General features: G+C 39.1%; 56 protein-coding genes (1 of these 56 running past the window's edge). 25 read left to right on the top strand and 31 right to left on the bottom strand.

Annotated elements, in window-relative coordinates; genetic code table 11:
• Together DO88_RS04435 and DO88_RS18960 are read right to left on the bottom strand one after the other, a co-directional pair.
• Positions 1 to 128, bottom strand: the 5' portion of a protein-coding gene (locus tag DO88_RS04435) for a hypothetical protein (protein WP_033040354.1). It extends 379 nt beyond the left edge of the window; only the first 128 of its 507 coding nucleotides appear in the window; it begins with the start codon at positions 126 to 128; its stop codon lies off the left edge, out of view.
• 9 nt (positions 129 to 137) lie between these two features.
• Positions 138 to 311: a hypothetical protein gene (locus DO88_RS18960; protein WP_198022412.1), complete on the bottom strand. Its 174-nt coding sequence runs from the start codon at positions 309 to 311 to the stop codon at positions 138 to 140.
• 364 nt (positions 312 to 675) lie between these two features.
• Here DO88_RS18960 and DO88_RS04440 point away from each other — a divergent pair, with 364 nt between their 5' ends.
• Entirely contained in the window at positions 676 to 939 is a 264-nt protein-coding gene (locus DO88_RS04440) for a transposase (protein WP_033040352.1), read from the top strand.
• A gap of 1026 nt (positions 940 to 1965) precedes the next feature.
• Here the strand turns inward: DO88_RS04440 and DO88_RS04445 are convergent.
• The 20 genes from DO88_RS04445 to rpmH all read right to left on the bottom strand — a co-directional run bounded on the left by DO88_RS04445 (position 1966) and on the right by rpmH (position 21951).
• Complete coding sequence (locus tag DO88_RS04445) at positions 1966 to 4068, bottom strand: winged helix-turn-helix domain-containing protein (protein WP_033040349.1); 2103 nt, start codon at positions 4066 to 4068, stop codon at positions 1966 to 1968.
• A gap of 164 nt (positions 4069 to 4232) precedes the next feature.
• The gene (locus DO88_RS04450; protein ID WP_007377666.1) at positions 4233 to 4655 is read right to left on the bottom strand and encodes a F0F1 ATP synthase subunit epsilon; all 423 of its coding nucleotides are present in this window, start codon (positions 4653 to 4655) and stop codon (positions 4233 to 4235) included.
• Positions 4656 to 4668: 13 nt separating this feature from the next.
• Positions 4669 to 6054: a F0F1 ATP synthase subunit beta gene (atpD, locus tag DO88_RS04455; protein ID WP_007377665.1), complete on the bottom strand. Its 1386-nt coding sequence runs from the start codon at positions 6052 to 6054 to the stop codon at positions 4669 to 4671.
• 33 nt (positions 6055 to 6087) lie between these two features.
• The gene (atpG, locus tag DO88_RS04460; RefSeq protein ID WP_033031118.1) at positions 6088 to 6948 is read right to left on the bottom strand and encodes a F0F1 ATP synthase subunit gamma; all 861 of its coding nucleotides are present in this window, start codon (positions 6946 to 6948) and stop codon (positions 6088 to 6090) included.
• A gap of 60 nt (positions 6949 to 7008) precedes the next feature.
• On the bottom strand, positions 7009 to 8550 hold the full coding sequence (gene atpA, locus DO88_RS04465) for a F0F1 ATP synthase subunit alpha (RefSeq protein ID WP_004335270.1): 1542 nt from the start codon (positions 8548 to 8550) through the stop codon (positions 7009 to 7011).
• A gap of 14 nt (positions 8551 to 8564) precedes the next feature.
• Positions 8565 to 9098: a F0F1 ATP synthase subunit delta gene (gene atpH / locus DO88_RS04470; protein ID WP_007377663.1), complete on the bottom strand. Its 534-nt coding sequence runs from the start codon at positions 9096 to 9098 to the stop codon at positions 8565 to 8567.
• 16 nt (positions 9099 to 9114) lie between these two features.
• Positions 9115 to 9585, bottom strand: coding sequence for a F0F1 ATP synthase subunit B (gene atpF, locus DO88_RS04475; RefSeq protein ID WP_004335264.1), 471 nt, complete (start codon positions 9583 to 9585; stop codon positions 9115 to 9117).
• A 41-nt stretch (positions 9586 to 9626) separates the two neighbouring features.
• Positions 9627 to 9860 (bottom strand): F0F1 ATP synthase subunit C, encoded by a 234-nt coding sequence (gene atpE / locus DO88_RS04480; RefSeq protein WP_004335261.1) that lies wholly within the window; start codon positions 9858 to 9860, stop codon positions 9627 to 9629.
• A 56-nt stretch (positions 9861 to 9916) separates the two neighbouring features.
• A complete protein-coding gene (gene atpB / locus DO88_RS04485) occupies positions 9917 to 10774 on the bottom strand; it encodes a F0F1 ATP synthase subunit A (protein ID WP_024597178.1) in 858 nt (285 codons plus the stop codon).
• Positions 10775 to 10789: 15 nt separating this feature from the next.
• Positions 10790 to 11170 (bottom strand): ATP synthase subunit I, encoded by a 381-nt coding sequence (locus DO88_RS04490; RefSeq protein WP_007377661.1) that lies wholly within the window; start codon positions 11168 to 11170, stop codon positions 10790 to 10792.
• A gap of 142 nt (positions 11171 to 11312) precedes the next feature.
• Positions 11313 to 12239 (bottom strand): ParB/RepB/Spo0J family partition protein, encoded by a 927-nt coding sequence (locus tag DO88_RS04495; RefSeq protein ID WP_007377660.1) that lies wholly within the window; start codon positions 12237 to 12239, stop codon positions 11313 to 11315.
• A gap of 20 nt (positions 12240 to 12259) precedes the next feature.
• Entirely contained in the window at positions 12260 to 13045 is a 786-nt protein-coding gene (locus DO88_RS04500) for a ParA family protein (RefSeq protein ID WP_007377659.1), read from the bottom strand.
• A gap of 14 nt (positions 13046 to 13059) precedes the next feature.
• On the bottom strand, positions 13060 to 13680 hold the full coding sequence (rsmG, locus tag DO88_RS04505; RefSeq protein WP_007377658.1) for a 16S rRNA (guanine(527)-N(7))-methyltransferase RsmG: 621 nt from the start codon (positions 13678 to 13680) through the stop codon (positions 13060 to 13062).
• Between the two features lie 15 nt (positions 13681 to 13695).
• Positions 13696 to 15585: a tRNA uridine-5-carboxymethylaminomethyl(34) synthesis enzyme MnmG gene (gene mnmG, locus DO88_RS04510; protein ID WP_033040346.1), complete on the bottom strand. Its 1890-nt coding sequence runs from the start codon at positions 15583 to 15585 to the stop codon at positions 13696 to 13698.
• Positions 15586 to 16013: 428 nt separating this feature from the next.
• A complete protein-coding gene (mioC, locus tag DO88_RS04515; RefSeq protein ID WP_007377656.1) occupies positions 16014 to 16463 on the bottom strand; it encodes an FMN-binding protein MioC in 450 nt (149 codons plus the stop codon).
• Between the two features lie 1104 nt (positions 16464 to 17567).
• On the bottom strand, positions 17568 to 18932 hold the full coding sequence (gene mnmE, locus DO88_RS04520) for a tRNA uridine-5-carboxymethylaminomethyl(34) synthesis GTPase MnmE (protein ID WP_033040359.1): 1365 nt from the start codon (positions 18930 to 18932) through the stop codon (positions 17568 to 17570).
• 406 nt (positions 18933 to 19338) lie between these two features.
• Positions 19339 to 20973: a membrane protein insertase YidC gene (yidC, locus tag DO88_RS04525; protein WP_033040343.1), complete on the bottom strand. Its 1635-nt coding sequence runs from the start codon at positions 20971 to 20973 to the stop codon at positions 19339 to 19341.
• A gap of 8 nt (positions 20974 to 20981) precedes the next feature.
• Positions 20982 to 21257 (bottom strand): membrane protein insertion efficiency factor YidD, encoded by a 276-nt coding sequence (yidD, locus tag DO88_RS04530; RefSeq protein WP_008138026.1) that lies wholly within the window; start codon positions 21255 to 21257, stop codon positions 20982 to 20984.
• Positions 21258 to 21386: 129 nt separating this feature from the next.
• Positions 21387 to 21809 carry a ribonuclease P protein component gene (gene rnpA, locus DO88_RS04535; protein ID WP_033040341.1) on the bottom strand — a complete coding sequence of 141 codons (423 nt, stop codon included), beginning with the start codon at positions 21807 to 21809 and terminating at the stop codon, positions 21387 to 21389.
• A 7-nt stretch (positions 21810 to 21816) separates the two neighbouring features.
• Positions 21817 to 21951, bottom strand: a complete 135-nt coding sequence (rpmH, locus tag DO88_RS04540; protein ID WP_004335215.1) for a 50S ribosomal protein L34 — start codon at positions 21949 to 21951, stop codon at positions 21817 to 21819.
• A gap of 517 nt (positions 21952 to 22468) precedes the next feature.
• Here rpmH and dnaA point away from each other — a divergent pair.
• The 8 genes from dnaA to DO88_RS04580 all read left to right on the top strand — a co-directional run bounded on the left by dnaA (position 22469) and on the right by DO88_RS04580 (position 33841).
• Positions 22469 to 23857: a chromosomal replication initiator protein DnaA gene (gene dnaA, locus DO88_RS04545; RefSeq protein ID WP_007377652.1), complete on the top strand. Its 1389-nt coding sequence runs from the start codon at positions 22469 to 22471 to the stop codon at positions 23855 to 23857.
• 13 nt (positions 23858 to 23870) lie between these two features.
• Entirely contained in the window at positions 23871 to 24974 is a 1104-nt protein-coding gene (dnaN, locus tag DO88_RS04550) for a DNA polymerase III subunit beta (RefSeq protein ID WP_007377651.1), read from the top strand.
• Between the two features lie 15 nt (positions 24975 to 24989).
• The gene (gene recF, locus DO88_RS04555) at positions 24990 to 26084 is read left to right on the top strand and encodes a DNA replication/repair protein RecF (protein WP_033040339.1); all 1095 of its coding nucleotides are present in this window, start codon (positions 24990 to 24992) and stop codon (positions 26082 to 26084) included.
• A gap of 12 nt (positions 26085 to 26096) precedes the next feature.
• The gene (gyrB, locus tag DO88_RS04560; protein WP_033040338.1) at positions 26097 to 28523 is read left to right on the top strand and encodes a DNA topoisomerase (ATP-hydrolyzing) subunit B; all 2427 of its coding nucleotides are present in this window, start codon (positions 26097 to 26099) and stop codon (positions 28521 to 28523) included.
• A 141-nt stretch (positions 28524 to 28664) separates the two neighbouring features.
• The gene (glyQ, locus tag DO88_RS04565) at positions 28665 to 29567 is read left to right on the top strand and encodes a glycine--tRNA ligase subunit alpha (protein WP_007377648.1); all 903 of its coding nucleotides are present in this window, start codon (positions 28665 to 28667) and stop codon (positions 29565 to 29567) included.
• 2 nt (positions 29568 to 29569) lie between these two features.
• The gene (gene glyS, locus DO88_RS04570; protein WP_033040337.1) at positions 29570 to 31639 is read left to right on the top strand and encodes a glycine--tRNA ligase subunit beta; all 2070 of its coding nucleotides are present in this window, start codon (positions 29570 to 29572) and stop codon (positions 31637 to 31639) included.
• Positions 31640 to 31714: 75 nt separating this feature from the next.
• Complete coding sequence (locus tag DO88_RS04575) at positions 31715 to 32164, top strand: hypothetical protein (RefSeq protein ID WP_033040335.1); 450 nt, start codon at positions 31715 to 31717, stop codon at positions 32162 to 32164.
• 57 nt (positions 32165 to 32221) lie between these two features.
• Positions 32222 to 33841, top strand: a complete 1620-nt coding sequence (locus tag DO88_RS04580; protein ID WP_033040333.1) for a KAP family P-loop NTPase fold protein — start codon at positions 32222 to 32224, stop codon at positions 33839 to 33841.
• Positions 33842 to 33846: 5 nt separating this feature from the next.
• On the opposite strand, the gene tusA is transcribed toward DO88_RS04580, so the two are convergent.
• The 3 genes from tusA to fadB form a co-directional block, all read right to left on the bottom strand.
• Positions 33847 to 34086, bottom strand: coding sequence for a sulfurtransferase TusA (gene tusA / locus DO88_RS04585; protein WP_004335190.1), 240 nt, complete (start codon positions 34084 to 34086; stop codon positions 33847 to 33849).
• Between the two features lie 294 nt (positions 34087 to 34380).
• Positions 34381 to 35550 carry an acetyl-CoA C-acyltransferase FadA gene (gene fadA / locus DO88_RS04590; RefSeq protein WP_004335189.1) on the bottom strand — a complete coding sequence of 390 codons (1170 nt, stop codon included), beginning with the start codon at positions 35548 to 35550 and terminating at the stop codon, positions 34381 to 34383.
• Positions 35551 to 35554: 4 nt separating this feature from the next.
• Positions 35555 to 37714 (bottom strand): fatty acid oxidation complex subunit alpha FadB, encoded by a 2160-nt coding sequence (gene fadB, locus DO88_RS04595; protein ID WP_033040329.1) that lies wholly within the window; start codon positions 37712 to 37714, stop codon positions 35555 to 35557.
• 193 nt (positions 37715 to 37907) lie between these two features.
• Between fadB and DO88_RS04600 the strand changes: the two genes are divergently transcribed.
• From DO88_RS04600 to DO88_RS04635, 8 genes are all read left to right on the top strand, one after another.
• On the top strand, positions 37908 to 39794 hold the full coding sequence (locus DO88_RS04600) for a transglycosylase SLT domain-containing protein (RefSeq protein ID WP_033031136.1): 1887 nt from the start codon (positions 37908 to 37910) through the stop codon (positions 39792 to 39794).
• Between the two features lie 274 nt (positions 39795 to 40068).
• Positions 40069 to 41391, top strand: a complete 1323-nt coding sequence (gene pepQ, locus DO88_RS04605; RefSeq protein WP_033040327.1) for a Xaa-Pro dipeptidase — start codon at positions 40069 to 40071, stop codon at positions 41389 to 41391.
• Positions 41392 to 41479: 88 nt separating this feature from the next.
• Positions 41480 to 42094: a YigZ family protein gene (locus DO88_RS04610; RefSeq protein WP_033040325.1), complete on the top strand. Its 615-nt coding sequence runs from the start codon at positions 41480 to 41482 to the stop codon at positions 42092 to 42094.
• A 96-nt stretch (positions 42095 to 42190) separates the two neighbouring features.
• On the top strand, positions 42191 to 43642 hold the full coding sequence (locus tag DO88_RS04615; RefSeq protein WP_007377639.1) for a TrkH family potassium uptake protein: 1452 nt from the start codon (positions 42191 to 42193) through the stop codon (positions 43640 to 43642).
• A 43-nt stretch (positions 43643 to 43685) separates the two neighbouring features.
• Positions 43686 to 44339, top strand: coding sequence for a flagellar brake domain-containing protein (locus DO88_RS04620; protein WP_033040323.1), 654 nt, complete (start codon positions 43686 to 43688; stop codon positions 44337 to 44339).
• A gap of 466 nt (positions 44340 to 44805) precedes the next feature.
• Positions 44806 to 45018 (top strand): EF-hand domain-containing protein, encoded by a 213-nt coding sequence (locus tag DO88_RS04625; protein WP_008138052.1) that lies wholly within the window; start codon positions 44806 to 44808, stop codon positions 45016 to 45018.
• 138 nt (positions 45019 to 45156) lie between these two features.
• Positions 45157 to 45369 carry a calmodulin gene (locus tag DO88_RS04630; protein WP_007377636.1) on the top strand — a complete coding sequence of 71 codons (213 nt, stop codon included), beginning with the start codon at positions 45157 to 45159 and terminating at the stop codon, positions 45367 to 45369.
• Between the two features lie 101 nt (positions 45370 to 45470).
• Positions 45471 to 45686 carry a calmodulin gene (locus DO88_RS04635; protein ID WP_007377635.1) on the top strand — a complete coding sequence of 72 codons (216 nt, stop codon included), beginning with the start codon at positions 45471 to 45473 and terminating at the stop codon, positions 45684 to 45686.
• A gap of 76 nt (positions 45687 to 45762) precedes the next feature.
• Here the strand turns inward: DO88_RS04635 and trkA are convergent, their stop codons facing one another.
• The 4 genes from trkA to def form a co-directional block, all read right to left on the bottom strand.
• A complete protein-coding gene (gene trkA / locus DO88_RS04640; protein ID WP_007377634.1) occupies positions 45763 to 47139 on the bottom strand; it encodes a Trk system potassium transporter TrkA in 1377 nt (458 codons plus the stop codon).
• 76 nt (positions 47140 to 47215) lie between these two features.
• Complete coding sequence (gene rsmB / locus DO88_RS04645; RefSeq protein ID WP_033040320.1) at positions 47216 to 48511, bottom strand: 16S rRNA (cytosine(967)-C(5))-methyltransferase RsmB; 1296 nt, start codon at positions 48509 to 48511, stop codon at positions 47216 to 47218.
• Positions 48504 to 49457: a methionyl-tRNA formyltransferase gene (fmt, locus tag DO88_RS04650; protein ID WP_033040317.1), complete on the bottom strand. Its 954-nt coding sequence runs from the start codon at positions 49455 to 49457 to the stop codon at positions 48504 to 48506. The genes rsmB and fmt overlap by 8 nt, the downstream gene beginning before the upstream one ends.
• Positions 49458 to 49478: 21 nt before the next feature.
• Entirely contained in the window at positions 49479 to 49985 is a 507-nt protein-coding gene (def, locus tag DO88_RS04655) for a peptide deformylase (protein ID WP_007377631.1), read from the bottom strand.
• Positions 49986 to 50103: 118 nt separating this feature from the next.
• Here def and DO88_RS04660 point away from each other — a divergent pair, with 118 nt between their 5' ends.
• The 6 genes from DO88_RS04660 (at position 50104) to hemF (ending at position 55054) form a co-directional block, all read left to right on the top strand.
• On the top strand, positions 50104 to 51225 hold the full coding sequence (locus DO88_RS04660; RefSeq protein WP_033040316.1) for a LysM peptidoglycan-binding domain-containing protein: 1122 nt from the start codon (positions 50104 to 50106) through the stop codon (positions 51223 to 51225).
• Positions 51226 to 51256: 31 nt separating this feature from the next.
• Positions 51257 to 52348, top strand: coding sequence for a DNA-processing protein DprA (gene dprA, locus DO88_RS04665; RefSeq protein ID WP_033040315.1), 1092 nt, complete (start codon positions 51257 to 51259; stop codon positions 52346 to 52348).
• A gap of 1 nt (position 52349) precedes the next feature.
• The gene (locus DO88_RS04670; RefSeq protein ID WP_007377627.1) at positions 52350 to 52823 is read left to right on the top strand and encodes a DUF494 family protein; all 474 of its coding nucleotides are present in this window, start codon (positions 52350 to 52352) and stop codon (positions 52821 to 52823) included.
• Positions 52824 to 52937: 114 nt separating this feature from the next.
• Positions 52938 to 53513, top strand: a complete 576-nt coding sequence (locus DO88_RS04675; protein ID WP_007377626.1) for a DNA topoisomerase family protein — start codon at positions 52938 to 52940, stop codon at positions 53511 to 53513.
• Positions 53514 to 53538: 25 nt separating this feature from the next.
• A complete protein-coding gene (locus tag DO88_RS04680) occupies positions 53539 to 54102 on the top strand; it encodes an L-threonylcarbamoyladenylate synthase (protein ID WP_007377625.1) in 564 nt (187 codons plus the stop codon).
• Position 54103: 1 nt separating this feature from the next.
• A complete protein-coding gene (gene hemF, locus DO88_RS04685) occupies positions 54104 to 55054 on the top strand; it encodes an oxygen-dependent coproporphyrinogen oxidase (protein ID WP_007377624.1) in 951 nt (316 codons plus the stop codon).
• 62 nt (positions 55055 to 55116) lie between these two features.
• Here hemF and DO88_RS04690 read toward each other — a convergent pair whose 3' ends face one another.
• On the bottom strand, positions 55117 to 55554 hold the full coding sequence (locus tag DO88_RS04690; protein ID WP_004335148.1) for a group II truncated hemoglobin: 438 nt from the start codon (positions 55552 to 55554) through the stop codon (positions 55117 to 55119).
• A 53-nt stretch (positions 55555 to 55607) separates the two neighbouring features.
• On the opposite strand from DO88_RS04690, the gene aroE reads away from it, so the two are divergent.
• The gene (gene aroE / locus DO88_RS04695) at positions 55608 to 56432 is read left to right on the top strand and encodes a shikimate dehydrogenase (RefSeq protein WP_007377623.1); all 825 of its coding nucleotides are present in this window, start codon (positions 55608 to 55610) and stop codon (positions 56430 to 56432) included.
• Positions 56429 to 56683: a DUF1488 family protein gene (locus tag DO88_RS04700; RefSeq protein WP_007377622.1), complete on the top strand. Its 255-nt coding sequence runs from the start codon at positions 56429 to 56431 to the stop codon at positions 56681 to 56683. Before aroE ends, DO88_RS04700 begins: the two co-directional genes overlap by 4 nt.
• On the opposite strand, the gene DO88_RS04705 is transcribed toward DO88_RS04700, so the two are convergent.
• The gene (locus tag DO88_RS04705; RefSeq protein WP_007377621.1) at positions 56675 to 57220 is read right to left on the bottom strand and encodes a gamma carbonic anhydrase family protein; all 546 of its coding nucleotides are present in this window, start codon (positions 57218 to 57220) and stop codon (positions 56675 to 56677) included. The two genes, DO88_RS04700 and DO88_RS04705, sit on opposite strands and share 9 nt — an antisense overlap.
• Positions 57221 to 57671: the final 451 nt, after the last annotated feature.

Genomic DNA, 57671 nt, shown 5'->3' with positions numbered 1-57671 from the left:
TCTTGTGTGTTTGAAGAGCGTACAACCTCTCCAACTTCTGTAGAGTAAATATAACCCTCAACTACCGGTGTATTAATATTCAAAACACCATTTAAAGATAGTGCTATGAACGGTAAAAAAATAATCATAATGATGTCTTATTGATTGATCTCTGATGGTCTAGTACCTGGCGGTGTGGTACCAGGTAGCCACGAAGAAGTCCCATGATGACTATCTCCACCATTAATATGAGCCAATTGATCTCGTTCTAACTGTACGGGATGTGTCTTATTTAATTCTTTTAGCTTTTTCTTCTTTATTTTAATGTTCATATAATTCTCTAAATGTTGAGTTACTGGATTAACTAAATATTAAAGAGTTTTAAAGAGTATTAGTAATTATCAATCCTTATTTTATAAAATAACAATAAAACATAAAGCCTTGTTATAATTATATTTTATTATTATTACACTGTGAGAATATTTAAATAACAATTCAATTAAACGAATTACTATTGCATAGAAAGTAATTTAGACAATTAACTTGAGATATTATTTTTCATCCACACTAGTTTCGATAATCCCCTCGAAACATAATTAAAATCTCTGTATGACCTTCGACTGAACATATTGATTGGACTTCCCAGCTTTCACTAGACATCTTTTATTTTGAAATTGAAGTAAGATAGAAAATGTTATGAGAAATAAATATCCCCAAGAATTTAAAGACGAAGCAGTTCGCCAGATTATCATAATGGCTACTCAATTTAAGGGCGTCACCAATCGGTTAGGTATTACTGATAAGTTACTTTATAGCTGGCTAACAAGGCTAATAAAACACCCAGGCAAAATAAAGAAAGGACAGAACTTAAGCGAGAAAAGTAAAGGTACGCTTCATAAAGTCACACCCCTACAAATCGAAGGTTATCTGCATGTATTTTGTATTAAATACTCACAGTAGTAGATCTTATGCTTAGTTAAATGAGTCATAGCCCCCAAAAACGATCGAAGGTAAGGTCTAACCTGCGATGAGTCTGATCAGGCGCGGGTTGATGACATCACGAATATCAAAACCTATGAAGTTAGCTGTACCTCGCTTTGGTGTCGACTTATCTCTCGTAAGGTAATTGACTGGTCAATGTAGCCAATAATGAAGTTTGAAATAATTTTGAAAAAATATTAACTGCGGTTTGGTGCAGAAACCTAAATCAAATGTCATTGTTCATTGTTCATTGTTCATTGTAACCAAGGTGGCCAAGAAACCAGTGATGATTACCAAGCACTTTAAAGGCCATTAATTTCATCAGTAGTGTGGGTCGACGTAGGCACAGCTTAGATAATGTAATTGCAGAAAGTTTCTTCTATTTACCTGAAACTGAACGAGTAAAACAAAAAACATACGACTAAAAATGAAGCAATAGTAGGCTTGTTTGATATATATAGAAGTATTTTACAATCGAGCCCGACTGAACAACCATTTAGGACATCAACCCTCTGAAGAGTATGAAGAATGTATAAATAGGCAAGCTAGGTGTCCTGGATTTAGGAGGGAAGATCAATATTAGTAATTTTTAGAACTCGATAGCAAATATGACCGACCTCGAAGCTAAGCTTTTTTTATAACTTCTTAATAGTATTTCAATAAAACTAGGAGACCTATTAAGTTCGCTTTAAAGCGCCTTTCGACCAAGCTTCTTGTTAATCTGAGCTCTATTCTATTCAGGTATGGTCCAAATTGGAGGAGTTTTAAGGTCGTTTACTTTGGCTTTTAGACCACCCAAGCCCTTATCTGAATGCCGCTTTGCACCACTTAAGTTCGTTTAGTATACCTTAAACTAAAAAACCTACACCTTTAGTATCCTCATATTACTTAACTCTAGTAGCCGTTGTTTAATAATAAACCCATAACACATGATGATTGATTTGAGTCTTTGGCTGACTATAAACATGGGCTTTAATAAACGGGCAGCTATGAGTATAAAAACAGTTAATTTTTCACAAGCTTTACAAGTTCATTTTTTTCAATATCTAACATATCCATTAACAACCCTGTTTCAGTGGCCTCAATTCTAGATATTAAAGTTTTTGAATTATCTACCTCATAAATGACCTCTTTGGTGATATTACCCAAATCCTCAAAGTTATATCTTTTCACATTAACTCCATCCGAGTAATAAAGACTATTATTAATAAGACTTAATGATTGCTTATAAAAAATTTTTCCAACATCATCAACTAATTCTTTAATGCCATTAGACGTATCGAACAAAAACAGCTTATCAACATTAGATAAAAAAACGAATTTAGTTGATGACAATTGATCAAACCAAACTGCATCACTAATCGGCAATAAAATACTTTTAGATAAATTTCTACTATATATATACGATAATTTCTTATTTTCAATTTCATCATTAAGTATGTAACCTATATTAGACTCATCCAAATAGTCTACATAATGAAGCTCACCTTTAATTTCTATGATTTTTTCAATAGAAAAGCTACTGTAATTTAAAATATGAACTTGTGAATTTTTTACCCCTAACATTTCATCATTAACATTACTGTTTCTTTTAACCTTTTTATAATCAGAACTTAGAGGCTTAGAACGAATAAGCTCCCCACTAAAACTTACTTCTTCAACAGAATTTTGTTTATTAGAAGAATTATTCCTTTTTAGATAAGTTACACTTTCACCTATATAACTTGAAGATATATTATATCTTCCTGAGTTAGATAGTTGAGTTTTATCTTCACCTGTAAAATCTAAATAATAGACATTATTATAGTAGGGGTAAGTCAGTGCAATCACTTCTGAATTTGAAATTGGCGATGTCATTGAGTAAGAGCTAGCGCCTTTAACATGAATCTTCTTTATAAATCTTTTTGACGATAAGGAAAATTCATATATAACATTTTCCTTATGGCCATACCAAAGAATGGAGTTTTTGAAAACATCATAATTAACACTCCATATTCTACCTTTATGCGTTAATAATTTAACCTGATTTCTACCTTCTAAGTCTGTCATAAAAAGCTCAGTAGAATTATTACTCTTTAGTCTTCCAAATATAATGAGATTTTTACTTTTTATATAATACAAAAATTTATCACCAAAAGAGTTTAAACTTGGTGATGTTATTTGAAATTCATCTCCGGTTTTTAAGTTTCTATTAACAATAGCTGATAGCTCACTTTTTTTGCGATAGCCATATTTTGAATAAATAAATGCACTATCATCTATGATAGTTCCTAACGCATATCGCATCTGGCAATCAAATAAATACTTACTCTCACGACTAAGGTTTACATCTACCTCCCAGAACTTACAATTGTCTTTATTTTCAGATTTGTAAATTAACTTAGCAGCAGAGCTATTCCAGCCAACTGGATAAAGATTGTTGTCTGTACTAGTGATTTTTTTTTCTTTACCTGAGTCTAGACTTTTAATTAATAAAGAAGAATATTGACTTCCAGCTTGAGTAAATGCGATTGCAGCATGTTGATTATCTGGCGATAAAATAAACTCGCTATATATACCTTCCATCCATGAAAGTGTTTCTTCATTGAAGTTTTTATCTACTGTATTAACTTCTTCAACTTTAATTTTACTAGCTAAACTAGAATAAATATAAAAACCAAAACCCATAATAAAGACAGCTATCGCGTAAATTAAAAGCGCTGTCTTTTTTTTCGTCGTTCTTTGTACAGTCTGATTTGAAGTTAGTTCTAAATTTTTTTCTTCATAATAAATAACTTCCGGCTCTAAAAAAAAGCTATACCCTTTTCTATAATGTGTTTTTACCACTAGGCCGCGTTGTATATCTGACTTCAGTACTTTTCTAAGTTCTGACATTGCTCGATTAATTGCATTATCATCAACATAGTGTTGACACCAAACATCATCAATTAAGTCTTGACGGGTAATGATCTCGTCTTTGTTAATAATCAAATAAGAAAGTATTTTAAAAAGAAGAGGTTCTAGTTCTCTTTCAACTTCACCATCAGAAATTATTTGAAGTTTTGGATTAAGGCTCCACGCACCGAACTTTACTTCTTTAACACTACGGGGAAAATTTACTTCTTTCATAATTGTTATAACCCAACATCCATATCACAACTTGAGAATAAAAATGTTTAAACTGTTTCAAATGCGAAAACATTAACGAGAGGTTAACAGCTATGTAAAGTAATGTCATCTGAACAGGCACAAAAAAGCCCACTTAAAGTGGGCTTTTTACAAACCGGATAGGCTTACTTGTGACGTAATTGCTGAATTACGCGTAACTGAGCAACTGCTTCTGCCAGTCGCGTAGCCGCTTGTTGATAATCAAACTCAACAGCTGACGAATTCGCCATATGTTCTTCAGCTTCACGTTTAGCTTTTTGTACAGAATCTTCATCTAAATCTTCACCACGAACCGCAGTATCTGCAAGAATCGTGATGTGATTTGGTTGAACTTCTAATGTACCGCCAGCAACATATATCACATCTTCGTGACCAAATTGCTTAACTAAACGTACCATACCAGGTTTAAGGGCAGTTAGTAATGGAGCATGGCCTAGGTTTACACCCAGCTCGCCTTCACTACCAGATACTTGAATCGATTCAACAAGACCAGAGAACAAACTCTGCTCAGCGCTTACTACGTCAAGATGTACAGTCATAGCTGTCATACTACCCTCCTAGTTACATGCCTTTGGCTTTTTCTTGAGCTTCTTCGATAGAGCCAACCATGTAGAACGCTTGCTCTGGCATATCATCAAATTCACCGTTTAAGATGCCTTTAAAGCCAGCAATTGTATCTTTTAGTGATACGTATTTACCAGACGCGCCTGTAAACACCTCTGCCACGAAGAATGGCTGAGATAGGAAACGTTGGATTTTACGTGCACGAGATACAAGTTGCTTATCTTCGTCAGAAAGCTCGTCCATACCTAGGATTGCAATGATGTCTTTAAGTTCTTTATAACGCTGAAGAACTGTTTGAACGCCACGTGCTGTATCGTAGTGCTCTTGACCAATTACTTGTGGGTCAAGTTGACGTGAAGATGAATCAAGTGGGTCTACCGCTGGGTAGATACCAAGTGATGCGATATCACGTGAAAGTACTACTGTTGCGTCTAAGTGAGCAAAGGTAGTTGCTGGAGATGGATCTGTTAAATCATCCGCAGGTACGTATACCGCTTGGATTGATGTAATTGAACCAGTCTTAGTTGAAGCGATACGCTCTTGAAGCACACCCATTTCTTCAGCAAGTGTAGGCTGGTAACCTACCGCTGATGGCATACGACCAAGAAGTGCAGATACTTCTGTACCAGCAAGTGTATAACGGTAGATATTATCTACGAAGAAAAGTACATCGCGACCTTCATCACGGAACTTTTCAGCCATAGTAAGACCAGTTAACGCTACGCGTAAACGGTTACCTGGAGGCTCGTTCATCTGACCGTATACAAGCGATACTTTATCAAGTACGTTTGAATCGTTCATCTCATGGTAGAAATCGTTACCCTCACGTGTACGCTCACCAACACCTGCGAATACTGAGTAGCCGCTGTGCTCGATTGCGATGTTACGGATAAGTTCCATCATGTTTACAGTTTTACCAACACCGGCACCACCGAATAAACCAACTTTACCACCTTTAGCAAACGGACATACAAGGTCGATAACCTTGATACCAGTTTCTAAAAGCTCAACTGAACTTGATTGCTCTTCGTATGAAGGCGCTGCACGGTGAATAGACATACGGTCTTCTTCGCCGATTGGACCCGCTTCATCGATTGGCTCACCAAGTACGTTCATGATACGACCAAGTGTTGCTTTACCAACTGGAACTTGAATCGATTCACCTGTATTCATAACTAAAGCACTACGACGTAAACCATCAGTAGTACCCATAGCGATAGTACGCACTACACCGCCACCTAGCTGTTGTTGAACTTCTAAAGTCAAACCAGCTAAATCGCCATCTGTTACTCTTAGTGCGTGGTATACCGCTGGCACGCTATCTTGTGGAAATTCAATATCCACAACGGCGCCGATAATTTGGACGACCTTACCTAAACTCATGTCTATTCCTCTCGTTAATCTTTACCCGAAGCATTAAACTGCTGCTGAGCCAGAACAAATCTCACTAATTTCTTGTGTGATTGCTGCTTGGCGAGCCTTGTTATAAACAAGCTGTAGCTCGTCCATAAGGTCACCTGCGTTATCAGTTGCAGCTTTCATTGCAACCATACGAGCAGCCTGTTCTGAGGCAGCATTTTCTACCACACCTTGGTATGCTTGAGACTCAATAAAGCGTACTAACAAAGACTCTAAAATAGCCTCTGGGTTTGGCTCGTATAAGTAATCCCATGTGTGAGCAGATACTTCTTCTTCAGCTTTTGGCAAAGGGAGTAACTGATCTATAATTGGCTCTTGCTTCATGGTATTAACGAATTTGTTATATACCAAGAATAAACGGTCTATTTTGCCTTCAGAAAATGCATCAAGCATAACTTTTACAGGACCAATAACGTCTTGTACTGAAGGTTTATCTCCTAGGCCCGCTTTTTTAGCGAGTAGTTGACCACCAAAACGTTGAAAGAAGCCAGCTGCCTTACTACCTAAAGTAGCAAATTCAGCATCAACACCTTTCTCTTTCCACGCTTTAACATCAAGTGCAACTTTCTTAAACTCGTTTGAGTTTAGACCGCCACACAGACCACGGTCTGTAGAGATAACAATATAACCAACTCGTTTTACTTCACGATCTTTTAAGAACGGGTGAGTAAAATCAAGATTTGCTTGAGCAACACGACCAATTACTTCACGTAATTTATTAGCGTATGGACGGCTTGAAGCAACGCGTTCTTGCGCCCTTTTCATTTTAGACGCAGCAACCATTTCCATTGCGCTAGTGATCTTTTGAGTGTTTTTAATACTCCCGATCTTGCTTTTAATCTCTTTTCCGCTGGCCATGACTCTCTCTCCGAATCAAGGTGTGCTTTAGTTTCCTAAAGCGCACCATTAATAACTAAATTACCAAGTTTGCGTAGACTTGAACTTCGTAAGAAGTTCTTTAAGCTGCGCTTCGATCTCGGCATTCAAGTTACCAGTTTCATTGATTTGAGCCACAAGCTCTGCGTATGTGCTAGTTGCATAAGAAAGTAAAGCTGCTTCAAAGTCACCGATTTTCGCGATTTCGATGTCTTGAAGGAAGCCTTTTTCAGCGGCAAATAACGACAAAGACATTTCAGCAACAGACATTGGCGCGTACTGTTTCTGCTTCATTAGCTCTGTTACACGCTCACCATGCTCAAGTTGAGCACGAGTAGCATCATCAAGGTCAGACGCGAACTGCGAGAACGCAGCTAATTCACGGTACTGAGCTAGGGCTAGACGGATACCGCCACCTAGTTTCTTAACGATTTTAGTTTGTGCAGCACCACCAACACGCGATACCGAGATACCAGCATTTACTGCCGGACGGATACCTGAGTTGAATAAGTCAGTTTCTAAGAAGATCTGACCATCGGTGATAGAGATAACGTTAGTCGGTACGAACGCAGAAACGTCGCCGCCTTGAGTTTCAATGATTGGCAATGCCGTCAATGAACCAGTTTTACCTTTCACTTCACCATTAGTGAACTTTTCAACGTAATCTGCGTTTACACGCGATGCACGCTCTAAAAGACGAGAGTGAAGGTAGAATACGTCACCAGGGTATGCTTCACGGCCTGGTGGACGCTTAAGTAGCAATGAAATTTGACGGTAAGCAACTGCTTGCTTAGACAAATCATCATATACGATTAATGCGTTTTCACCACGGTCACGGAAGTATTCACCCATAGTACAGCCCGCGAACGGTGCTAAGTACTGAAGTGCCGCAGATTCAGAAGCAGATGCAACAACTACGATAGTATTTGCTAGTGCACCATGCTCTTCTAATTTACGAACTACGTTTGCAATAGTAGATGCTTTTTGACCAATCGCAACGTACACACACTTAACGCCTGTGTCTTTTTGATTGATGATTGCATCGATTGCTAGTGCAGTTTTACCTGTTTGACGGTCACCGATGATAAGTTCACGTTGACCACGACCAACTGGAATCATCGCATCGATAGATTTATAACCAGTTTGAACTGGCTCATCTACTGATTTACGCTCGATTACACCTGGTGCAATTTTTTCTACAGGTTCAAACCCGTCGTTATCTAAAGCGCCTTTACCATCGATTGGAGCACCTAGTGTGTTTACAACACGACCAAGTAGACCAGGACCAACAGGAACTTCTAAAATACGACCAGTTGTATATACTTTTACGCCTTCAGTAAGGTCAGCGTACGGACCCATTACTACTGCACCAATTGAGTCGCGCTCAAGGTTTAGTGCGATAGCATAACGGCTGCCAGGAAGCTCAATCATTTCACCTTGCATACAGTCAGCAAGACCGTGGATGCGGATGATACCGTCAGTAACAGATACAATAGTACCTTCGTTACGAGCTTCACTTACAACTTCGAACTTCTCAATACGTTGTTTGATCAGATCTGAAATTTCAGTGGAATTAAGTTGCATGCTCTTTTTCCCAATTACGATTGTAGTGTTGTAGCTAAGCGGCTTAATTTACCGCGAATAGTACCGTCGATTACAGTGTCGCCAGACCTAATAATAAGCCCACCAACCACTGACGCGTCTTCACTACAATTCAGCTTAACTTTGCGTGCGAAACGTTTTTCAAGTGCCGCTACCAATGACTCTTGTTGCGCAGCAACAAGAGGAGTTGCAGAAATCACATCTACTTCGATTTCTTTATCGTATTGTGCTTTAAATTCAGCAAATAACTGTGCAACTTCAGGTAGAGCTGTCAAACGTCCATTTTCAGCCATCACCTTAACTAGGTTCTGACCTTGTTCGTTGAGCTGCTCAGCACAAAGTTGAATAAATAATTCAGCTTGTGCAGTAGCTGTAGGCATACCTGCTAAAGCAGATGATGCTTGTTCATTGCTGGCTACGTGGCCTGCAAAGAACAACATATCATTCCAGCTTTCTAGAGTGCCTTTCTCAACGGCAAGTTCAAAAGCCGCTTTAGCGTATGGGCGAGCGATAGTAGTCAAATTAGACATGCTCATACCCTCCTAATTACAGCTCAGCGACAAGTTTTTCAACGATGTCACTATGTGCGGCTTGATTAATTTCACGCTCTAAAATACGTTCTGCACCAATCACTGCCAGAGTTGCTACTTGCTTACGTAGCTCTTCTGTTATGCGATTACGTTCAGATTCAACTTCAGAGTGCCCTTGAGCAATGATACTTTCACGCTCTTGCTGACCACGAAGTGTTTCTTCGTCAACAATTAGCACTGCACGCTTTTTAGCTTGATCAATGATATCAGCCGCTTGAGCTTTTGCATCTTTAAGCTGTTCAGCAGCTTTCTTTTGCGCAAGTTCTAAGTCTTTTTCGGCTCTATCAGAGGCAGCTAAACCATCTTCGATTTTTTTCTGGCGAGCTTCAATTGCACCGTTTAGTGGTGGCCATACGTATTTCATACAAAATAATACGAACACCGTAAACGCAATCAATTCACCGATAAGAGTGGCGTTTAAATTCACAACCGCTCCTCCTTAAATAGTAAGCTGTTCAAAAAATAAAATTAAAGTACGAACAACAATACCATAGCGATACCAACACCAATCATTGCTACAGCATCGATTAGACCAGCAAGAATAAACATCTTAACTTGTAGCGATGGTGCAAGCTCAGGTTGACGCGCACATGCTTCAAGGAATTTACCGCCCATGTTACCAAAGCCGATTGCTGTGCCGATTGCACCAAAGCCGATTAGTAAAGCTACTGCGATATACTTAAGACCTAATACTAGTTCCATTTTTTTCTCCAAAGTTTCAATTGTAAATTAAAGTTAAATATTAAAGGTTATAAAAATTAGTGATTATCTGAGCTTGCCATACTTAGGTATACGATTGTTAGCATCATAAATACGAATGCTTGCAATACAATTACTAAGATGTGGAATACAGCCCAAACAAAATGCAATGGTAATTGCATAAATCCGATAGCGCCGATCAAGATGAAAATCAATTCACCTGCATATAAGTTACCAAACAAACGTAGCGCTAATGAAAACGGTTTAGAAACCAGCGCAATCAGTTCAAGTAATAAGTTAAACGGGATTAAAAGGATTTGTAGTGCAGTATTATTTGAACTAAACGGGTGAAGTGTTAGTTCTTTAATAAAACCACCGATGCCTTTTATTTTAATTGAGTAGCCTATCATTAAAATAAATACGCCAAGCGCTAGCGCCGCAGTCATATTAATGTCAGTCGTTGGTACAATTTTCATGTACACATCGTGTGAATCCATACCAAACGCAGTTTCACCAACAAAACCAGCTAATGCAGGTAAAAAGTCAACCGGTATTAAATCCATTAAGTTCATTAAAAATATCCAAACGAATATTGTTAATGCTAATGGTGCAATAAGCTTGCTTTTACCATGGAAAGTATCACGTACGTTGTCACCAACAAACTCTACTACCATTTCAATGAAACATTGAAATTTTCCAGGTACACCTAGTGTTGATTTTTTAGCGGCACTACGAAAGATCCATAAAAATATAAGACCTAAACCGATAGACCATGCGAGGGTATCTATATGCCATGTCCAGAATCCACTGTCCGTACATGCTTTATTGAAGGCGAGACCTGTATCGGTCGAGCACATCTTAGCATTGGTCAAATGGTGCTGGATATGGCCAGATAGAGTAACTTCTTCTGCTGCCATGTTATATCCCAAAAGTTAATGTTTAAAAAAAACGGGTGCGAACAATCCAGTAAAGAGCGCCAGTATATAAGTACTAAAAAAGGGTAATAAAATTACCGGAAAATGCTTCAGTACTAGCGCAAACAATACAATTGTTAGCATAAATTTTAATCCGTTGCCGCGTTTCAACGAGGCATACGCTTGATTTGCTCGACTTGCACCCATATACCTAAATGCATAAAGTGCAAATACAAAGTGCGGAAGTACTGCGACAAATCCACCAGCGAGTGATGAAAGCGAAGCATTGGCTCCCGAACTAAAAAAAATAATTACAGCAGCAACTAATGCTACAACACCCTGAAGGCAAATTAACTTTAATACGGCAAGTCTATATGGACTCGCTAACTTATCAGTCACGTTTAGTTAACCTTTATTGCGTTCTAATTGTTAGGGTGTGAAAACTGGCGAAATTATACTTAATCCTGCCAGTTTTGCAACTTGAGTAGACGGTTTGTAACACGAAATAGCTACAAATGTCTCTTTTTAGACATGTAGAAAACTAATGGTGGGTATTGTCTTGATTAATGCGATTTAAAATGCCGTCAAGTTCGTCCAAATTAGTATAAGAAATAACAAGCTTACCTTTGCCTTTTTTATTGTAATTTATTTCAACTTTGGCACCTAGGTTTTCAGCAAGTTGTTGTTCTAATTGCTTAACATCTGGATCTTTTTCGGTTATTTCTTTAGCTGGCACTGGTTCTAAAATTGAGCGAACTAATTTTTCGGTTTCTCGAACTGTTAGTGCTTTAGCGACAGCTAAACGAGCAGCATCTGACTGCGCTTCGCCTTCAAGGGCTAACAGGCAACGCGCATGGCCCATTTCAATATCGCCATGCTCTAACAAAATCTTCACATCGTTATTTAAGTTATTTAAACGCAGTAAGTTAGTTACAGTCGTACGTGATTTACCTACCGCATCAGCTACTTGTTGATGTGTTAATTCAAATTCTATTAGTAAACGATTAAGTGCAACCGCTTCTTCCATGGCATTTAAATCTTCACGCTGAATATTTTCTATCAGTGCAATCGCAACGGCAGCTTCATCGGGTACATCTTTAATAATACAAGGTACTGTTTCAAGCTTAGCTATTTGCGCTGCGCGCCAACGACGCTCACCGGCGATAATTTCAAAGCTATTATGTGCAATAGGGCGCACAACAATAGGTTGAATAATACCTTGTGAGCGAATAGAACTAGCAAGCTCTTCTAGCGCCTCTTCAGACATGTCTTTACGAGGTTGGTATTTACCAGAGTGTAAAAACTCTATTGGAAGTTTTTGTAATTCACTGTTATTTGGCCCAGCTGCATTTTTTACAGCTTCAGTCACGTTTGATGTGTCTTGTTCCTTGCTTGCGCTCGGTGCAGGCTTTGACGAACTTAAAAGTGCATCGAGTCCTCGGCCTAAACCTCGTTTTTTAGCAGACATGTTATTTTTTTACCTCAAAGTTAGGCGACAACGGACGCTGTTTTTTCTTTTCTGCGTAACATTTCACCAGCGAGTGCTAAATACGCTTTAGCGCCACTTGATGCCCGGTCATAATACATAGCTGGAGCACCAAAACTAGGTGCTTCGGCTAAGCGAACATTACGTGGGATCACCGTACGGTATACTTTATCGCCAAAATGTTGTTTTAATTGTTCTGATACATCATTTGCCAAACGGTTACGCGGGTCATACATAGTACGAAGTATGCCTTCAATTTGTAAGCTCGGATTCACTAATCTAGCAAGCTGCGTAATCGTATCCATTAATGCGGTTAACCCTTCAAGTGCATAATACTCACACTGCATTGGTACCAAAATAGAATCAGCCGCAGCCATAGCATTAACAGTTAACATATTTAAAGAAGGCGGACAGTCTATAAAAATAAATTCGTACTGGTCCTGAATTTTTTCAAGCGCGTTACGTAAACGCACCTCACGGGCAAATAATTCCATGAGTTTAACTTCTGCAGCGGTTACATCACCGTTTGCAGCAATCATATGGTATTCGCCAGACGTTTCTTTGATGATAACGTCTTCTATAGGTTTATCTTCAATAAGTAAGTCGTAAATAGTTGGCACATCGCCGTACTTATCTACGCCACTCCCCATAGTCGCATTACCTTGCGGATCGAGATCAATTAACAGCACTTTACGTTTCGTTGCAGCCATAGATGCAGCGAGATTAACAGCGGTTGTAGTTTTACCCACTCCACCTTTTTGATTTGCTAATGCGATGACTTTTGCCACAGTGTCTCTGATCCCTAGTCTTTAGAAAGAATAATTAAATGTCGTTGTGCATCTAACTTAGGCACTTCTAATGCAATTTTTTGCTCAAACTTGACGCCTGCAGGTAATGACTCTAGCTCTTCGCTAGGGAACACGCCTTTAAGTGCTATAAATTTGCCCGAATGATCAATTAAGTGCGAACACCAGTCAACCATATCTTGTAATGAAGCAAATGCGCGACTAAGTACGCCGTCTAATTTAACACTTGGTTGATATTCTTCAACTCTAGACTGCACAGGGGTTACATTATCAAGACCTAGTTCATGTTTAACATGCATTAAAAATCGCACACGTTTACCTAAACTATCTAATAGCACAAAATGTGTATTTGGTAATGCAATTGCCAACACGATACCCGGTAAGCCAGGCCCTGTACCTACATCAATATAATGATGTCCGGGTAAATGAGGCGCAACAACTAAACTGTCCATAATATGCTTAATCATCATTTCTTCAGGTAAACGTACTGAAGTTAAGTTATAAGCTTTATTCCACTTATTTAATAACTCAACGTAACGGACTAGCTGTTGCTGTTGTTTTTCTGTTAGCGCAATATCAGTTTGCGCTAACAATGTAGTTAATTGTTGCTGTAACACTATGTACCCTTATCGTTACGCAGATTTGCGTAATAAGCCTTGCTTCTTCAGATACACCAATAATAGCGAAATCGCCGCAGGGGTGATACCAGAAATACGCGATGCTTGACCAATAGTGTCAGGACGTGACTCAATAAGCTTAGCAACTACCTCATTTGATAAACCAGATACGGTTTTGTAATCAAACTCTTTTGGTAAAATTGTTTGCTCATGACGAAGCTGCTTATTGATTTCATCTTGTTGGCGCGCAATATAACCTGCGTACTTAGTATGGATCTCAACTTGCTCGAGTGCTGCTTTATTTGTGAATTCAGATCCCAATCCGTCAATAGCCATCAGATCGTTGTAACGTATCTCCGGACGGCGAAGTAATTCTTCCAAGCTTGCTTCACGCGTAAGCGGGGTTTTAAGTAATGCGTTTACTTGATCTACAACGGCATGATCTTTGTGGATCCATGTATCTTTAATGCGTTGTTTCTCTTTTTCGATTACTTCCATTTTTTCGTTAAATGCCTGCCAGCGTTCGTCATTAACTAAACCAAGCTCACGGCCTTTTTCTGTTAAACGAATATCAGCATTATCTTCACGAAGTAATAAACGATATTCAGCACGGCTGGTAAACATACGGTAGGGTTCTTTTGTACCCAGTGTTGCTAAGTCGTCGATTAATACACCAACATAAGCTTCATCACGACGTGGTGTCCAAGAATCTTTGCCTTGCACTTTTAGCGCAGCATTCATACCTGCAATTAAGCCTTGTGCACCTGCTTCTTCATAGCCGGTAGTACCGTTAATTTGACCCGCGAAAAATAAGCCTTCAATAAATTTAGTTTCTAAAGACTGTTTTAAATCACGTGGATCAAAGTAGTCATATTCTATTGCATAGCCAGGTCGACAAATATGTGCATTTTCAAAACCAGAAATAGATTGCACAATCTCAAGTTGTACATCAAACGGTAAACTAGTCGAAATACCATTTGGATATAATTCGTATGATGTTAAACCTTCAGGCTCAACAAATATTTGATGTTTATCTTTATCTGCAAAACGAACAATTTTATCTTCAATTGAAGGGCAGTAGCGAGGACCAATACCTTCAATAACACCTGAGTACATAGGTGAGCGATGTAGGTTTTTACGAATAACATCATGTGTTTTTTCATTTGTGTAAGTGATGTAACACGGTATCTGTTGCGGGTGTTCTGATTGTTTACCCATAAACGAAAACACAGGTGTTGGTGTATCACCAGGCTGTGCTTCCATTTTTGTAAAATCAACAGTACGTGCATCAATACGTGGCGGTGTACCTGTTTTTAAACGATCAACTCTAAATGGATGTTCACGTAAGCGATCAGCTAAAGCAATTGAAGGAGGATCGCCTGCACGGCCGCCTTTGTAATTTTCTAACCCTATATGGATCAAGCCACCTAAAAAAGTACCCACGGTTAAAACAACACTTGGTGCACTAAAACGCAAACCCATTTGAGTTACTACGCCAGTAACACGATCGTTTTCAACAATAAGATCATCACACGATTGTTGAAAAATTTTAAGATTATCTTGATTTTGCAATGTTGTTTGAATAGCCGCTTTGTACAAGGCGCGATCTGCTTGTGCTCGAGTTGCACGAACAGCAGGTCCTTTTGAAGAATTTAGTGTACGAAATTGGATCCCGCCTTTATCAATGGCCTGTGCCATTGCACCACCAAGCGCGTCAATTTCTTTTACCAAATGACCTTTGCCTATCCCACCAATTGCCGGGTTACAAGACATTTGACCAAGGGTATCCATATTGTGAGTCAGTAGCAGGGTATTCATCCCCATACGGGCAGCTGCTAATGCGGCTTCAGTGCCAGCATGTCCACCACCTACTACGATAACGTCAAAATTTTCGTGAAAAATCATTAATGGGATCCTACTTAAATCAAACCGGTAAACTTCAAAAGGGAGCGTATTCTACCTAGAAATTGGCAGAAGATAAATGATTAAACAGTGGGCAAGATCTAAGTATGTGATCTCTAATAATATAAAGGATCTTTTAAAGAGATCTTTTATTACTATTACTACTACTGATCGACTTTTCTGTTGATAAGGTTTAGATCTTCATTAAAAACATCAAATTAGATCAGATCTAAAGGTGTTAATATGATCGGATCATCCCGCAAATAAGCTCTGATCAAAAAGGCACTTTATGCACAGGGCTGAATCAGTTAGATCTTATCCCATGGATAAGCATGCTTTAAAAAGCAGTTTATTCAATCTTTATCCACAAAATCTATTAAATTATTAGTAAATTGTGGGTAACTTTATATGTAACTTTTTACTTGATCTCTCTATTTTAAGCCTGTTTTGGTTATCCAAGAGTCTAACCATGCTAATGCGGTGTCCTCTGGTAGTGCTTCATCGAGAATATTAAGCTCTAAGCGTTCTGCTACTTTTATAGCGCCTTTTTGAGCTAATAAGGCATCTATATTACGTCCAGCTTGGTTGTAAGTGTCATAACTGGTATCACCTAAAGCGATTACTGAGTATTTTAATTGAGATAAATCATTAGCTTGAGTCACATCTTCAACAAAGCTAATAAAGTTTTCAGGGTAATCACCTGCGCCATAAGTAGATGTGCAAATTAACCAAATGGTATTTTGCTGATCAATATCGCTAAATTCAGGTTGATCATGTAGTTGTGTAGTAATACCAAGGTTATTTAGCGCGTCGCTTAGTTGCTCTGCAACATACTCGGCTGATCCCATTTGGCTGCCAACAATAAGATTTACTGAACTCATGAATATTAGTGATCACATTTGTTTTAATTGCTGACTATGATAACTGAGTGAGGGTAACAGTAAAGTTAAGAGTGCCATTTTGTATAACTATTTTTGCAGTAATTTTACACTCATTCAAAAGCGTTTCTTTAAGTTGTTGATAATATAGGGTTTAACAAATTATCTTTAAATGTAATCTTCTGATCAAGTTGTTGATAACAGTGGGGAAAGCTCTGTTTAAATAGGCTTGTTAGGTTGTTTTATATCCGCTAAGTTATTGATATTTCTAATCAGTAAAAAGTTGAAATAGTAATTTATATATTAAAAGTAGATGTTGATCATAATGTGGATATAAAGCCTGTTGATAACCTCAAGTTTAGATCTAAAATAAATTTTTAAAATGATCTAATAAAGCAGATCTAATGAAATTAATTAAAAATAAGCTCATAAACGGATAAATATTAATAAATAGTGAGGTTTTTTCAGCTTGTTTACCTGTTTTTGGTATTTGTTTGAGCTGAAAATTAGGTATTGTGGATAAGTGATCTCGGTATTTTTAATTTTATGCGAATTTAGAGCTGCTATTTTTTTTAATTTTGCTGGTTGAGTTAGCAGATCAAAACTTTTTAATACTTAACTGTTGAGCTTTTTATTTAAATAATCACAGTGATCATCAAATCATATATTTAAAAAGTAAGCTTTTTAGAGCATTAACCAGTGTTTTTTAGCTCTTTAATTGAGCAAAAACATCATTCTTTGCGTGTATGAGGTGTGTTTTAGTGCATTTTTGTGGGCTAAAGTAAGTATTAGAAAGCCATTTATAACTACTTTTTGTATGAAGTATAACGCTTTAAAAGTGTGTTATTGTTTGAAAAATGTATCGGTTTTGTATTAATAATAGGGGTAATTTACGCTATTAATGCCTCTAAAGAGTATATTCCACATTGTTTAATCTACGTAATCAGACCTCTCTTAGCACGTAACTAAGGTAGCTTTGAATATGATTTATCGACTGTAACTCTCAGGTATTAGACGTATAAATAGCATATTTTAAAGCCTAATTTTTTATATGAAAAAGAGCACCTGAGTGCTCTTTATAATAAGAATATGCTTGTAATAAGGTGTTTATTTACCAATACAAAACGAGCTAAATATCTTTCCTAGTAAATCGTCAGAGGTAAATTCACCGGTTATTTCATTCAAATACTGCTGTGTTAAACGCAGTTCTTCAGCCAGTATTTCACCGGCAATGTGCATTTCTAATTGTGTTTTACCGGTATCTAAATGATGAGCAGCACTTTCCAGTGCATCCAAATGACGACGGCGCGCCATAAAGCCACCTTCAGTTGCACCTTGAAAGCCTATACAGGCTTTTAAATGCTCGCGAACAAGTTCAATACCGTCAGCATTTTTGGCACTTAAGCTGATGACCGGGTATTGTTGCTCTTGCTCCATACCGACAATATCGCCCGACAAATCGGCCTTGTTTCTGATGACTGTCACGCCCATACCTTCTGGTAATTTTGCCATAAACTCAGGCCAAATTTTGTGTGGGTCGGTATCTGTAGTATCGGTGCCATCAAGCATAAATAAAACGCGATCGGCTTGGTTTATTTCATCCCATGCACGCTCAATGCCTATTTGTTCTACGCGGTCTGGGCTTTCGCGCAGGCCTGCGGTATCTATAATATGCAGTGGCATACCATCTATATGTATATGCTCTCTTAGTACGTCGCGAGTGGTACCGGCTATTTCTGTTACTATTGCGGCTTCACGACCAGCTAGAGCGTTGAGTAGGCTTGATTTACCCGCATTTGGGCGACCAGCAATAACAACACGCATACCTTCGCGCATTATGCTGCCTTGCTTGGCTTGATTAGTTACAGTATTAAGCTGGGTAATAATGGCGTCTAAGTCGCCTGACACTTTACCGTCAGATAAAAAATCAATTTCTTCATCAGGAAAGTCTATTGCCGCTTCTACATACATACGTAAGTGAATTACTTTTTCTACGAGTGTTTCTATGTGCTTAGAAAATTCACCTTGCAGCGACTGTAGGGCGCTTTTAGCGGCTTGTTCGCTGGTGGCATTAATTAAGTCGGCGATGGCTTCTGCTTGTGTTAAATCAAGCTTGTCGTTCATAAATGCACGTTCAGAAAACTCACCTGGTTTTGCTAAACGAACGCCCTCGATTTTACTAATTTCTTTAAGTAACATATCCAGTACTACAGGGCCGCCGTGGCCTTGTAGCTCAAGCACATCTTCGCCTGTAAATGAGTTAGGACCTGCAAAGTAAATGGCAATACCTTGATCAAGTTGCTCGCCAGCTAGGCTTTTAAATGGCACGTAATCGGCGTAGCGAACTTTAGGAATTTTACCTACCACTTTTTTGGCAACGCTTTTAGCAAGGCTGCCTGAAACGCGAATTATACCAACGCCACCACGTCCGGGAGCGGTTGCTTGTGCTGCAATTGTATCTTGATTGATCATGCTATTAATTTGCCAACGATGAGTAACTTTATGGCGGTATTGTAACCTATGAAATAAACACTCGCGAATACTCTGGTGAAAAACAGGCAATAAAAAAGGCGACCTAAGTCGCCTTTATATAAGTAATATACCCAAGCCATCTCAAGATGCGAGTTTCAGTTGGAGTTAAAAGCTATTTAGGCAAGGCATTGATTGAGAATAATAGTGGTTCTATTGTTAAAATCAATAACGCAGTATAAATCGCTTTTAAACCAACCCTTTGGGCGTTTCACAGGTACTTAATTTCATCGTTGTTACTTTTTAAAAGGGACTGCCATTCTTGCAAAGTAACGCCTTGATCTTAAGCCCCTGTGAAACGCTTGTGAAACGCTGAATTTTGCATCTTGATGCGGCTTGGGTATAGGCGCTAGCCTCTTACTTTAATTCCTTTCTTTTCCATGCCACGGTAGATGATTAACATCTGGACAATAGAAATAAGGTTAGACACTAACCAGTAAAGAACTAAACCCGATGGGAACCATAAGAAAAATACAGAGAAGATAACCGGCATAAAGGTCATCATTTTTTGCTGCATTGGATCAGTAACCGTCATAGGTTGTAGCTTTTGCGTCACAAACATACTCGCACCAAATAATATTGGCAATACGTAGTACGGGTCTTTCGCAGAAAGGTCAGTTAACCAAAAAATGAATTCAGCATGGCGAAGTTCAGTAGACTCTAAGAATACGTAGAACAAGGCTAAGAAAATTGGCATTTGTAGCAAAATAGGGAAACAGCCACCCATTGGGTTAACTTTTTCTTTTTTGTACATTTCCATAGTTGCTTGACCGAACTTTTGACGGTCATCACCAAACTTTTCTTTAAGAGCTGCCATTTTAGGTTGTAGGGCACGCATTTTTGCCATTGAGGTGTATTGCGCTTTGGTAAGTGGGTACATTAACGATTTAACGATAATAGTGATGGCAATAATTGCAACACCCCAGTTACCTAAAATGCTGTGTAACCATTTTAGTAATACAAATAAAGGCTGCGAGATAAAAAATAACCAACCGTAATCTACAGTTAAATCTAGGTCTGGGTGAATCGCTTCAAGAATATCCGATTCTTTCGGGCCCATGTAATAAATAGCAGTTAGTGTTTGCTCACTACCTGCTTGAATATTAACAGCTTCATCTTTAGCACCAATAATAGCGGCATTACTTTTTGTAATTAAACTATAAAGTGTATTTGATTGATCCTGCATTGGCACCCAAGCACTTACAAAGTAATGCTGGATAAACGCAACATAACCACCTTGGGTGTTTTTGTTTAGGTTTTTATCAGCCATATCTGAAAAACTATACTTTTCGTATTTTTCTTCATCAGTACCGTATGCAGCGCCTAAATAGTTTTGATCAACCATGCTGCCTTTTTCTTGTACTGTGCGCTTAATTTGCGTGTATAGCTGTACTTGAAGCGGTGCGCTGGTGGTGTTGTTAATTTTGTATTCTAAGCCTACGTCATACTGACCTTTTTTGAATACATACGTTTTAGTAAAACTAACACCATTACGATCTGTAAACTGAAGTGGAACGCGAAGCTCATCACCCGTTAAGGTATATGACTTTTGTTCGGTATTGTAAGTAGGGCGACCGTTAGCTGATGCGTCAGGGCCATTTAAGCCAATTAAGCCACTTTGTGAAAAGTATTGTTTGCCATCAAACTCACCAAGCAACATAAAAGGAGTGTTACTTCCTTTGGTGTCTTCGTATTGAAGAAGGTCTGTTTCAACAATGTCACCGCCTTTGGTGTCAATTTTAACTTTAAAAACGTCAGTTGTGATTTCAATAACTGAACGTTTAGCTAAAGTTGCTGAAGTAGGTAATTCTGAATCTGATGATGAAGGAATATAATCATCCGACTCTGGTGAATTTGCTTTTAGTGTTTGTGTTGTGGCACTTGGATCGACTTTAGGCTTGTTGTAATCATTGTCCCATTCTTGGAACAATAAAAACGACACTAGCATTAGGCCAATTAATAAAAACGTGCGTTGCGATTCCATAACAGCTCTTATTTCTCGTGTTGGTGGTTAATATGGGTTAATTTTTCAGGGACGGGGTCGTCTCCGCCTGAATGTAAAGGATGGCATTTTAATATGCGTTTCAAAGCTAACCAACTACCTTTTACCGATCCATGCAATTTAATTGCTTGAATAGCATAACTAGAACAGGTTGGATTAAAACGACAATGCGGACCTAACAGCGGGCTAATCCACTTTTGATAACCGCGGATAAATAACACTAAACAAAAAGTTGGTAAAGCAACAAGTGGTTTAAGTAACCTCATGATGTTTATGCCCCTACTTAAGTTTAGTGAGATAGATATCATGTATTTAAAGACTCAATTAGAAATTTTAAATGCATGATTAAAAGGTGAGCTAAAGATACATTAATTAACCCTGCAATTCTATTGCAATTAGGTTTGTTTATTAGATTTAGCTGATTTGTTTGGGCGTTTCTTAAAAGGTGACGGTTTAGGTGCACCTGGTTTACAGCGTTCGTTAATTTTTCGCCATAATTTAGTAAGTTGTTTGGTTATTTCTTCATTAGACTGATCATCAATACCATTTTTAACCATAAGCACAATATCAATATTATCGATGCTGTGTTGATTTAAACGAAAACTTTCGCGAGCGAGACGTTTAATACGGTTTCGTTGGCATGCCTTTTTTACACGTTTTTTAGCAACAGTAAGTCCTAACCTAGGTTTATCTTGGTTATTTGGTTTAGCTAATAGAGTAAAGAAAGGAGTTGCAGCCCGAGCGGGTTCATTAAATATGCGAGAGTAATGCGAGGGAGTTAACAGACGTAACTCCCTGCCAAAGCTAAAGTCTTCCACTTATAAATTAAGCAGAAAGAACTTTGCGGCCTTTAGCGCGGCGACGTGCTAATACTTTACGGCCATTTACAGTTGCCATGCGAGCACGGAAGCCGTGTGCACGTTTGCGTTTTAAAACGCTAGGTTGAAAAGTTCTTTTCATAACAATCTCATCCGATCGGTTAAAGTTAAAACATCCTATACAGGTCGCGATCCTGGCATAGGTGCCATTGCGAGCGCGAGATATTATAGATGAAGTGACTCAAAGTCAATCATAATTACAGCCTATACTAAGTGTTAGTTACTCTATTCATGGTGATCGAGAATTATGATCCACTAGGATCATCATAAATAAGAAGTTTTCCACAGCCCCTGTATAAAAAGTGAATAAAAGCAGGGGAAAAGTAAAATGGATCGTAAAATTGGTTCGCGATCTTAGTGTTATTTTGTTATGATCTGTCATCAGGCTTTGAAATAAAAGCTTATTTAAATCAGTCTGTTAATGTTTTTATACAGCGATATCAACAATTTTATAAAAATCAATCTTTTACTTGTGGATAAAGTGTCTTCATAATACGCGGCCTTGGGCCACTTATTTGGCTATTTTGACGCAATAAATGCATGATTTTTAATCATTAATGATGTGCGGGAATAAAAATTATATCTCTGGGAGTTTAACTGTGTATCTGTCGGTTTGGCAAAGTTGTTTATATGTATTGCAAGATGAATTGCCTTCGCAGCAGTTCAGTATGTGGGTAAGACCACTTCAAGCAGAAAGTACCGAAGATACCTTGACGATTTATGCACCTAATCGCTTTGTGCTTGATTGGGTGAGAGAAAAGTACCTCAATAGAATTAACGAACTATTAGTAGAAATTTGTGGTGTTGAAGCACCAGAGCTGCGTTTTGATGTAGGAAGTAAACCTTTATTAAACGCTCAAGCTGCACCTGTTGCAGAAACACAATCTGCGCCAAGCGCACACGCTTCAACAAAACAGCAACCTCGTGAGCAAAAGCCGGTGGTTGAGCCTGCACCTAAGTCAGGTTACAAATCTAATATTAAAGAGAACTATACCTTTGATAGCTTTGTTGAAGGTAAATCAAACCAATTAGCAAAAGCTGCGGCCACACAGGTTGCCGATAATCCTGGTTCTGCTTTTAACCCTGTATTTATATACGGTGGTACTGGTTTAGGTAAAACTCACTTATTACATGCAGTAGGCAATGGCATTATGGCAAATAAGCCAGACGCTAAAATTGTTTATATGCATTCAGAACGCTTTGTTCAAGACATGGTAAAAGCACTACAAAATAACGCAATTGAAGAGTTCAAACGTTATTATCGCAGTGTTGATGCATTAATGATTGATGACATTCAATTTTTTGCTAACAAAGAGCGCTCCCAAGAAGAGTTCTTCCATACCTTTAATGCATTGCTTGAAGGTAACCAACAAATTATTTTAACCTCTGACCGTTATCCTAAAGAGATTGAAGGCGTTGAAGACCGCCTTAAATCACGTTTTGGTTGGGGTTTAACTATCGCGATTGAGCCACCAGAGCTTGAAACACGCGTTGCTATTTTGATGAAAAAAGCACAGCAAAGTAAAATTAATTTACCACACGAAGTTGCTTTTTTTATTGCTAAAAAGTTACGCTCAAATGTGCGTGAATTAGAAGGTGCACTTAACCGTGTAATCGCCAATGCTAACTTTACCGGTCGTCCAATTTCGATCGATTTTGTAAAAGAAGCACTGCGCGATTTACTTGCTTTGCAAGACAAACTGGTTACGATTGATAATATTCAGCGCACCGTAGCAGAGTACTATCGAATTCGTGTATCAGATCTGTTGTCTAAGCGCCGCAGTCGCTCTATAGCAAGGCCTCGCCAAGTTGCTATGGCATTATCTAAAGAATTAACTAATCACAGCTTACCTGAGATTGGTGACGCATTTGGTGGACGCGATCATACGACCGTATTGCACGCATGTCGTAAGATAAAATCACTACGTGACGAAAGCCACGAAATTAAAGAAGATTATCAAAACTTAATAAGAACATTGTCATCTTAGGGCTGACTTTATTATGCAAATAACAATATCAAGACAACAATTTTTAAAGCCATTGGTGCAAGTGTCAGGTGCAATAGAGCGCAAACACACACTACCAATTTTATCTAACGTTTTGTTAGTGGTAGAAAACGGACAACTTTCAATGACAGGTACAGACCTTGAAATTGAATTAGTTTCTGGCGTATTTGTAGGTGACGATATTGCCGATACAAAACTAACGTTACCCGCTAAAAAGTTACTCGATATTTGTAAAAGTCTACCAGACGGTTCAGACATTACTTTAAGCTTGCAAGAGCATCAATTACTTTTAACCAGTGGTAAAAGCCGTTTTTCATTAACGACATTATCTGCTGATGATTTTCCTAATCTAGAAGAGTGGGACGGAGAGGTTGAATTTCAACTAACTCGTCTAGAGCTTCGTAAGTTACTCGAAAGCACGCATTTCTCGATGGCGAATCAAGACGTACGTTATTATTTAAATGGTATGTCGTTTGAAGTAGACAATACTGATATAAAAACAGTCGCAACAGATGGCCACCGTTTAGCGATTGCGCAAAAACAGCTAACGCAATCGCTTAATACTCAGCGTCAGTTAATTATACCTCGTAAAGGTGTGCAAGAAATAATGCGCCTTATGGTCGCTGATGACGAGTTAGTAACAATTCAGTTTGGCGCTAATCATATCCGTATTATCGATTTAGAGTTTACATTTACAAGTAAGCTAGTTGATGGGCGTTTTCCAGATTACCGTCGTGTATTACCGCGTGGTGGCGACAAAGTTATTACAGCTAACCGTGAATGGCTACGTAATGCATTTCAACGTGTGTCTATTTTATCTAATGAAAAGTTTCGTGGTGTACGCTTAAACTTATCAAACGGTTTATTAAAAATTACGGCTAATAATCCAGAGCAAGAACAAGCGGAAGAGGTTGTTGAAGTAAGTTACCAAGGCGCGGATCTAGAAATAGGCTTTAACGTGTCTTACGTATTAGATGTACTAAACACATTAAAAACAGAAGACGTACTATTTACATTAGCCGACTCAAACAGCAGTGCATTAATTGAAGGTGCAGGCGATGAAGAAGCAATGTACGTTGTTATGCCTATGCGTTTATAAGACTATAAATACACAATGAGCTTAAGTCATTTGAGCCTCAAATATTTTCGTAATATTGAGGCGCTGACGCTAGAACCAGTTAACGGCGTTAATATAATATATGGTGAAAATGGCAGCGGAAAAACCAGCCTTTTAGAGGCTATTTATTACCTTTCTCACGGCAAATCTTTTCGTACTCCAAAACACAAAAGTATTATCGCGCATCAGCAAGATCAGTTTGTAATTCACGGGCGCAAAACAATACACGACTTATCTATTCCAATTGGTATTAGTAAAACCCAAACGGGTGAAACTAATTTAAAAATTCAAGGTAAGGCGAGCCGTAAAATATCAGAACTTGCTCAACTTATGCCGGTACAAATTATTACACCAGAGAGCTATTCTTTATTTTTTGGCGGGCCAAAAGAGCGCAGAAAGTTTTTAGATTTAGGTTTGTTCCACGTGGAACATGAGTTCTTTTTTTTGTGGCAATCGTTTAATAAAGTACTTAAACAGCGTAATGCATTGTTAAAAACTAAGCCAAAGAATTATTTTGACCAAATTAAGTTTTGGGACAAAGAATTTGTTAGACTGGCTGAAGAAATAAATAAATTAAGATTGGCGTATATAAGTAGGTTTAAGCAGCAGTTTTTTGATAAAATGTGTGCAGAATTAACGCTTGTACGCGATTTAGAAATGACCTTTAATGCAGGTTGGAAAGAGACTGAATCTCTTGCAGATGCGTTAGAGCAAAACTTTGAGCGAGATGCTCGCCAAGGGTTTACAAGTAAAGGGCCTCATAAGGCCGACTTTAGTTTTAGTGTCGCTGGCAACAGTGTGGAGAATACATTCTCACGCGGTCAATTGAAGTTATTACTATATGCGTTAAAAGTTACGCAAAATAGCTTAATTGAGTCAGAGACAGATAAGCAATCTATATTGCTAATAGATGATCTACCTTCAGAGTTAGGCGAAGATACAAAAGAGAAAGTGGGACAATTACTTGCTCACTGCAGTTCTCAAATTTTTATCTCTTCAATTTTATCTGAAAGTATTTCTGCTGTGGTGGAACCCATGCAACGAGAACTACAAATGTTCCACGTGAAACATGGCAACCTAATAACAAGATAAGTGGGATTAACCATGTCTGAGAATTATGACTCGTCGAGTATTAAAGTACTTAAAGGATTAGACGCAGTAAGAAAGCGTCCTGGAATGTATATTGGGGACACCGATGATGGCACAGGCTTACACCACATGGTGTTTGAGGTCGTTGATAACTCTATCGATGAAGCCCTAGCAGGTCATTGTGATGATATTTATGTAACTATTCACTTAGACGGTTCTGTCTCAGTACGGGATAACGGCCGTGGTATCCCAACTTCTATCCATGAAGAAGAAGGCGTATCAGCAGCCGAAGTTATTATGACGGTACTTCATGCTGGTGGTAAGTTTGATGATAACTCTTATAAAGTATCGGGTGGCTTACACGGTGTTGGTGTTTCTGTTGTAAATGCACTTTCAGAAAAACTAAAACTTACCGTTCGCCGTGAAGGTAAACTACACGAGCAGTTTTACACTATGGGTGTTCCAGATGCACCTTTAGCTGTTATTGGTGACTCAGAAACGACTGGTACAGAACTGCGTTTTTGGCCAAGTGGTGAAACATTCACAAACTTAGATTTTCATTACGAAATTTTAGCTAAGCGTTTACGCGAGCTTTCATTCCTCAATTCAGGTGTGAGCATCATTTTAAATGATGAACGTGAAGAAAATAAATCTGACCACTTTAAATACGAAGGCGGTATTCAAGCTTTCGTAGAATACTTAAACCGTAATAAAACACCTATACATAAAGGTGTATTCCATTTTACTCATGAACGTGAAGAAGATGGTATTAGCGTTGAAGTATCAATGCAGTGGAATGATGCATACCAAGAAAACATTTACTGTTTTACAAATAATATTCCACAACGTGATGGTGGTACTCATTTAGCCGGTTTTAGATCTGCGCTAACACGTACGCTTAACAACTACATGGAAAAAGAAGGCTTTAACAAAAAAGCTAAAACAACCAGTAATGCGACCGGTGATGATGCCCGCGAAGGTTTAACGGCTGTTGTTAGTGTTAAAGTTCCTGATCCTAAGTTCTCATCGCAAACAAAAGATAAGCTCGTTTCAAGCGAAGTTAAATCTGCGGTTGAGCAAGCAATGGCTGAAAAGTTCACTGAGTTTTTATTAGAAAACCCAGTAGATGCCAAAATTGTTGTTGGTAAAATCATTGATGCATCTCGTGCACGTGAAGCGGCGCGTAAAGCCCGTGAAATGACACGACGTAAAGGTGCAATGGACTTAGCAGGCTTGCCGGGTAAGCTAGCTGATTGCCAAGAAAAAGACCCAGCCCAATCTGAACTATATATAGTGGAAGGGGACTCTGCTGGCGGATCAGCCAAGCAGGGACGTAACCGTAAAAACCAAGCTATTCTTCCGCTTAAGGGTAAAATCTTAAACGTAGAAAAAGCACGTTTTGACAAGATGTTATCTTCGCAAGAAGTAGCAACGCTAATTACTGCATTAGGTTGTGGTATTGGACGTGACGAATATAACCCTGAAAAATTACGTTACCATCGTATCATTATCATGACCGATGCGGACGTGGATGGTTCTCACATTCGTACGTTACTACTAACATTCTTCTATCGTCAAATGCCTGAAATTGTAGAACGCGGCTATATTTATATTGCTCAGCCACCACTTTACAAAGTGAAAAAGGGTAAGCAAGAGCGTTATATTAAAGATGATCCAGCATTAGTTGAATACTTAACATCGCTTGCGCTTAATAATGCGGCTTTATATACAAGTGCAGATGCGTCGGCGCTTGAAGGTGAAGCACTAGAGACAATAGTTCATGATTACCAAAACACAGTTAAAGTAATCGAACGCTTAAAACGTAAATACCCAAGTACGGTAATGGAGCGTTTAATTTATCAAAGCGAACTGAAAAAAGAAGACCTTTCAGATGAAGCTAAAGTAATTGAGTGGACTAAAGAGCTAGTAGACGACCTAATAGCACGAGATGAAGATGCGACTATTTTTAATGCTGCAACAGAGCATGATACAGAGCGTAATTTATATTATCCGGTTGTGAATATTCGTCAGCATGGTGTTGATAAATCGCATGTGTTGAGCTATGACTTTATTACCTCACGCGATTACCAACGTATTGCTGTGACTGGTGTTAACATCGCAAATATCATTACAGAAGGCGCTTATATTCAACGTGGAGAGAAAACACTTCCTGTTGATAACTTTGTGGATGCTTTAGAATGGTTGATAGCAGAATCTAAACGTGGTCTATATATTCAGCGTTATAAAGGATTGGGCGAAATGAACCCAAGCCAGCTTTGGGAAACCACAATGGATCCTAGTGCTCGTCGTATGTTACAAGTGACGATCGAAGATGCCGTAGGCGCGGATCAATTATTTGCTACCTTAATGGGTGACCAAGTAGAGCCTCGTCGTGAGTTTATTGAAACTAACGCATTGCGCGTAGTTAACTTAGACGTATAAAAAGAATATTTACACCAAAAAAGGAGCCTGATGGCTCCTTTTTTATTTTCTTCAATTACACAAACTGCTTAAAACCTGAGTGTACACACGGTATACTAAAGGTAATTTTCACGCTACTTCTTAGATAGTAAAAAGCCAAATATGCAAAAATATGACGTAAAAACCTTTCAAGGTTTGATCCTGGCTTTACAGGATTATTGGGCGCAGCAAGGCTGTGTCATTATTCAACCACTTGATATGGAAGTGGGCGCAGGGACATTTCACCCGCAAACATTTTTAAAGTCTATTGGTCCAGAACCAATGTCGAGCGCGTACGTTCAACCGTGTCGTCGTCCTACAGATGGTCGCTACGGTGAAAACCCAAATCGCTTGCAACACTATTACCAATTTCAGGTGGTTTTAAAGCCATCACCAGATAACATCCAAGAGCTTTACTTAGGCTCGTTAGCGGCTATGGGTATCGATACGCTAACTCACGAAGTTCGCTTTGTAGAAGATAACTGGGAATCACCTACGTTAGGTGCGTGGGGCCTAGGTTGGGAAATTTGGTTAAACGGCATGGAAGTAACGCAGTTTACCTACTTTCAACAAGTTGGTGGTATTGAGTGTTCACCTGTAACGGGTGAGATCACTTACGGCCTAGAGCGTTTGGCAATGTACATTCAAGGCGTAGATAGTATTTACGACTTAGTATGGGCAGACGGTCCACTAGGGCGCGTAACCTACGGCGACGTGTTCCATCAAAATGAAGTAGAGCAGTCTACTTACAATTTTGAACACGCAAACGTAGAAGACTTATTTGCACAGTTTGATAAATGTGAAGCAGAGAGCCAAAAGTTAATTGAAGCAAACTTACCACTACCTGCTTACGAGCAAGTAATGAAAGCATCGCATGCATTTAACTTACTAGACGCACGCCACGCAATTTCGGTAACCGAACGCCAACGTTATATTTTACGCGTTCGTGCGTTATCAAAAGCGTGTGCACAAAGTTACTATGACAAACGCGAAGCGCTTGGTTTCCCGCTGTGTAAGGATAAGTAAGTATGTCAGCACAAAATTTATTAGTAGAAATTGGCACAGAAGAGTTGCCACCAAAAGCACTGCGTAAATTAGCAGAAGCCTTTGCTGCAAACTTAACTGCAGAGCTAGAAACACTAGAATTAGCACACCAAGGCGTAAGCTGGTATGCATCGCCTCGTCGTTTAGGTTTACAAGTAAAAGCGCTTGAAGCTAAGCAACAAGACAAAGAAGTTGAAAAGCGTGGTCCAGCCACTAAAGCTGCATTTGACGGTGACGGTAACCCAACAAAAGCAGCAATGGGTTGGGCACGTGGTTGTGGTATTGAAGTAAAAGACGCACAAACACTCGAAACTGACAAAGGCGCTTGGTTATTGCACATTGCTAAAGTAGCAGGGCAAGAAACTAAAACGCTAATGACAGATGCTATCACTAAAGCGTTAAGTAAATTACCAATCCCTAAACCAATGCGTTGGGGCGCGAATAAAACACAATTTATTCGTCCTGTGCATACGGTAACTATTTTGTTTGGTGATGAGTTACTTGAAGGTGAAATTCTTGGTAAGAAAATAACTAACCAGCTTCAGGGTCATCGCTTTCACCACCCAGAAAAAATTAGCATAAACCATGCGGACGACGTTTTTGACGTACTTAAATCTGCTTACGTTATTGCCGATTACGAACAACGTAAAGCACAAATTCGTGCACAAATAGAAGAGGCTGCAAGCGCAGTTAACGCTGTTGTTGCAATGGATGAAGATTTACTAGAAGAAGTAACATCACTTGTAGAGTGGCCAGTGACTTTAACGGCAACATTTGAAGAAGCATTTTTAGATGTACCAGCCGAAGCGTTAATTTACACCATGAAAGACGATCAAAAATACTTCCCGTTATTAGATCAAAACGGCAAACTTTTAAATAAGTTTTTGTTTGTATCTAACATCGAAAGTAAAGATCCAAGTGTGGTTATTTCTGGTAACGAAAAAGTAGTGCGCCCGCGTTTAGCCGATGCACAGTTCTTCTTTGAAACAGATAAAAAGAAAACCCTAGAAAGCCGATTAGAGTCGCTTGATAGCGTATTGTTCCAAAAGCAACTTGGTACGCTTAAAGATAAGTCTCAGCGTATTAGTGAGCTTGCAGGTTATATTGCTGAGCAATTAGGTGCTGATAAAGACCTAGCGCAGCGTGCAGGCTTATTAAGTAAAACTGACCTAATGACTGAAATGGTAATGGAATTTACCGACGTACAAGGTGTAATGGGAATGCATTACGCTCGCCACGATGGTGAAGCCGAAGATGTAGCCGTAGCGCAAAACGAGCAGTACATGCCACGCTTTGCAGGAGATAACTTACCAACAAACTTAATTAGCTGCGCAGTAGCGATTGCTGATAAGTTTGACACGCTGGTGGGTATTTTTGGTATAGGCCAAGCACCTAAAGGTGACAAAGACCCATTTGCTCTTCGTCGTGCTGCTATAGGTGCACTGCGTATAATGGTAGAAAAAGAACTACCACTTGATATTTTAGACCTAGTAGCTAAATCGCAAACATTGTTTGGCGACAAGTTAACTAACTTAAATGTATCAACTGACGTATTTGAATTTATGCTAGGGCGCTTCCGTGCTTGGTATCAAGACGAAGGTATAGAAGTAGACGTAATTCAAGCAGTGCTTGCACGTCGTCCGACTAAACCTGTTGATTTTGATCGCCGTGTTAAAGCCGTAAGCCACTTCCGTACATTAGACGCAGCAGAAGCGCTTGCAGCAGCTAATAAGCGTGTAGGTAATATTCTGGCTAAAAACGATATTACCAGCCAAGGTAGTGTTGATGAGAGCTTATTAAGCGACGACGCTGAAAAAGTATTAGCATCACAAGTAGCAAAATTTGCCACTGACCTTGCACCACTTTACGCAGATGGAAACTACCAAGAGGCATTAAGCCAATTGGCAGGTATTCGTGAAAGTGTTGATAACTTTTTTGACAACGTAATGGTTATGGCCGACGATGAAGCTGTTAAGCAAAATCGTCTTGCGCTTTTAAGCCAGCTAAGCGGATTGTTTTTAGGTATTGCAGATATTTCTGTTTTACAAAAATAACACCGATTAGCAATTTTAAAAGCCAGCGTTTTGCTGGCTTTTTAGTTTTCACTGTATGCAAAGGAAACCCCATTGATGATTTCTATGAAACGAATATTAACCTTAGCAATTGCTGGTTTACTTACTGCCTGTACTAGCCAAATCTCTATTAACGATGTTTTACCACAGCAAGAGCTTGACCGCACAATTTACTTACGTGGCGACTTTACACTGTGGGATGCAGAACCCCAGTATCAGTTTGCACCAGTTGGCCCTGCGCTTTATCAAGCACAAGTGAAATTTTCGACGCCTGGTAAAGTGTACGAATTTAAAATAGCCGATGCCGACTTTAGTGAAGGCTACAACTGTGGTTACAGCGACTCACAACCAGCAGGGCAAAGCCTAACACTCGGCCAACCAGCTATCGCAGACTGTAATACTATTTATAACTACTTTAGTTTCACACCAGCAATAAAAGGCACATACATAGTAAGTATTGATTACAGTGACTACGACAAGCCACAAGTGACGATAACGAAGAAGTGATAGCTGTATTTTTAAAGCTGCCCGAGTGAATTAATGGATTTTTGACAAGGACGTTGTATGAAAACTAAAGAATGGAACGAAGAAATAAAAATTGATGATATTACTTATCCTGCTGATCAACTAAATAGAAAGCAAGATGCAGAACTGCTTACTAAGATCCTTGTTCGTCGCTCAAATTCGAATAGGGAGAAGCCCAATAAATCCTCTTATGTAATTAACGTAAATGCGGAATGGGGGGCAGGTAAAACTTATTTCGTAAAACGTTGGGCTGAAGATTTAAAGCATGAACACCCAGTTATTTATATAGATGCTTGGTCGAATGACTTTATGGATTCCCCCATAATTACTGTACTAGCTGAAATTCAAGAGCAGCTTCTAAAAACAGTTAATCAAAGTTACTTAAGTAAAGAAAAGAAAAAGCGTTTTGAAAATATAGGTATATCTGTATTACCAAAAATTTTAGCAGCATTGGTTAAGCGATATGGTGGCTTTGATATTGAAGACCTATTTGTAGACGAAAACTCTGACACAGATACTTCGTCATCAACACAAAACAATAAACCATTAGATTTGTCAGCTGCTATGGAAGCAATGACTACGCAAGCGTTTAAAGAGCATAGTGACTATAAGAAGGGAGTAAAAGAGCTAAAGGACACTATTAAAGAGTTAGTAAAATACTCGATTGAAAAGCCAAAAGGAGGCTTGCAAGCAATAACTCGAAGTTATCCTGCGTTTATATTTATAGATGAGTTAGATCGATGTCGACCAACTTATGCCGTAGAAATGCTTGAAGCGATAAAACATATTTTCGATATTGAAGGGCTAGTGATTGTAGTATCAACTCATACGGAAGAGTTACAGCATACGATAAAAGCTTTGTATGGAAATGACTTTAATGCTGATAATTATTTAAGGAGGTTCTTCGATACAAAATACCATCTAGATGTTGGGATTTCCGCGAGTTTACTAGAAGCAAACTGCGATTTTACTGTATTAGATAATCAATATCTTGAACAAAAAAGCATTTTACTGTTTCCGCTTTTATCTCAAGGGGATGATATAAAAAAACAACTATCTTCGTTTATCGCTGAAATTTCTAATTGGCAAAATTTAGCACCTAGATCAGCTATACAATTAGCAGATAGATTACTTACAAGTATAGAGTTAATTGGCGAAGAGAAAACAGTAGATATTCTGGTTCTACTAATCTTACTTTGCTTATATATGTTCAATAAACCTCAATATGACTATGTGTGTTTGATCTTCAAAGATAACCCGTTTGTTATTAACAATAAAGTTACTGACTTAAAGCTTTCAGCTAAAGAGTTAAATTTGTCTGGATACTTGAAGGAAATGATCAACTCTGCCAAGCTCTTAGGCAGGAGCAAACAGTCACCTATTTCAGATGGCTATGAGCGACAAACACTTATGAAGCATTTTTCAGAGTTTTCAAAGATGGATCTTTTTACTTATCTTCGTAGCTTTCAAAATGTATTAAAAAGAGGTGACAATATAAAAAAGACTAACTACTTAAATACGTTTGGTTATGATGGGAGAGGCGTTATCAGTGAATCTCAGCTATTAGAAGCTCACATGACATTCTCCGGAGTAAATAGTTTTACTGCAAATGATTACTTGAATCTAATTGGCTTAACAAGTAAATTTGCTGACAACTAATAACTTTAAAGCCCTTTCTTCACCACATACCTATACGGTGCTTCTTCTGCATCTTTAGCCACCAGCGTGTGATCCATAAACGTACAAAAGCTCGGAATGTCGCGAGTGGTTGATGGGTCATCAGCGGTTATTAATAACGTTTCACCGTCATTCATTTTACGAATAGCAGCACGTACCATCATTACTGGCTCTGGGCAGCGAAGGCCTATGGCATCTAATTGGTGATCGGGATTATCAAAGCTCATAATAAATTGGCCTGTTTAATTAAAGTGATTGTTGTGTACGCCAGTGCTTAGGTATAGCAATTAATAAGTTTGGCAGTTTAACGCAATTTTAAGTGTAATTTAACTATTTTACTTAATGCTTTTAGCAGCTTCAAAAGACTTTATCTAATAATACGCCCGATCACATAATTACGTAGTTACATACTTGCTTCATAAAGGGTTGTCTTCACTTAATTGAAGCTAATAAAAAAGGCGAACTGAATAAAATCAGTTCGCCTTTTTAATCACCAAGATGGTTTTACATGTTCAAACTAATTAGTCTTGAACACGTTCAAATACAGTTGCAATGCCTTGGCCTAAACCAATACACATGGTTGCTAAACCGTATCGTACATTTTTGTCTTCCATTAAGTGAATAAGCGATGTGCTAATACGCGAACCCGAACAACCCAGAGGGTGACCAAGTGCGATTGCGCCGCCATTTAAATTCACTTTTTCGTCAACAACATCCATTAACCCTAAATCTTTCATTACAGGTAATGATTGTGCTGCAAAGGCTTCGTTAAGTTCTACTACGCCTAGGTCATCAATTGTAATACCGGCTTGTGCAAGTGCTTTTTTACTTGCTGGTACTGGGCCGTAACCCATAATTGATGGGTCGCAACCAGCGACTGCCATTGCTTTAATGCGCGCACGAATTGGTAAACCAAGTTCTTTTGCTTTTTCTTCGCTCATTACTAACATTGCAGATGCGCCGTCAGAAAGTGCTGAAGAAGTACCGGCTGTTACCGTACCCGATGCAGGATTAAATACAGGGCGAAGCTTTGATAGGCCTTCTACAGTTGTTTCTGGGCGAATGACTTCGTCGTCTTCAACTAAGATAAGCGAACCATCTGCTGCGTGACCTTCCATTGCTAAAATTTCGCGACGGAAACGGCCTTCAACAGTTGCAGCTTGTGCACGTTGATGTGAACGGTAAGCAAATTCATCTTGTTGCTCACGGCTAATGCCATGAAGCGTTGCAAGGTATTCTGCTGTTAAGCCCATAGAGCCAGACGCTTGTGCAATTGATGTTGCTAAGCCTGGGTGAAAGTCGTTGCCGTGAGTCATAGGTACGTGACCCATGTGCTCAACACCACCAATTAGGTAAGTGTCGCCAGCGCCTGTCATTATTGCGCGTGCTGCGTCATGCAATGCTTGCATAGAAGAGCCACATAAACGGTTAACCGTAACAGCAGGAACGCTGTGCGGAATACCGGCAAGCAATGATGCGTTACGTGCTACGTTAAAGCCTTGCTCTAATGTTTGCTGTACACAACCCCAATAAATATCGTCAATCGATGCTGGATCAACTGCTGGGTTGCGATCTAGTAAGCCTTTCATTAAATGTGCGCTTAGGTCTTCTGCACGTTTATGTTTGAATACACCACTTTTAGAGCGACCCATTGGTGTGCGGATACAATCTACAATTACTGGATTATTCATGATATTAACCTTCCACCTTATAGAAAACACGACCTTCTTCGGCCCACTTGCGAGTTTGCTCAGATACTTGGTAAATCGCACCTAGGTGAGCGTATTTGTCTGCTGCTGCAACAAAGTTAGCTAAACCAGTTTGATCTAAGTAACGGAACGCGCCGCCTCTAAATGGAGGGAAACCAACACCGTAAACTAATGCCATATCTGCTTCTTGCGGCGAGGCAACAATGCCTTCTTGCAAGCACAGTAGCACTTCGTTGATCATTGGAATCATACAACGGTCGATGATTTCTTGTTTATCAAATTCTTTTGGTGCGTCTGTAATTGGGCTTAATAGCTCAATTGCTGTCTCGTCATGAGACTTTTTAAGACGACCGCGGCGATCTGTTTCGTATTTGTAAAAACCGGCTTTGTTCTTTTGACCAAAACGTTTTTCGTTGGCAAAAATAGTCACAGGGTCTTTATCAGCACGCGCCATACGCTCAGGGAAACCGTCAGCCATTACGCCAGTACAATGGAACGCTGTATCAATACCTACAACATCAAGTAGGTAAGCCGGACCCATAGGCCAGCCAAATACGTTTTCCATTACTTTATCTACTTTTGCAAAGTTAGCGCCTTCAACCACTAATTTGCTAAAACCTGCAAAGTAAGGGAATAAAACACGGTTTACAAAAAAGCCTGGGCAATCGTTAACAACAATTGGTGATTTACCTAATTTAAGCGCGTAATCAACTACTGCATTAATTGTTTTATCTGAGGTTTTTGCACCACGGATAATTTCTACTAATGGCATTTTTGGCACTGGATTGAAAAAGTGCATACCACAGAAGTTTTCTGGCTTATCTAGCGCTTGTGCTAGTAAATCAATACAAATAGTTGATGTGTTTGAAGTAAGTACCGTGCCTTCTGGCATGGTCTTTTCAAGATCAGCGAGTACTGCTTGCTTAACTTTCGGGTTTTCTACAACGGCTTCAACAATAATGTTGGCATTTTGTAGATCTGACGCGTTAAGTGTTGGCTTAATTTTGCTAAGTGTTGCCAACATTTTTTCCATTGGCATGTGTCCACGCTTAACTTTTGCACCTAATAACTTAGACGCTTCACCCATACCTAAATCAAGCGCATCTTGTTGGATGTCTTTCATTATGATAGGTGTACCTTTATAAGCAGACTGGTATGCAATACCGCCACCCATAATACCAGCACCTAATACAGCGGCTTGCTTAATTTCTACATCGCTGTGCTTAGCAAATTTACGTGCTTTACCTTTAATGTATTGGTCAGCTAGGAATATACCTGTTTGTGCAGCTGCTTCTGGTGTACGTGCTAATTTAGCAAAATTGGCATTTTCGATTGCCATTGCTTCATCGCGAGTACAGTTTGCCGCTGCTTTAATAGTACGTACAGCCATAACCGGTGCAGGATAGTGGCCTTTGGTTTTACCCATTACCATACCTTCTGCCATAGCGAAGCTCATGCCTTGCTCAACACGGTTTAATTTAAGTGGCTGTAGTTTTACGTTGCGTTTTGCTTGCCAATCTAACTTGCCAGCAATTGCCAGTTCAAGTGTTGATACACTTGACTCTAAAAGTTCGTCAGCACTAACTACTGCGTCAAACGCACCTACTTTAAGTGCATCTGCTGCGCGGTTTTCTGCGCCTGAGGTAATCCACATCATCGCGTTATCGGCGCCAATGATGCGTGGTAAGCGCACTGTGCCACCAAACCCTGGCATTATGCCAAGTTTAACTTCTGGTAGGCCCATTTTAGCTGTTTCGCTTGCTACACGATAATCGGTAGCAAGTGCCCACTCACAACCACCGCCAAGTGCCATACCGTTTATAGCGCTTAGGGTTGGGAATGGTAAATCTTCAATTGCATCAAATACGTCGGTTGCGTTTTTGATCCACACTACTAATTCTTCTTCAGGTTTAGTAAATGTAGGTAAAAATTCGAAGATATCGGCACCAATAATAAAGTGCTCTTTATCACTGGTAAAAATCATGCCTTTGATATCAGTATTGGCGGCTAATTCTTTTAATGCTGCTGCGCAATCTGAAAGAGTTTTTTGAGATAGTGTGTTTACAGAACCTGCAACACAAAACTTAAACTCGGCGATGTTTTCCTTTAGGAAGCTAACTTCAAAGGAATCGCTTTTATATAACATTATTATTCTCCCTAGTTGACGAACTAAGACTGGTACGATGAGTTTGCATTTCAATCAGTGTGCTTGCTTTAAATTAAAAATGCAACGAAAAATTTAACTCGGTTACAATCGACTGGTTAAAATATAGCTGGTTTGGTGCTAAGGTGGTTGAAAAGTTTTTATTCACTACTTTAATTTTTTATTAAAGGACATTATGAAAAAATATTTATTAAGCATTGCGGCAGCTGCATTCATTTTCCCTCTTCATTCTGCCGAGGCAAGTATTGATAACGATGCATTTTTAGATGCTGAAAAAAAAGTCCGTCATGGAAGTTATCAAGATTTTAAACAAGCGGTTAGTAACCTTAACCATCCGTTAAAGCCGTATGTTGAAAAAACGTATTGGCAACGACATCCTAATATTAAATACCAGTCAGAAATAGAAAACTATTTAACTATTTATCAGCATACGCCCCTTGAATGGCCGGTGCGTAAAGCATGGTTAGCGTATTTAAAAAAGAAAAATAAAAAAGCGGCATATATTAATAATTACCGTGAAACATCAAATACAGAGCTTACGTGCACTTATTTGGATTTTCAGCTTGATTTAGGTGCACCTGAAAAAGCAATACTAAATCAAGTAACCGATCTATGGACTGTCGGAAAGTCGCAACCGCAAGAGTGCGACGAGCTTTTTTCAGTGTGGCGTAAAAAAGGTTACATGGATAAAGAAACTGTTTGGCAGCGAATTACGCTTGCAGCCGAAGGTGGCAAGCAAAGTTTATTACCTTACTTAAAAACATTATTACCTAAAAATGAGCGCTACTTGGCTGATTTATATCTAAAGGTGCGTCGAGACCCTAGTGCTTCTGCTGGTTTATATCGATACAAAAAAAAATCAGCTAAAGAAGGGCAAATAGCAATTTATGGTGTTAAGCGTTTGGTTTGGCGCGATAAGGCACTCGCTTTAAAAGCATGGGAAAAGATAGAAAAAATATTTAAGTACAGCGACGAAGAAAAAGCGGATGTCTATTACACCTTTGCGTTGTCACTTGCTTCAAGTGGGCATAAGCAAGCGAGTTTTTGGCTAAATAAAGTGCCAAAAGAGCGACTAGACAGCAAGCTTATTCAATGGCAATTGGGCAATATGCTCAAAACCCAAGATTGGGAGGGGATTGCTGCATTTTTTACAGGGAAAGAAAATTTAAGCCTCGGCCAGCAATATTGGTTAGCTTATAGCTATGCACAACGTGGCGAGCAGCAAAAAGCAGACGATATTTGGAAAAAAGTAGCGACTAATCGTGATTATTATGGCTTTTTAGCTGCCGCACGCTTAGGGTTGCCAGTTGATTTAAATAATGAGCCTTTAATCGTTGATAAGGAACTGGTAGATAACGTTAGTAATGCCCCCGGCTTTAAACGAGCAAAAGCGCTTTATGATCTTGAGCGCTTCACGTCGGCTCGCCGTGAGTGGAATTACTTAACTGATACCTCTAGTGATGAAGAAAAGCTAGCTGCATCACAACTATCTACAGATTTGGGCTGGCACGACAGTACTATTTTTACTTTAGCAAAAATTAAAGCGTGGGATAACGTAGAGCAACGTTTTCCGTTTGCGTTTCAAGATGTATTTGAACGCTACAGTAAACGCAGCAAAATAGATGTGGCCTGGAGTATTGCTATTGCAAGGCGTGAAAGTTCTTTTGCCCCTGATGCACGCTCTCACGCTAATGCACGTGGTTTAATGCAATTATTGCCAAGTACGGCCAAATATGTAAATAAAGGCAGTGTGTCGAGTAATCGATTATATCAGCCTAAAACAAATATTAGGTTAGGTACCAGTTATCTACAGTATTTAAAAAAGAAGAACCATGGCAACGAAATACTAGCAACGGCTTCATATAATGCAGGGTATCACCGTGTTAAACGCTGGCTACCTGATGAAGCTATTCCGGCTGAATTATGGGTGGAGCTTATTCCGTATCGTGAAACCCGTGATTATGTAAAAAATGTGTTTGCGTATCGTCAGGTTTACCATACTAGAATGGGCCGAGAAGGAAATGTTCTCGCGCCATTGCTTCAAATGAAAATGGGCGGTTAGTAAATATAAGTTTAAAGTGGGGGGTATTTACATGCTAGATACCCCCTTTTTTGAGCGCTTTGCGGATAATACCAATTTTATTAAAACATGATCATTCTAGCGTATTAAATAACTCAATAACTACGTTAAAAATTATTTATATAGAACAACTATGTATCATAATTTTAGCCTTGTTATTAAGCTATTTTCTTATCGCTATAATAGATCATTAATTTAATGCAATTGGTATAAGTGGTAGACTCAGAGCAAGTTAAATTTAACAGATGGATTAACAATGGATAAATTAGCCGTTTTATACGCCGAACATATTGCAACACTGCAACAGCGTACTCGTACAATTTGTAATAGCGAAGGGTTAGAAGGATTAGTAATTCATTCAGGCCAAGCTAAGCGCCAGTTTTTAGATGATATGTATTATCCATTTAAAGTTAATCCACAGTTTAAAGCATGGTTACCGGTTATTGATAATCCTCATTGCTGGATTGTGGTAAATGGCTGCGACAAGCCAAAACTCATATTTTATCGTCCAGTAGATTTTTGGCATAAAGTGCCTGATGAGCCACGCGACTTTTGGGCTGAATACTTTGATATAGAGCTATTGCTACAACCTGATCAAGTAGAAAAGTTATTACCATACGATAAAGCTAAATATGCTTACATGGGTGAATACATTGAAGTAGCGCAAGCCCTTGGTTTTAGTATTATGAACCCTGAGCCTGTACTTAACTATTTTCATTACCACCGCGCTTATAAAACGCAGTACGAACTTGAATGTTTACGCAACGCTAACCGCATTGCAGTAGATGGGCATAAAGCTGCACGCGATACATTTTTTAATGGTGGTAGCGAGTTCGATATTCAGCAAGCGTATTTAATGGCGACACGTCAAAGCGAAAATGAAATGCCGTACGGCAACATTGTTGCGCTTAACGAAAACTGCGCTATTTTGCATTACACGCACTTTGATCCAAAAGCGCCACACACTCATAACTCATTTTTAATTGATGCCGGTGCAAACTTTAATGGTTATGCCGCTGATATTACTCGTACGTATGATTTCAAAAAGCAAGGTGAGTTTGCTGAGCTTGTACAAGCGATGACAGTTCAACAAATCGAGTTAGGTAAAGGTTTAAAGCCGGGTATGCTTTATGGTGATTTACACGTTGAATGCCATAACCGTATCGCACAAATACTCAGTGACTTTAAAATTGTTAACCTACCCGCGACAGAAATTGTTGAGCGTAAAATTACCTCTACTTTCTTCCCGCATGGACTAGGACATCACCTAGGTTTACAAGTGCATGATATGGGCGGTTTTATGAGTGACGAAAAGGGCACACATCAGCCATCGCCTGAAGGGCATCCGTTCTTGCGTTGTACTCGCCTGATCGAAAAAAACCAAGTGTTTACTATTGAGCCTGGTTTATACTTTATTGATTCACTGCTTGGTGATTTAGCGCAAACCGATAATAAGCAGTTTATTAACTGGGAAAAGGTAGAGTCATTTAAACCATTTGGCGGCATTCGTATTGAAGATAACATTATTGTTCACGAAGATAGCTTAGAAAATATGACACGAGATTTAGCGCTCGATTAATTCTAGTTAACACCAATTAGTTTATACACGTTAAAATACGTACATTATTTAAAGGGGCCTTTTGGCCCCCTTTTTACAAGTTTAAAATATGTCTGAATATAAATACCCCGCTGCTGACGTTTTTCATCAAGAAGAAATTAAAAAAAGTACGTTTATAGTCCACATTGCACACACCCCCGATTTAAATTCAGCTAAAGCATTTATTAAAAGCATTGAAGAAAAGTATAGCGATGCGCGTCATAACTGTTGGGCACATGTGGCAGGCAACCCCGGTGGCAGCCATGTTTATGGTTTTTCGGACGATGGTGAACCAAATGGCACTGCAGGAAAGCCTATGTTAAATGTGCTGGTGGGTTCAGGCCTTGGCGAAATCACAGCTGTCGTCACACGTTACTTTGGCGGCATAAAATTAGGCACTGGCGGACTAGTACGTGCTTATGGTGGCTCACTAAACAATGCGTTAGTGAAGTTGCAAACAGTGCTTAAAGTTCCCAGTGTTGAAATTACAGGGAGTAGCGAGTACAGCATGCAAGGCTCGATTGAGCAGTTATTAAAAACAAAGTATCAAGTGCTTAATATTGATAAGCAATTTACTGCTAATATTGAATGGGTGATTACAATAGATAGCCGCGAAGCGCAGCAAGCAATCAAAGATATTTTTGATTTAAGTCACGGCGCAGTTGAGTTAACGATTAAAGAGTAATAACCTACACAAATTGCATGTAATGCATATTCACTCTATTTAATTTGGTTGATACTACTCAACCTGAATTTACTAATAATAAAAGCGATAAGCTAAATGCAATTTCGTACCATCATAAAAATTCTTGGCCAACTCGTTGCGCTGTTTAGTATTACCATGGTGCCCCCAGCACTGGTGTCTTTAATATATAAAGACGGTGGTGGTGTTCCTTTTGTTTTAGCATTTATCTTTAGTGTTGTTATTGGCATGATGGCTTATTACCCAAACCGTCATGAAAACGGTGACTTAAAAGCACGTGAAGGCTTTTTAATTGTTGTTTTGTTTTGGTTGGTACTTGGGGCATTTGCATCGTTACCGCTTATATTTTTACAAGAACCGAATTTATCGCTCGCTGATGCGGTATTTGAAGCATTTTCTGGCTTAACAACCACAGGCGCTACAGTGCTTACCGGTATTGAGTATTTACCCAAATCGGTGTTGTTTTATCGCCAGCAACTCCAGTGGTTTGGCGGTATGGGTATAATCGTACTCGCCGTCGCTATACTGCCTATGTTAGGCGTGGGTGGTATGCAGTTGTACCGCGCTGAAATTCCAGGCCCGGTAAAAGATTCAAAAATGACTCCACGGATTGCTGATACAGCTAAGCATCTTTGGTACATTTATGTGTCGCTTACGCTGACATGTATGCTCGCTTATTGGGCGGCAGGAATGAGCTGGTTTGATGCTATCTGCCATGCATTTTCTACAGTGGCGATAGGCGGCTTTTCTACTTATGACGCATCGATAGGTCACTTTGATAGCCCTGTCATTAACTTTATTTGTGTATTCTTTTTAATTATTGCTGCAATTAATTTTTCGCTACATTATGCCGCTGTATCGAGCCGAAACGTAAGAGTTTATTTACGTGACCCTGAATTTAAAGTTTTCCTATGCATTCAGCTTGCACTTGTAGTTATTTGTTTTACGGTGCTTTCGTCAAATGAAATATATGCTAATGGCGACGAAACCCTCGATCAGGCTTTATTCCAAGCAGTATCAATGAGTACAACGGCAGGCTTTGCTACTGATAACTTTTCAACATGGCCTTTGTTTTTACCTATTTTACTTATATTTTCGAGCTTTATTGGTGGCTGTGCAGGCTCTACCGGTGGTGGTATGAAGGTCGTTCGCGTATTTTTACTTTATTTGCAGGGCGTGCGTGAGCTTAATCGTTTGGTGCATCCTCGTGCTATATATTCAATTAAGTTGGGTCGAAAGGCGTTGCCAGATAAAGTGGTAGAAGCTGTGTGGGGCTTTTTCTCTGCTTATGCGCTGGTGTTTATTATTATTATGCTAGCGCTTATGGGCACGGGTATGGATAACATAACGGCGTTCTCTGCCACTGCTGCTTGTTTAAATAATTTAGGTCCAGGTTTGGGTGATGTAGCATCGCATTATGGCGCGATAACTGATGGCGCTAAATGGTTACTTACTATTGCGATGGTGTTTGGCCGGTTAGAAATATTTACTTTACTTGTGTTATTTACGCCAACGTTTTGGCGTGGATAAAGCCAACTGTTTTATTTAAAAAATACATTACAAGGGAGAGAATATGCCAATAAGTAATCTTAATAATATAACTATTGGCAGCTTGGTCGACCTAGAAATTTTAACGCCTACCAGTAGTAAACGCATTAAGACTGAGATGGTGGGATTACTTGATGATAAATTTATCATTTTAAATTATCCAAGCTCAAAACGCTTACCTGCGGCAAGTGATTATTTACGTGACGGTATAACCGTTGTCGTGAGGGCTTTAATAGAAGGCAGCGGTGGGAAAGTAATTGCGTTTCGTCAGAAAATTATGTCTATTTCTTCTCATCCGGCTCGGCTTATTTTTATAAACTTTCCTGAACAGGTTCAGTTATTTAGTTTGCGTTCGCAAACGCGTATCCCTACTTTATTACCTGCAAAGCTAAAACTAAGTGACGACAGAGTACTCGAAGGTGTTATTAAAGATATCTCATTAACGGGAGTTATGTTTGATGTTAGAAGTAATAAAGAGCTTGAAAGTATAAAAGATATGCAATGTACTATTATGCTAGATAGCAGTGCGCAAAATTTTGAAGGCGAAGTGTGTAGCGTTAAAGAGCATGATGCGGGGATCAGATTTGGTATTAAACTAATAGCCAGTGAAGATGAAATGAATACCTTTATGAAAGAGCACTTTATTGATCCCTCCATGCTCGAATTCGAAGTCGGTTAAAAGAGATTTCGCTATTTTGCAACAAAATAGCGATTGCCTGCTTTATAGATGAAAATTATTTGGTTATTATTTTTAATAATTAAATAAATAATATAAAACAGTAGCTTAAAATAATAAAAGATTACCATAATCTAATTTCATGTAATAAACCCAACCAAAATAAAGCTAAATTTTTGCTTTAAACCTCATTTAAAATATCTAAATTCATAATTTGTGTTTTTTTAATCTAAATTAACCTCTTGTTTTTATTGTCTATTTTGTTTTTTCATATCGCTGTGTTGCTAAAAAGCAACAGGAAAGCACTTGAAATTTATCCACATCACGATTTCATACTATTAACCACTTGAAAAATAACAGTTTTTAAAAGTTGGCACCTAAGTTGTAATAGTCATGGTGTACTGAACTTAAGCGTGATTTAAAGTAAGACACCTTAATCGCACACACATAAATTTGAAGGATACATATTATGAAACGCATTAATAAAGCACTAGCACTTATTGCATTAGCATCTTCTTCAGCCGCTTTTGCTGCAACAGACTTTGATACACTTGATGTAGACGGCAGTGGCACAATTAGCCAAGCAGAAGCATCAGTAGATGCAAAGTTAATGAGCATGTTCTCAGAACTTGATACTGACCAAAATGGTGAGTTATCAAAAGAAGAATTTTCAGAAGCTTAATTAACAAGTATTTATCCTGAGTTGCCAAAGACAACCTAAGTAGGCAAGGAGCTTACGAAAGAGGGTAACAAGGAAGTGAAAAATTACGTTTAAGCTAAACGAAGCAATTTTTTTGATAGAACATTGAAGGATTAAACTATGAAACATTTAAATAAAGCACTGGCACTTATAGCTATAGCGTCTTCTTCAGTTGTATTTGCAGCATCAGACTTTAATAGCCTTGATATAGATGGTAGCGGCACAATTAGCCCAAGTGAAGCGGCAGTCGACACCGATTTAATGGCTGAATTTATCGAGCTAGATACCGACGGTAGCGGTGAGCTTTCTAAAGAAGAGTTCGCTAATTACTAGTTAACCAGAGTTCAGGTTAATTAATCTTTTTTCAGATTAAACATTTTTCACAGTCAGGGATCTTTGAAAAGGACTTCCTCTTTATTATTTAGGAAATTATTATGAAAACATTAAACACAACACTGGCCGTCATCATTTTAGCATCGTCGTCAGCTGCGTATGCCGCCGTTGATTTTGCCTCTTTTGATATCGATAGTGACGGGGTTATCACCAAGCAAGAAGCGCAAGTTAACGCGCAGTTAGTGAAATTATTTGATGACTTAGACACTGACGGGAATGGTGAGCTTTCTAAAGAAGAGTTTGCAAAAGTACAGTAACTCTAAAATGATAATTAACACGCGATTATCAGCGATTAAAGCCGCCTTCGCCAGCGGCTTTTTCTACGTCATAAGACTACAAAAATATAGCACTTACCTGAAATAGTTTTTCTACCACATTAATGTGTTTTTTATCGATTAAAAACATAATAACGTGATCGCCTGACATAATAATGGTGTCGTCATGAGCAATGAGTACGTCGTCATTTCGTACAATTGCCCCAATCGTTGTACCTGCAGGAAGTTTTATATCTGCAATAGCACGGCCAACCACCTTTGATGTATTCTCATCACCATGGGCTACCGCTTCAATCGCCTCTGCTGCACCTTTGCGTAATGAGTAGACGTTAACAATGTCGCCACGACGTACATGTGTTAGTAATGCCGAAATGGTGGCTTGTTGAGGAGATATGGCAATGTCTATTTCTCCCCCTTGTACTAAATCAACGTAAGCACCACGCTGAATAAGTACCATTGTTTTTTGTGCGCCCATACGTTTTGCAAGCATGGCTGACATAATATTTGCTTCATCGTCATTGGTTACGGCAATAAATACATCAACTTGATCAATATGCTCTTCTGAGAGTAATTCTTGATCTGATGCGTCACCACAAAATACAACTGTGTTATCTAGCATTTCTGAGAGTTGCTCAGCACGCTCTTTGCTACGCTCAATTAATTTAACTGTGTGGTTTTTTTCAAGTGAGCGGGCAAGGCCCGCGCCAATATTACCGCCACCCGCAATCATAATTTTTTTGTAAGAACGTTCAAGTTTTTGTAGTTCGTTCATTACTGCGCGTATATGTTTTGTAGCGGCAATAAAAAATACTTCGTCATCGGCTTCAATGACCGTTGTACCTAGTGGTTTGATTGCTTTACCTTGGCGGTAAATAGCGGCAACACGGGTTTCTACATTAGGGATGTGTTCTTTAAGTGCAGACAATGCATAACCGACGAGTAAACCGCCATAATAGGCTTTCACTGCAACTAACGAGAGCATGCCATCGGCAAACTGCAATACCTGTAATGCGCCAGGGTAGTCGATTAAGCGACGAATGTACTTGGTCACGAGTGCTTCTGGGGCAATGTAATGATCGATTGGCAAGTCGTCGTTCTGAAAAAGTTTCTCGCGGTATTTTAAATATTGCTCTGAGCGAATACGGGCAATTTTAGTGGGCGTTTTAAAAATACTGTACGCCACTTGGCATGCAACCATGTTTACTTCATCTGAACTGGTTACTGCAATAACCATATCGGCGTCTTCAGCTCCAGCTTGACGTAATACATCAGGATGCGCACTGTGTCCTACTACACCTTGTAAGTCGTACTTATCTTGAAGTTCACGTAATCGGTTACCATCTATATCAACGACTGTAATTTCATTCTGTTCGCCTACTAAATTCTCAGCGAGTGTTGCGCCTACTTGGCCAGCACCGAGTATGATTATTTTCATTATTTACCCGTGTTATAAGTAGCAATTAAGAGCCATTTTTAAATTATAAAAATGGCTAATTTACAGTTCATTAATTTTAGATTTTTTTAACTAGCTTAGCGTAATAAAATCCATCGCTTTCGCCTGGTAGTAGCTGTAACCCTGGCATTGTAACGGTGTCTTTGTCATGCAGAGGAATGTGCTCTGCATCGTCATTATTAGCTAAAAACTTAGCTACTTGTTGCTGATTTTCTTGTGGAAGAACCGAACATGTAGCGTATACCAATGTACCACCTGGTTTTAAAAGTGGCCAAATACTATTGAGTATATCACCTTGTAACTTAGCTAAATCTTCGATGTCTGATGCGCGACGTAACCATTTTATGTCAGGGTGGCGGCGAATTACACCAGTGGCCGAACAAGGCACATCAAGCAAAATACGATCAAATAATTTTTCGTCCCACCAAGTATGTGGTTGCGAGGCATCACCACATTGCAAGTCTGCACCTAAGCCAATACGGGTAAGGTTTTGCTTAACACGTTCAAGTCGAGTTGAGTCGCTATCGAGTGCAAGTACGTCTGCGTCAGCAAGTTCTAATATGTGACAGGTTTTTCCGCCAGGTGCTGCACAGGCATCTAAAATAGTGTCATCTGCTTTAGGCTCTAAAAAGCGTGCTGCAAGTTGTGCTGCGGCATCTTGTACTGAACATGCACCTGTATCAAACTCTGGTAAGGAAAATACATCGCGTGGTTTAGCGAGCTTAATTCCGTCTATAAAGTCAGGATTTAAGGTATGTTCAATATCGTTCGCCGTTAGCATATCGCTGTATTCTTGCGTGCTATATTGTGCTTGATTTACACGTAACCACATAGGTGCTTGTTGTTGGTTTTCTGCAAGTATGTCTTCCCAACTATCTGGGTAGGCCTCTTTTACTTGTTTGATAAACCAATTAGGGTGGTTGTATAAACACACAGGGATAAGCTTCGCTTTTTCTTCAAGCTCAATTTGCTGGCGTTGAAAACTACGTAATATAGCGTTAATAAGCCCTTTTAAACCTAAAGCACGTAATTGAGCAAGTGCATTTACAGTTTCAGATATTGCTGCGTGCGGCGGTACACGCATGTGTTGTAGTTGATAAATACCTACATATAATAAAAATTGAAATATTCTGCGTTTACCTTTTAGTGGATCTTCCACTAAATGTTGGCAGTAGTTTTCAAGGCTAGGTAAGTAGCGTAAAACGCCATAACAAATTTGTTGTAGTAGCGCTTTGTCTTTTGGTGGTAAGCCTTGGCTAGCAAATGGCAGTTCTTGATTAAGCGAAGCGCCTTTATCAACTACGTTATATAAAGTTTCAGCGGCAAGCGCTCGTACGTTTTGAACATTACTCATTGTTTTCGCCTAATACTGTGCCAGGGGTAACCCAGTCACTACGACCATTTAAAAAGTCGTTAATTGCCATTGGTTTTTTACCTTGCGGTTGTAATTGCGTAATACATAAAGCATGTTCACCACACGCCACTACTACGCCATTTTTGTCGCTTGATAAAATTTGCCCAGGATTACCTGATTGCGAGGTAACCTGCGCTTGATAAATCTTTACTGTTTGTCCACTCATTTGAGTAAAGCACACAGGCCATGGGTTAAAAGAGCGAATGTTTCGCTCAATTTGCAGCGCACTCATGGACCAGTCTATATTAGCTTCCTCTTTAGAAAGCTTTTTAGCGTAGTTAGCAAGTTCATCGTTTTGAGGTTCAGGCGTGAGCTCACCATTAGCTAATTTATTAATGGTTTCAATTAACGCATCTGGACCTAGTTCAGCAAGCTTGGTATATAAACTAGCGCTAGTTTCTGTCGTGCTAATAGGGCAGCGGCTTATATGTAGCATATCGCCGGTATCTAGCCCTTCATCCATTTGCATTATTGTTACGCCGGTTTGTTCATCACCTGCCCAAATTGCGCGTTGAATAGGTGCAGCACCGCGCCAGCGCGGTAATATAGAACCATGCACATTTAAACAACCTAAACGTGGAGCTTCTAAAATAGCTTTAGGTAAAATTAAGCCATACGCTACAACAATCATAATGTCGGCATTTAAGCTTGTTAGCTCTGCTAGTGCTTCATCACTTTTTAATGACTGTGGCTGAAAAACCGGTAAGTCGTGCTCAAGCGCTAGCGCTTTTACTTCACTGGCTTTTAATTTTTTACCACGACCTGCAGGGCGATCTGGTTGGCTATATACACCCACTATTTGGTGTTCGCTTTGTATCAGCGCTTGTAAATGACGTGCGGCAAAGTCCGGCGTACCGGCAAATATAATGCGTAATGGTTGAGTCACTGAGTTTTCCTAAGGTGCTTATTACTGTTCTGCAAACTTGGCTTCTTTTTCAAGCTTTTTACGAATACGTTGGCGCTTTAATGGAGATAAGTAATCAATGAATAGCTTACCTTGAAGGTGATCTAGTTCATGTTGAATACAAATGGCCAGCAGTTCGTCTGCATCTAGTACAAACTCTTCACCGTTTTCGTTAAGTGCAGAGACTGTTACTGTTTCTGCGCGGTCAACTTTTGCATACGAGTTAGGTACTGATAAACAGCCTTCTTCGCTAATAGTTGAGCCATCTTTTTTGATGATTTGTGGATTAATCAATACCAGTGGCTCATCACGCTCTTCTGATACGTCAATAACAACAATTCGTTGATGGATATCTACTTGTGTAGCAGCAAGCCCTATACCATTTTCATCATACATAGTTTCCAGCATATCTTTAACAATTTGGCGTACTGTATCGTCAACTTGAGCAACTTCTTTTGCTATTGTACGTAAACGTTCATCTGGAAATCTTAAAACTTCTAACCTAGCCATAGTTACCTTTTTCACTTGTGCTTAATTTAGGGTATTGTATGCTCTTATTTTAGCCATTCACGTTCACCTTTAACAGGTTTTGGGCAATAATAATGAAAAAACAATACAAGGAAGCTCAATGAGATCCCCGTTAGTTGCAATCATGCTTGCATTAAGTGCTGCTTTTCCGGCAGTTGCAGATGTGTTGGAAATAAAAAAAGACGCGCCAAAACAGTATGTTGTAAAAAAAGGAGACACGCTCTGGGATATCTCTGGTATTTATTTAAATAAACCTTGGCTATGGCCAGAATTATGGCAAATGAATCCTCAAATAAACAACCCAAATCTTATTTACCCAGGGGATGCGCTAACATTAGTTTACGATGCAGACGGAAAACCTCGTTTAGTGATAAATAAAGCATACAGAAAGCTTTCTCCGCAGGGGCGTATTACCCCTAAAGGTAAAAATGCAGTTACAACATTGCCACTTGAACTAATTAAACCTTACTTGACGTATGAGCAAGCAATTAATAGCGACGAAATAGATAATAAGCCATATGTTTTGGGCGCAAATCAAAATACTAAAACACAGACACTGGGTCATATTTTATATATAAATGGTGATTTAAAATTAAATCAGGCTTACGCCATTTACCATAAAGGCGAACCTTATGTTGATCCTAAAACAAATACTGCACTAGCTAATAAAGCAAGCTTTGTTGGGGTGGTACGTGTATTTAGGCGAGGGGATATCACCAACGGTGTGCCAGCTTCAGTAAGGGTTGAGTCGGTTAAGCGTGAAATTAAACAAGGCGATTTTTTATTACCTCTAATGCAGGGACAAATGTTGCCAGCATACTTTAATATGCACCGACCTAAACAGCCTGTTGAAGGTGCGGTCATTGCTTCTGCTAATCACAGTCGGGAATTCAGCACGATGGACATTGTGGTGCTAAACTTAGGTTCAGAACAACAAGTAGAACCAGGTCACATATTAGATATTGAACGTCAATCACCAGGTGTAATTGATGGACGGCGAGGGCCTCGTTATCCTGAAGACTCCAGTAGCTTTGAAAAACTGGTATCAGACACCAGTGAGTTTTTAGGCTTAGAAGCAGACGAAAACAGTACCGTTTGGGCTATGCCTAAAGAAAAAGTTGGTGAGCTAATTGTCTTTAAAGTGTATGACAAAGTAAGTTATGCATTAATAACTAAAAACCAGCACCCAATTCGCATTGGAGATATTGCAGTTATTCATTAAGAAGTAGCGAGTCGGTGCTCTAGGAGAGTGCATGGATCAGTCATCTGGCAAGCTAGCCCACTGGCTTGCCTTTTATATGTGTAAAGGGTTGGGTATAAAAACCCTTTTAGCACTATCTACAAACTATTCCCTTGGGTCGTTATTCGACTTATCTCATGACAAGCTTTTACAGCTTGGGTTAACCGCTAATCAAGCGAGTAATTTACTCAACACCAATTGGCAACAAGTCAGTCATTATGAGCAATTAATAGCGCTAAACAACATTACTGTTGTCTGTATTTTTGATGCGCTTTACCCAGAAGATCTCCGGCAGATTGCCAGTGCGCCTTTATTACTATTTTGCAGGGGAGATGTCTCGTTATTATCAACGCCACAAATTGCAATTGTTGGCAGCCGTAATGCTACCCCTACTGGGCTTGAAATAGCCTCAGAATTTGCATACGAGTTAACTTTGGCGGGTATTACAGTTACTTCAGGTATGGCGCGGGGAATAGATGGTGCAGCACATAAAGGCTCTCTTGCTGGTACGGGGAAAACCATAGCGGTGCTTGGTACTGGGGTTGATATTTACTATCCCAAACGCCATAAACTATTAACAGACCAAGTTTTAGAAAGCGGTTTGCTGGTGAGTGAGTTTTTACCAGGCACAGCTGCTCATGCGCATAACTTTCCGCGTCGTAATCGTATTATTTCTGGGTTATCGTTAGGAGTGCTTATTGTTGAGGCTGAAATTAAAAGTGGTTCGTTAATTACAGTACGCTATGCGCTTGAACAAAATAAAGAGGTATTTGCAGTACCGGGGTCTATTAAAAACCCGTTAGCGCAGGCAAGTCACTTTTTAATAAAGCAAGGTGCTAAGCTGGTAGAAAACGTGGCTGACATTCTTGATGAGGTGAGTTTCACTTACGACAATAATGTATGTAATAAAGAGCAGCCGATTCAAGCCAATTCTCAATGTGAGGTTTTAAATAGTATTGGCTTTGAAGTAACCAGTGTAGATGACATTGTGCGTCGTGCGCAGTGGCCAATAGATAAAGTACTTAGTAGGTTGCTCGATTTAGAGCTAGACGATCAGATTGAGCGAGTGTTAGATGGTTACATCAAGTTAAGCGCAGGAAGGTAATATGTTTGATATTCTTTTGTATCTTTTTGAAAATTACATTCATAGCGAAGCGGATATATTTGCCGAGCAAAATGAGTTAACCGATGAGCTACTGCGTGCGGGCTTTCATAAGCCCGAGATATTTAAAGCACTCGATTGGTTAGAGCAATTAGCCGATTTACAACACAGCGACGAGTCTCCTTATCTTATTACTAACCCTAAAGATGCTGTGCGTATATTTACCGATAGTGAATGCCAAAGGCTCAGTGCTGAATGTCGTGGCTTTTTAATGTTTATTGAGCAAATAGGCGTAATCAATAATGTAACTCGTGAAATGGTAATGGACTGTTTAGCCTCTCTCGATAAAGCAACTATAAGCTTAGAGGATTTAAAATGGATTGTACTTATGATCTTATTTAATGTTCCTGGCTCTGAAGAGGCATATGAGCAAATGGAAGATTTGATTTTTGATGAACCCAGCGAACTTCTTCATTAGAGATAATTATCTTGATTGTACTCAAATTACTTAAACGGATAAGCACGGCATTGCTTGTATCTTTAAGTGGTTTGGGTATATTAGGCGAAAATTCACCAACCTATTAGGATCACCATGAGTAAAATCGACCATTCGCTTTTCTCGGCGAACAAGCACGCCCTCGAAAAAGAATACGAGATATGCCCACAGTGTGGTTCAGAGTTAGTGATCCGCAATAGTAAATCAGGCCCTTTTTTAGGATGCGCAAGTTATCCCAAATGCGACTTTATTAGGCCATTGGCACATCACGACAGCAACGAAATAAAAATATTAGAAGATTCAGCATGTCCTGAGTGTAGCAAACCGTTGGTGGTTAAAAATGGCCGCTATGGTATGTTTATTGGGTGTACGGGTTATCCAGAGTGTCATTACATTGCTAACGAAAATGAAGAAAAGCAAAGCGAAGATACTTTGCCTAGTTGCCCTAAATGCAAAAAAGGTCATTTAGTCGCGCGCAGTAATAAGTTTGGTAAAGTATTTTATTCTTGTGATTGCTACCCAAGTTGTAAATACACGCTTAATAATAAACCGGTTGAACATCCGTGTCCTGAATGTGATTGGCCTATCGTCATAGAAAGAAATATGGCAAACGGCATATTATTGCAATGCCCACAAAAAAGCTGCATGCATAAGCTCACCTCAACTGAATAACGTTTAATTATATCTGGAGACTACTTTGTCAGACCTTTCAAATACGCCCACTGCAATAACATGCTTAACGCAAGGCGAAGTTATTTTATACCCAACAGAAGCTGTATATGGTTTAGGTTGTGATCCAGATAATCAACAAGCCGTTGAAGCACTATTAGCTATTAAGCAGCGCCCGGTTGAAAAAGGGCTAATTTTAATCGCTGATAACTACGGACAATTATTAAAATACGTAGATGATGCAAAAATACCAATGGATAAACGCGCTGATATTTTTTCGAGTTGGCCTGCTGCAATTACATGGGTTATGCCTGCATCTAAAAATACGCCTAAATGGCTCACAGGGCAGTTTGATACCATTGCAGTAAGAGTAACAAACCATCCAACAGTAAAACGCTTGTGCCAAGAGTTTGGTAAGCCACTAGTATCAACCAGTGCAAACTTAACCGGTCAAGAAACGGTAATTAGTATTGATCAAGCCAAAGCGCAATTTACAGAACAAGTTGGCTTTTACGTTGACGAGGCGTTAGGTGGCAATACTCAACCAAGCACAATAAAAGACGCCATGACGGGCAAAATATTTAGAGGTTAATATGCAAAGCGAATTATTAGATCAAGTAAAAGCATACTTTATGGCTTTGCAAGACACTATTTGCAAAGGTTTGGAGGCTGCAGATGGCAGTGCTAAATTTATAGAAGATAACTGGCAGCGAGCAGAAGGCGGTGGTGGTCGCACACGTGTAACCACAAATGGTACTGTAATAGAGCAAGGTGGAGTTAATTACTCTCATGTATTTGGCGCCTCAATGCCTGGTTCAGCAACAGCACACAGACCAGAGCTTGCAGGGCGTAGCTTTCATGCGTGTGGTGTGTCGTTAGTTATTCACCCTAAAAACCCTCATGTACCAACAAGTCATGCCAATGTGCGCTTTTTTATAGCCGAAAAAGAAGGCGAAGAGCCAATATGGTGGTTTGGTGGCGGGTTTGATCTCACTCCTTTTTATCCAGTATTAGAAGACGTACAGCATTGGCATCAAGTTGCTCACGACATTTGTGCGCCATTTGGTAGTGAAGTTTATCCAAAATATAAAACATGGTGCGACGAGTATTTTTATTTAAAGCACAGAGACGAGACGCGCGGAGTAGGCGGTTTGTTTTTTGACGATTTAAACGAACTTGGTTTTGAAAAGAGTTTTGCGTTTATGCAATCGGTTGGTAATGGCTTTTTAGATGCCTATTTACCTATTATTGAACGTCGTAAAAATGACGAATACACAGAGCAACAACGTGATTTTCAGCTTTATCGTCGCGGACGTTATGTAGAGTTTAATTTAGTATGGGATAGAGGTACGTTGTTTGGGCTACAAAGTGGCGGGCGTACAGAATCTATATTAATGTCTATGCCACCACTTGCACGCTGGGAATATAATTATAAACCAGAACCAAGTAGCCCAGAAGCTAACCTATATCAGTATTACTTACGCCCGCAAGAGTGGTTAACTAGCCAGTCTAATGAATTAATCGCCAGAGAATGGCAATTATAACAATTACACAGTAATCAAAAAGGCGCTAATTAGCGCCTTTTTGCATTATGCTAAATATAAATTTAATGCTGATTGATCATGTGCGTTGCTAGTTGAGAGAATGATTGTTTTAATCCTTCACGTAACAACGGATTGTCTATTTCTATATCCAACGTTTTATTCATGCAGTACATCCACTGATCGCGCAATGCTTTGTCTACAGTAAAAGGCATATGGCGTTTACGTAGCATTGGCTGACCATGTTTTTCTGTAAATAGGTTTGGCCCGCCTAACCAACCAGATAAAAATTCAAAAAATACTTGGCGAATTCGATCTAATGGCAGAGGATGCATATCATATAACGGTTTAGCGTATTCATCTGACTCCATTATGTCGTAGAATCGATTAGAAATAGCACGCGCACCTTTCTCTCCACCTATTATTTCATACGGTGTTTTTTCAGGAGTAGGAGCCTGTTGCTCAGGAGCTGGCTTAGATTTAGAAAAAAGTCGTTTAATCATATTACTTATCATCGTTAATAGGCAGTATATAACTGCAAAGAGGTTGCTTTAAAATGGACAAATATGCGGTTTTTGGAAATCCAATTAAACATTCAAAATCCCCCACGATACATAAACAATTTGCTGTATCACTGGGTGAGCAAATCGACTATCGCGCAATATTAGCACCTATCGATAACTTTGAAAAAACAGTATTGTCTTTTTTTGAGCAAGGTGGTGTGGGTGCTAACGTTACAATGCCATTTAAAGAGCAAGCCTATGCAATGGCCGATGAGCTTACGCCATTAGCTAAAATTGCAGGGGCTGTTAATACATTAAAAAAACGAGATGATGGCACATTACTCGGAGATAACACCGATGGTGTGGGCTTTGTAAATGATTTACTTGCTAATAAAGTAGCCATAACTGATAAACGTATTTTAATTATTGGCGCGGGCGGTGCAGCTCGAGGCGTTATTTTACCTTTGCTAGAGCATAACCCTCAGGAAATAATAATCGTTAATCGCACAGCACAAAAAGCCAAAGAACTCGCAAAACTGTTTATTCAATATGGAGCTGTATCTGGTTTTGGTTTTGATGATTTACCAGTAAGCGATTACTCACTAATTATAAACTCTACCTCTAGCAGTATGAATAACGAACTTCCAGCTCTTGATGAAAAACACATAACTAACTGTGAAGTCGCTTATGACATGTTTTATTCACTGCAAAATACCATTTTTATGAATTGGATTGCACAGCATAATATTAACGCTAAGCTTTTAGATGGCAGCGGTATGTTAGTTGGTCAAGCTGCTCAAGCATATTATGTATGGCGTAATAAAATGCCAGAAATACTTCCCGTAGTGGATGCGCTCAAACAAGGAACGCTTAAATGAATCAGGCAATACAGTTTATAGATAGGCTCGAATTTAGAGAGCCCGATCATCAGCTAGTCTTTTTTGCACAAGTTAGTGGCATGCTGGTGGAATGCATAATAGAAGTAAATACACTTAAATTAACAGACGAAAGTCACGCAACAGAATATTTTGAACAGTATCGTTTTGATTATGAAGAACGTGCCGAGGAGCTTATCGAAGAAGAAAGCTATAACTCGGCAGGCCAAATTGAAGTAAGTTTATTAACTTAAGTTAGCTATTTCAGCTAAGTATTCATCTTTAAGTGACACATAGTTATCGGCAGATATTTTTAAAAAGGCAAGTTCTTGCTCTGTAAGAGGGCGGGCTTGCTTAGCCGGACTTCCTACATATAAGTAACCAGACTCTAAACGTTTGTTTGGTGGTACTAAAGAGCCGCCACCTATAATTACATCGTCTTCAACAACCACGTTATCCATAATAATAGCGCCCATACCTACTAGTATACGGTTTCCTAATACACATCCGTGCAGCATTACCTTATGACCAACAGTTACATCGTCACCTATAATAAGTGGATAACCATCAGGGTTGCTTTTAGTTGCACGAGATAAATGCAATACACTGCCATCTTGTATATTGGAGCGCTTACCAATACGTATATAGTTAACATCACCACGTGCAGCTACTAAAGGCCAAACACTACTATTATCACCTAAAGTAATATCACCAACCAAAACTGAAGACTCATCAATATAAACAGACGAATTAAACGAAGGTGTTATACCTTTATAAGAACGGATTGCCATATTTAGTACCTTTTAGATAATAGTTATTAGCTTTGAGTGTATCAGCAAGGTGATTTTTGTACCATACAGTGCACTGTTTGGTTACAAAACTATCAGTTTCAGGGTGTTTAGTTCAGATACTGACCGAACAGCATCTTTTTTTACTTTTTCTTTAAAAAAGTGCTTGCGTAAAAATCTGTTCTCCCTATAATGCGACCCCACTGAGACGGGAAACGCCGAAGCATAGCAAGGCATAAACTACTCAGAGAGTTAAATAAAACTTTGGTTTTAAATCTTCTAAAAAGAAAGTTTAAAACTAAGTGTTGACTCGAAAAATAAAGGGTGTATTATTCGCATCCCTTGAGACGCTAAAGCGAATCAAAACGTTCTTTAACAATATAAAGCAATCATCTGTGTGGGCACTCGTACAGATTGAGTTCTAACAGCCAACCTACTTCGTTCTTTATTGAGC

The sequence above is a fragment of the Pseudoalteromonas sp. S3431 genome (genome assembly GCF_000690035.1).
Classification (GTDB): domain Bacteria; phylum Pseudomonadota; class Gammaproteobacteria; order Enterobacterales; family Alteromonadaceae; genus Pseudoalteromonas; species Pseudoalteromonas fuliginea.
Note: the sequence above shows the minus strand (reverse complement) of the source record. Positions and strands in the feature narration are given on the sequence as shown.

What these genes read in the sequence shown, in the direction of transcription:
- glyQ (WP_007377648.1), top strand. Translation starts at nt 28,665, where the DNA reads ATGCAAAAATATGACGTAAAAACCTTTCAAGGTTTGATCCTGGCTTTA.
- DO88_RS04610 (WP_033040325.1), top strand. Translation starts at nt 41,480, where the DNA reads ATGTCTGAATATAAATACCCCGCTGCTGACGTTTTTCATCAAGAAGAA.
- tusA (WP_004335190.1), bottom strand. Translation starts at nt 34,086, where the DNA reads ATGAGCTTTGATAATCCCGATCACCAATTAGATGCCATAGGCCTTCGC.
- fadB (WP_033040329.1), bottom strand. Translation starts at nt 37,714, where the DNA reads ATGTTATATAAAAGCGATTCCTTTGAAGTTAGCTTCCTAAAGGAAAAC.
- atpG (WP_033031118.1), bottom strand. Translation starts at nt 6,948, where the DNA reads ATGGCCAGCGGAAAAGAGATTAAAAGCAAGATCGGGAGTATTAAAAAC.
- fadA (WP_004335189.1), bottom strand. Translation starts at nt 35,550, where the DNA reads ATGAATAATCCAGTAATTGTAGATTGTATCCGCACACCAATGGGTCGC.
- DO88_RS04575 (WP_033040335.1), top strand. Translation starts at nt 31,715, where the DNA reads ATGATTTCTATGAAACGAATATTAACCTTAGCAATTGCTGGTTTACTT.
- def (WP_007377631.1), bottom strand. Translation starts at nt 49,985, where the DNA reads ATGGCTAGGTTAGAAGTTTTAAGATTTCCAGATGAACGTTTACGTACA.
- glyS (WP_033040337.1), top strand. Translation starts at nt 29,570, where the DNA reads ATGTCAGCACAAAATTTATTAGTAGAAATTGGCACAGAAGAGTTGCCA.
- DO88_RS04445 (WP_033040349.1), bottom strand. Translation starts at nt 4,068, where the DNA reads ATGAAAGAAGTAAATTTTCCCCGTAGTGTTAAAGAAGTAAAGTTCGGT.
- atpH (WP_007377663.1), bottom strand. Translation starts at nt 9,098, where the DNA reads ATGTCTAATTTGACTACTATCGCTCGCCCATACGCTAAAGCGGCTTTT.
- mnmE (WP_033040359.1), bottom strand. Translation starts at nt 18,932, where the DNA reads ATGATCAATCAAGATACAATTGCAGCACAAGCAACCGCTCCCGGACGT.
- DO88_RS04625 (WP_008138052.1), top strand. Translation starts at nt 44,806, where the DNA reads ATGAAACGCATTAATAAAGCACTAGCACTTATTGCATTAGCATCTTCT.
- gyrB (WP_033040338.1), top strand. Translation starts at nt 26,097, where the DNA reads ATGTCTGAGAATTATGACTCGTCGAGTATTAAAGTACTTAAAGGATTA.
- atpE (WP_004335261.1), bottom strand. Translation starts at nt 9,860, where the DNA reads ATGGAACTAGTATTAGGTCTTAAGTATATCGCAGTAGCTTTACTAATC.
- DO88_RS04700 (WP_007377622.1), top strand. Translation starts at nt 56,429, where the DNA reads ATGAATCAGGCAATACAGTTTATAGATAGGCTCGAATTTAGAGAGCCC.
- DO88_RS04690 (WP_004335148.1), bottom strand. Translation starts at nt 55,554, where the DNA reads ATGATTAAACGACTTTTTTCTAAATCTAAGCCAGCTCCTGAGCAACAG.
- dprA (WP_033040315.1), top strand. Translation starts at nt 51,257, where the DNA reads ATGGATCAGTCATCTGGCAAGCTAGCCCACTGGCTTGCCTTTTATATG.
- hemF (WP_007377624.1), top strand. Translation starts at nt 54,104, where the DNA reads ATGCAAAGCGAATTATTAGATCAAGTAAAAGCATACTTTATGGCTTTG.
- DO88_RS04675 (WP_007377626.1), top strand. Translation starts at nt 52,938, where the DNA reads ATGAGTAAAATCGACCATTCGCTTTTCTCGGCGAACAAGCACGCCCTC.
- DO88_RS04630 (WP_007377636.1), top strand. Translation starts at nt 45,157, where the DNA reads ATGAAACATTTAAATAAAGCACTGGCACTTATAGCTATAGCGTCTTCT.
- mioC (WP_007377656.1), bottom strand. Translation starts at nt 16,463, where the DNA reads ATGAGTTCAGTAAATCTTATTGTTGGCAGCCAAATGGGATCAGCCGAG.
- atpD (WP_007377665.1), bottom strand. Translation starts at nt 6,054, where the DNA reads ATGAGTTTAGGTAAGGTCGTCCAAATTATCGGCGCCGTTGTGGATATT.
- rsmB (WP_033040320.1), bottom strand. Translation starts at nt 48,511, where the DNA reads ATGAGTAATGTTCAAAACGTACGAGCGCTTGCCGCTGAAACTTTATAT.
- DO88_RS04450 (WP_007377666.1), bottom strand. Translation starts at nt 4,655, where the DNA reads ATGACAGCTATGACTGTACATCTTGACGTAGTAAGCGCTGAGCAGAGT.
- yidD (WP_008138026.1), bottom strand. Translation starts at nt 21,257, where the DNA reads ATGAGGTTACTTAAACCACTTGTTGCTTTACCAACTTTTTGTTTAGTG.
- atpA (WP_004335270.1), bottom strand. Translation starts at nt 8,550, where the DNA reads ATGCAACTTAATTCCACTGAAATTTCAGATCTGATCAAACAACGTATT.
- DO88_RS04705 (WP_007377621.1), bottom strand. Translation starts at nt 57,220, where the DNA reads ATGGCAATCCGTTCTTATAAAGGTATAACACCTTCGTTTAATTCGTCT.
- DO88_RS04620 (WP_033040323.1), top strand. Translation starts at nt 43,686, where the DNA reads ATGCCAATAAGTAATCTTAATAATATAACTATTGGCAGCTTGGTCGAC.
- trkA (WP_007377634.1), bottom strand. Translation starts at nt 47,139, where the DNA reads ATGAAAATAATCATACTCGGTGCTGGCCAAGTAGGCGCAACACTCGCT.
- DO88_RS04495 (WP_007377660.1), bottom strand. Translation starts at nt 12,239, where the DNA reads ATGTCTGCTAAAAAACGAGGTTTAGGCCGAGGACTCGATGCACTTTTA.
- dnaN (WP_007377651.1), top strand. Translation starts at nt 23,871, where the DNA reads ATGCAAATAACAATATCAAGACAACAATTTTTAAAGCCATTGGTGCAA.
- yidC (WP_033040343.1), bottom strand. Translation starts at nt 20,973, where the DNA reads ATGGAATCGCAACGCACGTTTTTATTAATTGGCCTAATGCTAGTGTCG.
- recF (WP_033040339.1), top strand. Translation starts at nt 24,990, where the DNA reads ATGAGCTTAAGTCATTTGAGCCTCAAATATTTTCGTAATATTGAGGCG.
- DO88_RS04440 (WP_033040352.1), top strand. Translation starts at nt 676, where the DNA reads ATGAGAAATAAATATCCCCAAGAATTTAAAGACGAAGCAGTTCGCCAG.
- DO88_RS04615 (WP_007377639.1), top strand. Translation starts at nt 42,191, where the DNA reads ATGCAATTTCGTACCATCATAAAAATTCTTGGCCAACTCGTTGCGCTG.
- DO88_RS18960 (WP_198022412.1), bottom strand. Translation starts at nt 311, where the DNA reads ATGAACATTAAAATAAAGAAGAAAAAGCTAAAAGAATTAAATAAGACA.
- DO88_RS04600 (WP_033031136.1), top strand. Translation starts at nt 37,908, where the DNA reads ATGAAAAAATATTTATTAAGCATTGCGGCAGCTGCATTCATTTTCCCT.
- pepQ (WP_033040327.1), top strand. Translation starts at nt 40,069, where the DNA reads ATGGATAAATTAGCCGTTTTATACGCCGAACATATTGCAACACTGCAA.
- rpmH (WP_004335215.1), bottom strand. Translation starts at nt 21,951, where the DNA reads ATGAAAAGAACTTTTCAACCTAGCGTTTTAAAACGCAAACGTGCACAC.
- atpB (WP_024597178.1), bottom strand. Translation starts at nt 10,774, where the DNA reads ATGGCAGCAGAAGAAGTTACTCTATCTGGCCATATCCAGCACCATTTG.
- DO88_RS04580 (WP_033040333.1), top strand. Translation starts at nt 32,222, where the DNA reads ATGAAAACTAAAGAATGGAACGAAGAAATAAAAATTGATGATATTACT.
- mnmG (WP_033040346.1), bottom strand. Translation starts at nt 15,585, where the DNA reads ATGATTTTTCACGAAAATTTTGACGTTATCGTAGTAGGTGGTGGACAT.
- DO88_RS04635 (WP_007377635.1), top strand. Translation starts at nt 45,471, where the DNA reads ATGAAAACATTAAACACAACACTGGCCGTCATCATTTTAGCATCGTCG.
- aroE (WP_007377623.1), top strand. Translation starts at nt 55,608, where the DNA reads ATGGACAAATATGCGGTTTTTGGAAATCCAATTAAACATTCAAAATCC.
- DO88_RS04660 (WP_033040316.1), top strand. Translation starts at nt 50,104, where the DNA reads ATGAGATCCCCGTTAGTTGCAATCATGCTTGCATTAAGTGCTGCTTTT.
- DO88_RS04670 (WP_007377627.1), top strand. Translation starts at nt 52,350, where the DNA reads ATGTTTGATATTCTTTTGTATCTTTTTGAAAATTACATTCATAGCGAA.